Below are 56,378 nucleotides of genomic sequence, written 5' to 3' on the forward strand. Positions count from 1 at the left end.
ACCCTCGGCCAGGAGATCCTGCAGTGTCTGAACTGTCATCGCGGTCAGAGCGACTTGCCGACGAGATCGACCAGGTTGGCCAGGCGGTTCGAGTAGCCCCACTCGTTGTCGTACCAGGAGACGACCTTGACCTGGTTGTCGATGACCTTGGTCAGCGGCGCGTCGTAGATCGACGAGTGCGGGTCGGTGACGATGTCACTGGACACGATCGGGTCCTCGTTGTACTTGAGGATGCCCTTCATCGGGCCCTCGGCGGCGGCCTTCATCGCGGCGTTGATCTCTTCGATGGTGGCCGGCTTCGCCAGGGTGGCGGTGAGGTCGGTGACCGAGCCCGTCGGAACCGGAACGCGCAGCGCGTAGCCGTCGAGCTTGCCCTGCAGCTCGGGCAGCACCAGGCCGATGGCCTTGGCGGCACCGGTGCCGGTGGGCACGATGTTCAGGGCAGCGGCGCGGGCGCGACGCAGGTCCTTGTGCGGCGCGTCCTGCAGGTTCTGATCCTGGGTGTAGGCGTGAATGGTGGTCATCAGGCCGTTCACGATGCCGAACGAGTCGTTGAGCACCTTGGCGATCGGGCCGAGGCAGTTCGTGGTGCACGACGCGTTGGAGATGATGTTCTGGCTGCCGTCGTACTTGTCGTCGTTGACGCCCATCACGATGGTGATGTCGTCGCCGGTGGCAGGCGCGGAGATGATGACCTTCTTGGCGCCGGCGGACAGGTGGCCCTTGGCCTTCTCCGCGGCGGTGAAGATGCCGGTCGACTCGACGACCACGTCGACGTTCAGGTCGGCCCACGGCAGTGCCGAGGGGCCTTCCTTGATCGCGAGCGCCTTGATGCGCTGCTCGCCGACCACGATGGTGTCGCCCTCGACGGAGACGTCCTGCGGCAGACGACCCAGGATCGAGTCGTACTTCAGCAGGGTGGCGAGGGTGTTGATGTCGGTGAGGTCGTTGACCGCGACGATCTCGATATCGGTCTCGCCGACGGCCTTCAGCGCCTCCACCGCACGGAAGAAATTACGTCCGATACGACCGAAGCCGTTGATACCTACCCGGACAGTCACGTTATCGCTCCTCAGCTTTCAAGCGGATTCATTCCGACGGTAACCACAGTAGTAGCCGAGCCAGCCTTCACGACAGCCACCTGTGAGTTGTGAGCTCCCCGGCCTCAGGCCTGCGGAGACCCCAGAATAGAGGGCAGAGCGGTCATGTATGACCGCTCTGCACTAATCGTCGGATTCGCCACACCTTTCGGCGTGCGGAGTCTGTTGCTGTTCCTACTACGCGTCGTCGAGCAGCTCCGCTGTCACCGCGGACTCGGTATCGGGGATGCCGAGATCCTTGGCGCGCCGGTCGGCCATCGACAGCAATCGCCGGATCCGGCCCGCGACAGCATCTTTGGTCATCGGCGGATCGGCCAGCTGACCGAGTTCCTCCAGGGAGGCCTGCCGATGCTGCACCCGCAGCCTGCCCGCCGCGGCGAGATGCTCGGGAACATCGTCGGCGAGGATCTCGAGCGCCCGTTCGACCCGCGCCGCCGCCGCGACGGCCGCGCGCGCCGAACGACGCAGGTTCGCGTCGTCGAAGTTGGCGAGCCGGTTGGCGGTGGCCCGCACCTCGCGGCGCATCCGACGTTCTTCCCAGGTGAGCCTGGTGTCCTGCGCGCCCATCCGGGTGAGCAGGGCGCCGATCGCCTCGCCGTCACGCACCACGACCCGGTCCGTGCCGCGCACTTCCCGCGCCTTGGCGGTGATGCCGAGCCTGCGCGCCGCGCCGACCAGTGCCAATGCCGCCTCCGGACCGGGGCAACTCACCTCGAGCGCCGAGGAACGACCCGGCTCGGTGAGCGAGCCGTGCGCGAGAAACGCGCCACGCCATGCCGCTTCGGCGTCACCGATGCTGCCGCCGACCACCTGCGCGGGCAGCCCGCGCACGGGGCGGCCGCGCACATCGAGCAATCCGGTCTGGCGCGCCAGCGCCTCGCCTTCCTTCGACACGCGCACCACGTAGCGGGAAGTCTTGCGTAGCCCACCCGCGCCGAGCACATGCACATCGGAGCCGTATCCGTACAGCTCGAAAATCTCTCTGCGCAGTCGCCGGGCGATGGACCCCATGTCCACCTCGGCTTCCACGATCACCCTGCCCCCCACGATGTGCAGACCGCCCGCAAACCGCAGCAACGCCGACAGCTCCGCTTTACGCGAGCTGACCTGCGACACCACGAGCCTGCTCAGCTCGTCCTTCACCTCGGCTGTCATCGCCACGAGACGCGCTCCTTTCCCACCGACCCCGAACGCTCATCTGGAACACTGTGCACATCTGAGGCACTGTGCCGTCTCTCGAATCGAAGCCCAGTCAGTTGCGGCCGCGGCGACCGGACCAGCTGATCCAGTGCGGCGGCAAGTTTTCCGGGATGATGCCGATCCGTTCCCGGCTCGGCGACATCGCAGAACGTTACCCGTGCCCGCAACTGTTCGGCGGCTCTTGCCACATGTTCCCGTTGCCGCCCCTCCGGCACCGATGCCGAGTCGACGAGCACATCGTCGACCGCGAAATCCGGTGCGTGCTGGGACAATACATGCAGATGGCGCTCCGCGGAAAAGCCGGCTGTCTCGCCGGGCTCCGCCGCCAGATTCAGCACGAGGACCTTGCGTGCCCGCGTGCGCACCAGCGCCGCGTGCAGTTGCGGCACCAGGACATGCGGAATGACGCTGGTGAACCACGAACCAGGTCCCAGCACAACAACATCCGCGTCGTCGATCGCCGAGGTCGCCTCGGGGCTGGCGGGCGGATCGGACGGAATCAGCCGCACCCGCCGGACCTTACCCGGCGTGGTCGCCACCGCAACCTGACCGCGCACGCACCGGCCGATCCGCGGGTCCGACTCCAGGCCCGATACTTCGGCCTCGATGTCGAGCGGAATCGGCGACATCGGCAGCACCCGGCCGGTGATCCGCAGCAGCCTGCCCACCTCGTCGAGCGCGGCCACCGGATCACCGAGGATGTCGGTGAGTCCGGCCAGGATCAGATTGCCCACCGAGTGCCCGGCGAGCGCGCCGGTGCCGCCGAAGCGGTGCTGCACCGTCGTGGTCCACACCCCGTCGGCGTCATCGGACAGCGCTGCCAGGGCCATCCGCAGATCACCCGGCGGCAGCATGCCCAGCTCGGCGCGCAGCCGACCGGAGGACCCGCCGTCGTCGGCGACGGTGACGACGGCGGTGATCTGCCTCGTCAGCCTGCGCACGGCCGTCAATGTCGCGTACAGCCCATGCCCGCCGCCCAGCGCGACGACGGCTGGGTCGGCTTCGATTCCACTCATTCGCGCCCCAGATCCCGGTGGACGACGCGCACGACGTCCACCGCCACGTGCCCGGTATCGGCGCCGATGCGCTCACCCAGTGCCTCGGCGATAGCGACGCTGCGATGTTTGCCGCCGGTGCACCCGACTGCCACGGTCATGTATCGCTTCCCCTCTTGGCGGTATCCGGTCGTCGTCAGGTCGACCAGGTGTTTGCCGGTCTGCAGGTAGTCCCGCGCACCCGGCCTGGACAGCACGTAGTCGCTGACCACCGACTCCTGTCCTGTGTGTTCCCGCAATTCCGGAATCCAATGCGGGTTGGGCAGGAATCGCACGTCCAACACCATGTCGGCGTCGAGGGGAACACCGTACTTGAAGCCGAAGGACTGCACAGTCAGTTGCAGTGCGGCTGGCGCGCCCGCGCCGTATGCCTCCTCCAGCTTGCGGTGCAGCTGGTGGATCGAGAGCTCGGTGGTGTCGATGACGAGGTCGGCGGCCCCCTTGACCGGGGCCAGCCTGGCTCGTTCGGCGGTCAGACCGGCCGAGAGCGTCCCGTCGGGGCTGTCGCTCTGCAATGGATGACGCCGCCGGGCGAAGCCGAACCGCCGGATCAGCACGTCGTCGGAGGCCTCGAGGAACAGCACTCTGGTGCGGATGCCGGCGCCGCGCAACTGCTCGGTGACACCGGAGAGCTCGCCGGTGAAGAACCGGCTGCGCACGTCCATGACCAGCGCGAGCCGCCGGATCGGCGGGTCCGCCGCGGCGCCCAGCTCGATCATTCGCCCGATCAGCTCGGGCGGTAGGTTGTCGGTCACGTACCAGCCGAGGTCCTCCAGCACGCGCGCGGCAGTGCCGCGGCCCGCGCCGGACAAGCCGGTCACGATGACCACTTCTACTGGTTGCTGTGTGTCGGTGACCGTCCCGGATTGCCCGGGTGCCGCCCCCGCATTGTTATTCGATTCGACGCGTGTCATGTCCTACCGGATCCGTTTCTGGGTGCCTTTCGATCATCCCGCACCGGTTCGGGTATCGGGCGCAGACACACAACGTACGGCACACGCAATGTTGCGTCCTGAGATACCGGCCGTCGGCGGGTTACGGACTGTTGAGTGCCGCGAGCACCGCTTTCGCCGTCGAGACCCCGATACCGGGCACCGAGGTGATCTCCTCGACAGTCGCGTCCTTGATTCTGGCGACCGAGCCGAAGTGGGTGACCAAGGCGGTTCGCCTCGTCTCACCGAGGCCCGGCACCGAATCCAGCGCCGACGCCGTCATCCGGCGTGAGCGTTTGCTGCGGTGGAAGGTGATGGCGAAGCGGTGGGCTTCGTCGCGCACGCGTTGCAGCAGGAACAGCGCTTCGCTGTTGCGCGGCATGATCACCGGGTCGGCTTCGCCGGGCACCCAGACTTCTTCGAGGCGTTTGGCCAGACCGATCACCGCGACATCGGTGATGCCGAGTTCGTCGAGGACCTCGGCGGCGGCGGCGACCTGGGGTGCGCCGCCGTCGACGACGTAGAGGTTGGGCGGGTAGGCGAAGCGGCGCGGTCGGCCGGTGGTGGGGTCGATGCCGGGGCGTGAGGCGGGTTCGTCGACCTCGTCGGGCTCGATCTCGACGGGTTGTTCGCGGTCGCGGGCGAGCCGGGCGAAGCGGCGGCGGGTCACCTCGGCGATGCTGCCGACATCGTCGGAGCGGCCGTCGCCCGCGGCTTCCTTGATCGCGTAGTGGCGGTAGTCGGACTTGCGGGCCAGGCCGTCTTCGAAGACCACCAGCGAGGCGACGACGTCGGTGCCCTGCACGTGGCTGATGTCGACGCATTCGATCCGCAGCGGGGCGCTGTCGAGTTCGAGTGCGTCCTGAATGTCTTGCAGCGCTTGCGATCTCGACGTGAGGTCACCGGCCCGGCGGAGCTTGTGCTGAGCCAGCGCCTCGGCGGCGTTGCGCTGCACCGTCTCGGCGAGAGCCTTCTTGTCGCCGCGCTGCGGGATGCGCAGCGAGACCGCGGAGCCGCGCATCTTGCTGAGCCACTCCCCGATCTCCTCGGCGTCGGCGGGCAGTTCGGGGACCAGCACTTCCCGGGGGACGACGATGGCGGCGTCACCGTTCTGGTCCGCCATGGCGGCCTGCTCGCCGTAGAACTGGGTGAGGAACTGTTCCACCAGGGCAGCCATCTCGGTTCCCGATTCCGCGACATCGAGCGCGTCACCGGATTTGTCGACGACCCAGCCGCGCTGGCCGCGGACGCGTCCGTCGCGGACGTGAAAGATCTGGACCGCGGCTTCCAGTTCGTCGGTGGCGAAGGCGATCACATCGGCGTCGGTGCCGGTGCCGAGCACCACGGCCTGCTTTTCGAGGGCGCGGCGCAGTGCCTGCACGTCGTCGCGCAAGCGGGCGGCGTTCTCGAAGTCGAGGTCTTCGGCGGCCTCGTGCATGCGGCGTTCGAGTGCGCGCACCATCTTGTCGGTCTTGCCGGACAGGAAGTCGCAGAAGTCCTCGACGATCTGGCGGTGCTCGTCGGCGCTGACCCGGCCCACGCACGGCGCGGAACACTTGTCGATATAGCCGAGCAGGCACGGACGCCCGATCTGGCTGTGCCGCTTGAAAACTCCGTTGGAGCAGGTTCGCGCCGGGAACACCCGCAGCAACAGGTCGAGGGTCTCGCGAATCGCCCAGGCGTGCGCGTAAGGACCGAAGTAGCGCACGCCCTTCTTGCGCGCGCCCCGGTAGACGAACAGTCGCGGATACTCCTCGTTGAGGGTCACCGCGAGCACCGGATAGGTCTTGTCGTCGCGGTATCGGACGTTGAATCGCGGATCGAATTCCTTGATCCAGTTGTACTCGAGCTGCAGCGCCTCCACCTCGGTGGACACCACCGTCCACTCGACAGCGGCCGCCGTGGTGACCATCTGCTTGGTGCGCGGATGCAACGAGTACACATCGGCGAAGTAGGAGTTCAGCCGACTGCGCAGACTCTTCGCCTTACCCACATAGATGACCCGCCCGTGCACGTCCCGGAACTTGTACACACCGGGTTCGACGGGAATCGTGCCCGGCGCCGGCCGGTACGTCGCGGGATCTGCCACCCATCCAGCCTAGCGAGGGGCCCCGACAGGTCCGCACTGCCGAGGTATCAACCGGCGCAGCAGCCCTACACGGACGAGCGAGGTCGCCGGGGTGAGCTGTGCGACTGCCTGTGTAGCGTGAGGGCTCGGATTATGTGCCCGAAAGGACGTCCGATGAGCAATGCCGCCGCCCTGCCGCAAACCGGTGACGACCTGTACGACGACGAGGTGTCCCCGCACGGAGTCATGCCGGGGACGGTGCGCGGAGCGCGGCTGATCGCCGCGGTCGCCACCGCCGTCGGTGTAGTGCTGATCGCGATCACGGTGGCGCTGGGCGGCTCGCTCGGCGCGCTGCTCGCCGGGTATCTGCCGTCCTTCGCGCTGGTTCCGCTGGTGCTGCTGTTCCGGCAGGGCGGTGATCTGGTGCGCAAGGCGGCGATCGGGGTCGCGGTGCTGGCGTGCCTGGTGTCGTCGACGGGCATTCTCACCGGGCTGCCGCCGGGTGTGGTCGGCGTCGTCGCCAATGGCGCGGTCGCGGCGATGCTCCTTCGGCCCTCTGCCCGGACCTGGTTCACCCGCCAACGCTGATCTGCGCCTCGGCCGGGTCGCCCGACTGCGCGCATCCGCCGGCCGTCGGGCGGGACTGTCTGCCGGCGATCCGGCCACAGGCGGTCAGTCGGCGGTTCGGATGCCGTGTTCGGCGAGGGCGTCGATGAGCGCGCGCGGGCGGTCGGGGGTGGGTAGCGGGTCGACGAGGGCGAAGCGGGCGCCGAGGGTCGTGGCGCCGCCGTCTGCCTCGGCGCTGTCGCCGATCATGAGGACGCGGTCAGGGGTGACGCCGAGGCGGTCGGTGGCGTCGCGGAAGATCTGCGGGTTCGGTTTGATGGCACCTATCTCGAAGGACAGCGTCATCGAGCCGATGAGGTCGGTCCAGCCGTGTTTCGCGAAGGCGGGGCGGATGTCGTAGGCGATATTGCTGACGATGCCGATCGGGATTCCCTGGGCAGCAAGCGATTCCAGGACGGTGCCCGTGTCGGGATAGGGGGTCCAGGCGAGCGGGTCGGTGAGGCGTTCGTAGAGCCGGATCGCCTGGGCCTCGGGAACATCGGAGCCGCGCAGCACCTCCAGGTAGGCATACCGGTGCAGGGCGGGGTCGAGATCGCGGTTGTCCCAGGCGTGTTGGCCCACCGCGTCGAAGGTCATGAACTGTTCGACCGGCGCGGTCATCCGGCGCATCACTTCGGCTTTCGCCGCCACGTCGAACGGCGTCCCGTCGTCCCCGACCAGTTCGTGAGCCCAGGTCCGGTCGTCCTCCAGGCGGAAGACCGTGCCGGAGAAGTCGAACAGCACCGCGTCGATGTCCATGGCAGCCAGGGTAGCCAGACGAAGACAGTGCGCCCGGCGGAAATCGGCCGGGTAACCCAGGATTCGTGTGCCGGCCATCCGGCCGTCGCGGCCGGACAGGGGCACACGGCAAGCCCCCGGCGGAAAAAGATCGAATCGCGTCGTACCGCCGGGTTACCCTGGCTGGATGACGCCAAGGCGACGGACGTGGATCGGGGCCACGACGGCCGCAGTGCTCGCGGTGGGGGTACTGGCCGGATGTTCGACAGACGAGAAAACGGCCGCGGAATGCACGAGCACGCCCAACGGCACTCCTGTGTCCGCGGCGCCCGCCACCGGCACCGGGGCGCCGACCTCGCAGAATCTCAGCACCAACCCTGAGATCGCGTCGGGCTATCGCTCGGATATGACGGCGGTGCGCACCAGCACCTACGCGGTGTCGACCGCCAACCCGATCGCCACCGAGGCCGCGTGCCGGGTACTGCGGGCGGGTGGCACCGCGGCCGACGCCCTGGTCACCGCACAGGCAGTACTCGGTCTGGTCGAGCCACAGGCTTCCGGCATCGGCGGCGGCGCCTTCCTGGTGCACTACGACGCGAAGTCGCGCACGGTCGACACCTACGACGGCCGCGAGACCGCTCCTGCCGCGGCGACCGAGAACTATCTGCGCTGGGTCAGCGACACCGACCGCACCGAACCCGCACCGAATACCCGGGCCAGCGGTCGCTCCATCGGCGTGCCCGGAGTGCTGCGGATGCTCGAACTCGCCCATTCCGAACACGGGATGAGCGCCTGGAAGGAACTGTTCGATCCCGCGATCAGCTTGTCCGACAACGGTTTCGAGATCAGTCCGCGGCTGGCAGGCCAGATCGCCGAATCCGCGAAAGACCTGGCCGCCGACGAGGCCGCGCGTGGCTACTTCCTCGAAGCCGATGGCTCGCCCAAGAAGTCGGGCACCCTCCTCACCAATCCGGCGCTGGCGAAAACGCTCTCGGCGATCGCGACCGACGGCGCGAAGGCCTTCTACAGCGGCGCCATCGCCCAGGACATCGTCGAGGCGGCGGGCAGCACGGCGGGCGGCCGTACCCCCAGCGCGCTGACCACCACCGACCTGGCGAATTACGAGGCGAAGAAGCGCACGGCGCTGTGCACCGGGTACCGCAAGTACGAACTGTGCGGCATGCCCGCGCCGTCCTCGGGCGGCAGCACCGTCGCGGCGACGCTGGGCATTCTCGCCAATTTCGATCTCCCCGCGCTGCGGCCACAGGAGCTCGACGCCAACGGCGGGCGGCCCGACGCGCAGGCCGTGCACCTGATCTCCGAAGCGGAGCGACTGGCCTACGCCGATCGCAACAAGTACGTCGCCGACCCGGATTTCGTTCCGCTGCCGGGTAATTCGGCGCTCTCGCTCGTGCACCCGCAGTACCTCAAGGAACGGTCGACGCTGATCGACCCGCAGCGCAGCATGGGTACCGCCAAGCCCGGCAACCTCGGGCCGGTCCCCCTCGGCAACGGTCCACAGCCGCCCGAACACGGCACCAGCCACATCTCCGTCATCGACAAGTACGGCAACGCCGCCGCCATGACCACGACGGTCGAATCGGCGTTCGGGTCTTTCCATCTCGTCGACGGATTCGTGCTCAACAATCAGCTCACCGACTTCGCCGCCGACCCGGTCGACCCCGACGGGACACCCGTGGCCAACCGCCTCCAGCCCAACAAGCGCCCACGCAGTTCGATGGCCCCGACCCTGGTGTTCGATCGTGACGATCGGGGCGACCGTGGCGAACTGAAGCTCGTCACGGGTTCACCCGGTGGTTCGGTGATCATCCAGTTCGTCGTGAAAACGCTGGTCAATGTGCTGGATTGGGGTCTCGACCCGCAACAGGCGGTCTCCGGGGTGTCGTTCGGCGCGGGCAATACGCCGGTCACCGGCGTCGGCGGTGAGCACCCGGACATCAATGCGACCGACAACGGCGACCACGATCCCCTGGTCGAGAAGCTGCGGGCGATGGGCCATCAGGTGTCGGTGGCGCCGCAGTCCAGCGGGCTCAGCGCCCTGCAGCACAACGGCAAGGACGGCTGGATCGGCGGTGCGGATCCGCGCCGCGAGGGAGCGGTCCTCGGCGATACCCGCTGATGCGCTGGTCTGTGCGTCACGACTCGGTGGCGCACAGACAGCAGCGTTGCCGGCAATCAGTCGGCTCCAGGTGCCGACCGCTCAGCGAAGTCAGTCCCGCGGGGCGTAGCGGGCGCCGAGTTCGCGGACGCGCTCGATGGCGTCGGCGGCGTGGGTCTTGTCGTTGGAACGGATCGCCAGCATCGGGACGTAATCGTCGTCGGCCAGTTCGAGGCGGGCCCATGCCTTGCGGTCCGGGAAGGACACGCCACGGATGTAGGCCCACGGGTACACCTGCTCGCCCAGGATATTGCGCACCCCGACACCCTGGCTGCCCGCGCGCACTCGCGGACGGGTGAGCATCAGTACCGCGCCCGCCCCGACCACCCCGATCAGGATCATCGCGACCTGATCGGCGACCCGGAAGTTCACCCCGGTCGACCCGGTGCGCAGCAGCAGCCCACCCGCGGTGAACGCGACGAGGATGGCGATCGCGACCACGATGGCGGTGCGGGTCGCCCGGCGCGGACGCACCTGGAACTCCCAGCCCGCGTCGGGCTGAGGAGCGCTACGACGCCAGGTCCGCACCACCGGCACGGTCACACCGATCGCAGTGCGCGCAAGGTGAGCGCGGCGTCGAGAGCGGCGGCGCAGGCCTGTTCGCCCTTGTCCTCCGCCGAACCGGGCAGCCCGGCCCGATCGCGCGCCTGCTCCTCGTCGTTCGTCGTGAGCACACCGTTGGTGACGGGGGTGGCCGCATCGAGCGACACCCGGGTCAGCCCGGCCGTCACCGCATCGCACACGTACTCGAAATGCGGTGTGCCACCACGGATCACGACGCCCAGAGCCACCACGGCGTCGTGCGTGCGCGCCAGCTCCTGCGCGACGACCGGCAGCTCCATCGCACCGGCGCAGCGCACCACGGTCACATGTTCGACGCCGGCTTCCTTGGCCACCCGTTCGGCATTCGCCACGAGGGTGTCGCAGATCTCGGTGTGCCACCGCGAGGCGACGATGCCGAGTTTGACGTCTTTGGCCTGCGCCAGCGCGAAGCTCGGGACCCCTGTACCGCTCATCGTTGCCGCCTTTCGTACGAAATGATCACTGCGCGGTTTCGCCGAGGTCGAGATCGTCGAGGCCGACCAGGTCGTGGCCCATCCGATCCCGCTTGGTGCGCAGGTAGTGCAGGTTCTCGGCATTGGCGCGCAACGGCATCGGGACGCGCTCGGTGATCGTGAGACCGTAGCCGTCGAGGCCGACCCGCTTGGCCGGATTGTTGGTGAGCAGGCGCATCGAGCGGATGCCGAGATCGACGAGGATCTGCGCGCCGGTGCCGTAGTCACGGGCGTCGGCGGGCAGACCGAGATCGAGGTTGGCGTCGACGGTGTCGCGACCGGTGTCCTGCAACTGGTAGGCCTGCAGTTTGTGCATCAGGCCGATGCCACGGCCCTCGTGCCCGCGCATGTAGAGGACGACGCCGCGCCCCTCCTGATCGACCATCTCCAGTGCCGCGTCGAGCTGCGGGCCGCAATCGCAGCGCAGCGAGCCGAAGACGTCACCGGTCAGGCATTCCGAGTGCACCCGCACCAGTACGTCCTCGCCGTCACCGATGTCGCCGCGCACCAGCGCGACGTGCTCGGCATCGTCGAAGATGCTCTGGTAGCCCACGGCCTTGAAATCGCCGTGAGCGGTCGGAATACGGGCCTCGGCCACCCGCACGACATGCTTCTCGTGCTTGCGCCGCCAGGCGATCATGTCGGCGATCGAGATCATCGCCAGGTTGTGCTCGTCGGCGAATACGCGCAGCTCGTCGGTACGGGCCATGTGCCCGTCGTCCTTCTGGCTGACGATCTCGCAGATCACGCCCGCGGGACGCAACCCGGCCATCCGGGCCAGATCGACCGCGGCCTCGGTGTGGCCGGGCCTGCGCAGCACGCCGCCGTCCTTGGCGCGCAGCGGCACCACATGGCCGGGGCGGGTGAACTCGTCGGCCTTGGCCTGCGCGCTGGCCAGCAGGCGCATGGTGACGGCCCGGTCGGCGCCGGAGATGCCGGTGGTGATGCCCTCGCGCGCATCCACCGAGACGGTGTAGGCGGTGCCGTGCTTGTCCTGGTTCATCGCGTACGCCGGCGGCAGGCCGAGCCGGTCGCAGTCGTCGGCGGTCAACGGCACGCAGATGTAGCCGGAGGTGTAGCGGATCATGAACGCGACCAGCTCCGGGGTGGCCTTCTCGGCCGCGAAGATGAGATCGCCTTCGTTCTCCCGGTCCTCGTCGTCGATGACGACAACAGCCTTGCCGGCCGCGATATCGGCGACCGCGCGCTCGATGCTGTCCAACCTGGTCACGTCTGCTTGCTCCGTATATTTGGCGGCCGGGGCCGCGGGTTTCTCGGCCCGGTGGGCCTCGATCTTCCCTCCCGGCGGGCACTCCTTCGTCGCACCCTCTGGTCGGTCCAGATCGAGGCGGCCGAGAAACTGCCCTGGGGGATGGCAATGACTTCCTACATTACGGCGTGGCCTCGGGGTGTTCGGTGAGGCCCGGCGCCGATCGGTGTCAGCCTCGCTGGGCGAGGCGCTCCACGTACTTGGCGATGACGTCCACCTCGAGGTTCACGGTGGCGCCGACGGGGGCGGTGCCGAGGACGGTCAGGGCGAGGGTGGTCGGGATCAGGGAGACCTCGAACCAGTCACGGGATCCGTCGGCGTTCGGCTCGTCGTCGATGCCGAGCGCGGAGACGGTGAGGGAAACGCCGTCGACGGTGATCGAGCCTTTCTCCACCACATAGCGCGCGATGGAATCCGGCAGCGAGATCCGTACGACCTCCCAGTTCTCCGACGGGGTGCGTCGCAGCACGGCGCCGGTGCCGTCGACGTGGCCCTGCACGAGGTGGCCGCCGAGGCGGCTGTTCAATGCGGCCGCGCGCTCGAGGTTGACCGGCGATCCGGGGACCAAGCCGCCGATGCTCGAGCGCTTCAACGTCTCGTCCATGACGTCGACGGTGAAGCTGTCGCCGTCGATCACGTCGACGACGGTGAGGCAGACGCCGTTGACAGCGATCGAATCGCCGTGCCCGGCATCGGAAGTCACCAGCTTGCCGCGGATCGTCAATCGGGCGGCGTCGGTCAGCGCCTCGGTGGCCACGATCTCGCCGAGCTCCTCGACGATCCCTGTGAACATGCCTGACTCCCTTGTCGCGTCATCCGTACCCGTTGGGCCCAACAGCAGATGAGTGGCCGCTATTCCCGCGAGGCCACCCAGCTCGTCGCACAGCCTAGTAGCGCGGCCCGTGAGCCCGGGTCGGGGGCCGAACCCGACCGCGCGCAGCCCTTGATCACCGAAAGCGATCGATAGCGCATCGTTGGGGTCGCAACCGTGTATCGACATGACGCAACGCCGCCGTTAATCAATACGGCGGTTGGCGTTCAATCCAATTTTCGGCGAACCGATCCCCGGCATTCATCAGGCTGCCTTAGCCTGGTATTACCCGCCACTACGAACTGGAAACACGGTGAGTGTAATGCTTGCGCCCGCCGCGCCGCTGACGCAATATTGTTACGTCAACGATTCCTGCTGTTCAGCCAGATGTCGGGCCCTGGAACTGCAGGTTCTCCCGACATCATCGCCCGGAGCACAGCGGCTACCGGGAGTTCGCCCCAGGGATAGTCCACCACTCCAGGAAGACAACACTGTGGGTCACAACAGGTTCGCTATATGTGGGGGTGCCGCGTGAGCACATTGATCGATTCGACGCTGGAAATGCGCTGCGTGCGTTATCGGCGAGAACTGCACCTACCGGCCAAGATCGATTTCGATTCCCGCCGCATTCTGCTCCAGATCGGCGCGCACTACGGCGCGGTCACCATGCCCGGCGATCTGGGCGAGCGCGTCCAGGCCCGACTGCGCGAGGCCGCGATCGCGGGTCCGGTGGTCGATCATCCCCGCGCGCGGCGCTGGACGTTCCTCACCGGCCCCTGCCGCCCGGACTCGGTCACCGCGACGGCGTCGGCCGAACTGTTCCGCCTGTACGCGACCGTCGCCTGCGCGGGCAGCCAGATCGTGCTGCCCTCCCCCGACGACGAGCGCACCGGCTACCGCACCTGGGTGCAGGAACCCGAGTCCGGTGACCAGCGGCCGCCGGTGCAGGCCGTCATCGACGCGGCGCGGGCGCTGGGCACCCGCAAGCTCCGCGCCCTGTAGTTACGGCAGCCAGGCCGAGGTGGCCAGGTTGCGCAGCTTCTGCACGGCAGCACCCGGGTCGGCCGTGTTGTAGACGGCCGACCCGGCCACGAAGCAATCGATGCCGGCGGCGGCCGCCTGCTCGATGGTGTCGTCGTTGATGCCGCCGTCGATTTCGACGACCAGGTGCAGTTCGCCCGAATCGACCAGATTGCGCACGATCCGCGCCTTCTCCAGCACGCCGGGGATGAACGACTGCCCGCCGAAACCGGGTTCCACGCTCATCACCAGCAGGGTGTCGAATTCGCGCAGGATTTCTAGGTACGGCTCGATCGGGGTGTTCGGCTTCACCGACAGCCCGGCCCGCCCGCCCGCGGCGCGGATATCGCGCGCCACCGCGATCGGATCATCGGTCGCTTCGGCGTGAATGGTGACGTTGTAGGCGCCCGCCTCGGCGTAGCTCGGGGCCCAGCGGCCCGGATCGTCGATCATCAGGTGGCAATCGAACGGGATATCGGTCGCCTTCAGCAGGCTCTGCACGATCGGCAGACCCAGCGTGAGGTTCGGTACGAAGTGCCCGTCCATGACGTCGACGTGAAGCCAATCGCATCCTTCGACCGCGGCGGCCTCGGCGGCCAGATTCGCGAAGTCCGCGGACAGGATTGACGGGGCGATCATCGGCTGGGACGGACGGGAGAACGTCGGAGTGGACACAGCGCGCCAGTGTAGCGACGGCGATGGTGATTGCCCTGCCGGGATATGGGTAGCCTTCTCAGGGTGACCAATTTTTCGGCGGAACATGGGCCTTTCGGCGCCCCGGTGGAGATTCGTGTGGCAGCACAGCTGACGCAGCTGCCAATCGTGCGCGGACTGGCCGAAACACTGGTGCTACTCAGTGATTTCACCCTCGACGAGGTAGCCGACGTGCGCCTGGCCGTGGATGAGGTGTGCTCGACGATCATCGCGATCGCGGGCCCGGATACGCTGCTCACCTGCGAATTCCTCGTCGGTGACTTCGAACTCCAGGTGCGCGTCGACGGTGTCGCTGCGGCGCAGGGCATGCCGGATCAGCGCAGCTTCGGGTGGCATGTGCTGCGCACGCTCTGCGACGAGGTCATCGCCGAACAGCAGGATTTCGACGCAGGCGTGTCCGGGTACCCGACGACGGTCCGATTCCGCAGGGTCCGGGGGAAGGCATAGTGCACGGCGAGGACAACCAGCCCGACCAGCACGATCTCAGCGAACCCGACAAAACCGACTCCCCTGCCGCGGAATCGGAGAACGCCGCGGAACCGGACAAGGAAGCCCTCGAGCAGGACAGTATCGAGGAGGAGACCGAAACTCCGGAACCGGTGTCGGGGTACGACGACGTCAGCGCCCTGTTCGAGCGTCTCGCGGCGACCGAGCCGGGCAGTGTCGCGCACGCGGTCGCGCGCGATGCGCTGATCAACCGCTGCATTCCGCTGGCCGATCACATCGCCCGCAAATTCAGCGGACGCGGCGAGCCGTTCGACGATCTGTCGCAGGTGGCGCGCGTCGGTCTGGTGCACGCGGTGGACCGGTTCGACCTGAGCCGTGGCTCGAACTTCCTGTCCTTCGCGGTGCCGACGATCATGGGCGAGGTCCGGCGATACTTCCGGGACAACACCTGGGCGATGCGAGTCCCGCGGCGCGTCAAGGAAACCCACCTGCGGATCGGCGCGGCCGTGGATCAGCTCTCGCAACGACTGGGCCGCTCCCCCACCGCCAAGGAGATCGCCGCCGAACTCGATGTCGACCCCGACGAGGTCACCCAGGCCGTCATCGCGGGCAATGCCTATCAGCCGACGTCGATCGACGCGGCCTCGATCGGGCGCGACAGCGACGCGTCGCTGCTCGACACGCTCGGCGAGGAAGAGTCGCAGTTCGACCGGGTCGAGGAGTACATCGCGGTGCGGCCACTGCTGGCGGGCCTGCCCGAACGGGAGCGCCGCATCCTGACCATGCGATTCTTCGAGTCGATGACGCAGACACAGATCGCGTCGCAGCTGGGGATCTCGCAGATGCACGTGTCCCGGATTCTCGCGAAAACCCTGGCGCGCCTGCGCGAATTGTCCGAACGGGACTGACTCGGGGACAGGACAACGGCGTCCTCTCCTATGCACCCTGCCTCGCGCGCCGCAGCTTCGCGGGTGCGCGCAGCCACCAGGCACTGTCGAGTAGCTCGGCGAGCTGCTGTGGGTCGACCACGTCGAGGTCGATGAGGATGTACGGGTACCCGTCATAGTGCGGGGTCGTGTAGAAAGCTGGGTCGCCGGAAGCCAGCAGCGCTTCCTTCTCCGTGGGCTCACAGAGCAGCACGAGGCCGCCTTCGGCCTCGTCACGCAGTCGAGCGAAGCTCTTGCCGCCGACATTCAGGCCGGGACTGCGCCACCAGGTGCCTTCCGCCACACCCGGTAGTGCCGTCGCCATCGCGACCACCTGATCCCATGTCATCGCCATACGCCGATTCTCCGCTCGGCGCTCGCTCCTCGCTTGGACGAATGGAACGGCGCCGCCCCCGTTGCGGGGGACGGCGCCGTCGTACTGTCGCGGCTACTTCTTGCGCAACGTCGCCAGGAACATGGCGTCGGTGCCGTGGCGATGCGGCCACAGCTGCGCGGAGGGGCCGTCACCGAGATCGGTGACACCGGGCAGGAACTCGCGGCTGTCGAGTTCCTCGGCGCCGCTGCGGCGGACGAAATCGGCGACCACCGACACTGTTTCGGCGAGGTGCGGTGAGCAGGTCGAATACACGACGACACCACCAGGGCGCACCAGATCCCATGCGGCGGTGAGGAGTTCACGCTGCAGTGTCACCAGCTCCGCCACGTCGGCCGGAGTGCGGCGCCAGCGCGCCTCGGGGCGGCGACGCAGGGCGCCGAGGCCCGTGCACGGCGCGTCGACGAGGACGCGGTCGTAGCCGGGGGTCAGGCCACTGTCGCGACCGTCCGCGACATGCACGGTGACGGGCAGATTCCGGGTGGATTTGCGAACCAGTTCGGCACGGTGCTCGGCCGGTTCGACAGCGTCGACCGTGAACAGGTCGATCGCGGCGAGCGCGCCGAGCAAGGCCGCCTTACCGCCGGGACCCGCGCAGAGATCGAGCCAGCGACCCTTGTCGGGGCCCTCCAGCGGCGCACGCGTGAGAGCGAGCGCGACCAGCTGGCTGCCCTCGTCCTGGACGGAGGCGATGCCGTCACGGACCGGTTCCAGCAGACCGGGATCGCCGCCGTCGAGATACACCGCGTACGGGGACCAGCGGCCCTCCTCACCGCCGGTGACCAGCGCCAGCTCTTCCGAGGTGATCTCGCCGGGCCGGGCGACCAGGTGCACGACCGGGCGTTCGTCATCGGCTTTCAGGAGTGCGTCCAGCTCACCCGCCTGCGCGCCGAGCGCGTCGGCGAAGGACTGGGCGATCCATTTCGGATGCGCGTGCTCGAAGGCCAGTTTGCCGACCGGGTCGGCGGGGGCCAGCTCGGCGATCCACTCCTCGGCGGTCTTCTCCCCCGCTCGCCGCAACACCGCGTTGACGAAACCGGCACGGCCCTGGCCGAATTCGGCACTGGCCAGGTCGACGGAGGTGTCGACGGCGGCGTGCGCGCTGGTACGGGTCCGCAGCAGCTGGTAGACGCCGAGGCGCAGGATGTCGAGGATGGGGCCGTCGATCTCGTCGACCGGGCGGCCCGCGCATGCCGAGATCACCGCGTCGAGCTGCCCCTGCGAACGGCTGGCGCCGTAGGTGAGCTCGGTCGCGAACGCGGCGTCGCGCCCGCTGATCTTGCGCTCGCGCAACAGTTTCGGCAGCGCGAGGTTGGCATAGGCGTCGCGCTCACGCACGGCCCGCAGCACATCGAGGGCGACTTCGCGCGCGGGGTCCACGGGCTCGCCGCGGCGCTTGCGTGGACTGGGCACACTGGGATCGGGACGCTCGGGACGACGCTGAGCGGGCGCTTTGCCCGCCGGCGCACCAGCATCCCGGTTGCCCGCACCACGGCCACGCGAGTCTCCTACGCGCGCACCACGATCGGGACGTGACGCGCCACGGTCGGACCGTCCCGCACCGGAACGTGCCGCGTTGCCACGGTCACCGCGCTGGTCCGCCGAGTCACGGCCCTGAGCCTGCTCGTTCGCGCCGCCGAAGCCAGGGCGGTCGTCGGCACGACGAGGTGCCTCGGAACGCGGGGCGTCGTCGCGTCGAGCGCCCGCGTCACGTCCTTGCGCCCGGTCACTCGCGCCGCGACCGAAACCGGGGCGGTCGTCTTCGCGGCGGGGCGCGCCGGAGCGCGGAGCGTCGTCGCGTCGATTGCCCGCGTCGCGACCCTGCGCGCCGCGAGCGAAACCGGGGCGGTCGTCGGCACGGCGGGGCGCGCCGGATCGGGCGCCCCCGGGGCGGTCGTCGCGGCGGGGGCGGTCGGAGCGATCCGTCCAGCGGTCGCCGTCCGCGCGCGGGGTGGTGGTGCCCTTCGCGGCGCGGGCGGCCCAGCCGCCGTCGACGTTCTTGCCGGTGATCTTGCGCTCGTCGCGGGGGCTACCGCCGCGCGGCTCGCCAGACTTTCCGGTGGGTTTGCGATCCTCGCGGGGGCTCACGCCCTTCGCGGCGTCGGCTTCACGGCGACGGCGGCGGTCCGAGGCACTCATCCGATCACCGTGCCGGGCGCGAGGCGGGCGCCACGCGCCCAGTCCAGGGCGTTCATCATCTTCTTGCCGGGCGGCTGGACCTGACCCAGGCGGACCGCTGTGGTCGATGTTCCGACGAAGACGCCGGATTTGCGCACCTCGATCTCGCGTTCGGGCAAGGTTTCCTCCACCATTTCCACCGGGCCGAGTTTGAGGCGCAGCCCGTTCACCTCGGTCCACGCGCCGGGCGCCGGGGTGACGGCGCGAATGTGGCGGTGGATGGCGAGCGCGGGTTCGTCGAACCCGATCCGCCCGGCTTCCACGGTCACCTTCGGTGCGTAGGTCACGCCGTCATGGGATTGCGGAATCGCTTGCAGCGAACCGTCTTCCACGCCGTCCAGGGTTTTCTCGAGCAACACGGCACCCGCTTCGGCGAGCCGGGCCAGCAGTTCGCCCGCGGTGTCGGTGAGCCCGATCTTCTCGGTCATCACCCCGTACACCGGGCCCGTATCGAGGCCTGCTTCGATCAGGAACGTCGACGCGCCGGTCATGTCATCACCGGCGTCGATGGCCGCCTGCACGGGAGCCGCCCCGCGCCAGGCGGGCAGCAGCGAGAAGTGCAGGTTGATCCAGCCGTGGGCGGGGATGTCGAGCACCTGCTGGGGCAGCAGCGCACCGTAGGCGACGACCGGGCAGCAGTCCGGTGCGAGCTCGGTGAGCGCGGCGACGAACTCGGGCTCGGACGGCTTGCGTGGCGTGAACACCGGAATGCCGTGTTCGTCGGCGAGCTGCCCGACCGGCGAGCGCAGGAGCTTGCGACCACGGCCCGCGACCGCGTCGGGCCGCGTGACGACCGCCACGACCTCGTGGCCTTCGCTCTCGATCAACCGGCGCAACGACGGCACAGCGGGCTCGGGCGTGCCCGCGAAAACTACGCGCATCAGCGGCCACCGCCGACGCCGCTGGATTCGCGCACGGTGATCCCGCCACGGAACCAGTCGGATTCGCGGATGGTACGCATCGCGTCCTTGCGGTCGGCCGATTCGAGCCGGTTGATGAACAGCACGCCATCGAGGTGGTCGTACTCGTGCTGTACGCAGCGCGCGAGCAGACCGTCGGCTTCGAATTCGACCGGCGCACCGGTGACGTCGACCCCGCTGACCCGCACGCGCGCCGCCCGGCGCACGTCGTACCGCACGCCGGGGATCGACAGGCAGCCCTCGGGACCGACCTGTTCGTCGGCCCCGAGGGCCGACCACTCCGGATTCACCACATGCCCCGCGGCATCGCCGGTGTCGTAGACGAACACCCGCAGCCCGACACCGATCTGCGGCGCGGCCATCCCGACCCCACCGTCGTCGTGCATGGTCTCGGTGAGATCGGCGACCAACGTGGCGAGGTCGGGACCGAACTCGGTGACCGCGTCGGCACGAGAACGCAGGATCGGGTCGCCGAACAGGCGAACGGGCTGAATGGTCACGGCGGCTCCCGGGGAGGACGAATTGCGGTCGTCCCAGTCTAGTGACCCCGCGAGGTACTTCCGTCCAGCCCGGCTGTCAGGAGTTGCCCGCGATGATCACCTCGGGGATGCCGGTGCCGAGCGGGACGGGCGCGCAGACCGGTGCGGGTGCCCGGGCCGGGTCGAGGACGCGCTGGAGCAACTGCTGCACGAAGGGGTCGTAGACCAGGTGGAAGTGCCCGGTCAGGTCGTCGGCGCACAGGTCCTGCAGGACGAGGTTCTCGGCGCCCGCACCGCGCAGCGCGATGTTCGAGAACGGCTGGATCATCTCGTCGACCCGGCTGCCGACGGTGACGTACCGGACACCGGCCACGGTGTCGCCGCCCGCGTTGAGCTCCACCATGAGTGGTTCACCCTGGGCCTGCTGGACCGCAGCGGTCGAGGTGACCTTCGCGAAGACATCCATCATGCCGGGAACGGCCTGGCCCACCGGGACCAGTCCGTACATCACCCCGCCGTAACTGGGTGAGGCCAGGCCGACCCAGGTCCCGACCTTCGGCGCGCCCCCGAGCTTGTTGACATAGAACCGACTGACGTTCGCCCCCTGCGAGAACCCGACCAGATCGACCTTGGTCGCCTTGGTCGCGACGAGGACATCGTCGACGAACTGGGCGAGCTGGGCGAAACTGATGCGCATGTCCTCGGTGCCGTAGGTGTCGGCGCCCGGCGCTCCGCCGTAGTTCAGCGCGAAGACGCAGTAGTCGGCCGACACCAGCTGCGGCCCGATTCCCGCCCAGTCGGAGTACGCACTCGAATCGGTGCCGTGTACCAACACGATCGGCCGCGGGTGCTCAGCGGTGGGCGTACACCCGAAGTTGTTGAGCCCCACCGGAACCGAGTTCGGGTTGGCCTTGATGTAATGGGCGGCGTCCAGGTGATCGGACTGCGCCGGACCCGCTTGCATCGGAATGACGGCGGGCCGATAGCCCGCCGGTTCAGCGGCGGCGATCGGTGCGAAGGACACACCGATCACCGCCGCGCAGGCGAGTGCCGTGACCGACACCGCGCCGCGCAATCGTGATGTTCCCCAACCCCACAACGTTCCCAGTTGTTCCATACCCCAAACATTTACTCCATGGGACCGGCAACCGCACGCCGGGCAGGGCGGTCACGACGCCCTCACTTCTCGGGGGTTGCATCGCCCTCGGAGGCGACATCGTCCTCGGCGAGGATTCGATACAGCGCCCGGCGAGTCTCGGCGAGCACCTCGGCCGCCTTCGCCGCCTGCTGTGCCGTGCCGACCTGGGCCACCTGACCGACCGCGCCCATCACCTGTCCGACCAGTCCGCGCAGGTCCAGCGCCTGGGCGCCGACGTCCTGCTTGACCTCGGCCCACGGGTCGCCGAGATCCTCACGATGGGCCTCGACATAGGCCTTGCCCTCGTCGGTGAGCTGGGCGGTCTTACGACCGGCCACCTTTTCGATGAGCACCAGACCCTCGTCCTCGAGCTGGGCCAATGCCGGGTAGATGGACCCCGGACTGGGGCGCCAGACATCGTCGCTGCGGTCGCGGATCTGCTGGATCAGTTCGTAGCCGTGCATCGGGCGCTCGACGAGCAGCAGCAGCACCGCTGCCCGCACGTCACCGCGCCTGCCACGCCCGCCGCGGCCGCGACCGCGACCGAAACCAGGACCGAAGCCCGGTCCGAAACCTGGGCCGAAGCCCGGTCCGAAGTCGGGGCCGTGGCCATGGCGCCCGCCGTGGCGGAACTGCTGGCGGTCGGGACCGAATTCCCGGGGACCCGGTCCGCGACCGCGCCGGAAGTGTCCGAATTCTCGTTGTTCTTGGTTCTGCATGACAGCCTCCTCAGGCTCTCTCGTTGTTCTTGACACTATCGACGATATATCGACAATGCATCGAGCGCAAGGAGTAATCTGAATTCGTGACGGACCCGTCCCGGCCCCTTCGGCTCGCCGAACTCGTCGCCTCGCTGTCACTGGCCACCGACCTCGGGCTCGGCCAGCCGCAGGAACATGTCCTGCGCCAGACCGTTCTCGCTGTCCGGCTCGCCGAGGCCGCGGGGTTGTCCGAGGCCGATCGCGCCGCGGTGTATTACGTCTCGCTGCTGGCGTGGGTCGGCTGTGTCGCCGACTCCCCCGAGATGGCGCGCTGGTTCGGCGACGACCTGCGGATCCGGGCCGACAGCTACAACATCGACAAAACCGGGTTGCCGATGATGGCCTTCCTGCTCGGGCACCTCGCCGAAGGCGGATCATCGTTGCGGCGGATCTCGATGACCGGCCGGTTCCTCGCGGGCGGGGTGCGCGACACGATGGACTCGTTCCTCACCCACTGCCGCACCGCGGCCGATATCGCCGACCGCCTCGGCCTGCCGGCCGCCGTCCGGGCAGCGCTGCCTCAAGCCTTCGAACGATGGGACGGCCACGGCGTACCCGGCGGATTGCGGGGCGAGGCGATCATTCCGGTGATGCGTGTCGTGCACATCGCCGACGACGCCGAGGTCCATACCCGGGTGGGCGGTGTCGACGCGGCGGTCCGAATGCTGCTGTCGCGCAGTGGCACCGAGTTCGATCCCGAACTGGTGGACCTGTGCGCCCGGGGCGACGGCGCGTTGCTGGACGGACTCGACCGGGTCGACGCCTGGCAGCAGGTGATCGACGGCTGCGCGGCGCTCGATCGGCCGATCGCGGACGACGAACTCACCGACGTCCTCACCGTCTTCGCCGACTACGCCGACGCGAAAGCAACCTGGTTCCTCGGTCATTCGCGGGCCGTGGCCGACTTGGCCGCCGCCGCGGCCCGCGAGTACGGCCTGCCCGCCGACCAGGCGGTGACCGTGCGGCGGGCAGCCCTGGTGTGTCGTCTCGGCACCATCGGTGTCTCGACGGGCATCTGGAACAAACTGGGTCCGCTGACCGCCTCCGAACGCGAACGGGTGCGGATGGTTCCGTATCTGACCGAGCGAGTACTGGCGCGCAGCCCGCACCTGGCCGCGCTCGGCGGACCGGCTTCGATGGTGTACGAACGGCTGGACGGGTCCGGCTATCCGCGCGGGCTCACCGGCTCGATGCTGCCGCCCACCGCGCGAATTCTGGCCGCCGCCCAGATGTTTCGCGCACTCGGCGAGCAGCGGCCGCACCGACCCGCCATCGAGCCGGACGAGCGAGCCAGGATCCTGCGCGCCGAGGTGACAGCGGGGCGACTCGACGGCGACGCCGTCGCCGCCGTACTGGCCGCGGCCCAGGGCCGAAGACCACGCAAGCGCGCGCAGATCGCCGGGCTCACCGCCCGCGAGCTCGACGTCCTCGCCCTGCTGGTGCGCGGCCGGTCGACCCGAGAGATCGCCCAGGCCCTCGGCATCAGCCCACGCACGGCGGGCAGCCACGTCGAGCACATCTACACAAAAATCGGTGTCCACAGCCGTGGTTCGGCCGCGGTGTTCGCGATGCGCCACGGCCTACTGCCCGACGAGGATCAATCGGCAAAGATCGGGTGATCACCCGATGTTCGACATCGGCGCAGGTCGCAGACTTTTCCCATGACTACTTCGACCCACACCCCGCAGACGACCTCCTCGGTCGCCGACCTGTTTCTCGCCGCGCTGATCCGGCGCGACTTCGCCGCGATGGCGTCCTACCTCGCTCCCGAGGTCACGCTGCGCGGTCTGATCCCACCAGGCCCGTTCACCGCGGTGGGTCCCGATCCGGCGATCGCGCGCTTCCGCGGCTGGTTCGGCGGCCCCGACGACTTCGCCGTCGTCGACTCCGGCCGCGAACACATCGGCGACAAGCTCGCGATGCACTGGCTGGTCCGCATGCGCCCGGCCAACGGTACGACTCGTGTCGCCGACCAGCGCGTTTTCCTGACCACCACCGATAACGCGATCACCACCATCGACCTGCTGTGCTCGGGTTGGCAGCCCACCGATTGACCTCCGGCCACGGGCAGAACCGCGCCGACGAACGACCCCGAGCCGACGCAGGTGCTACCCGGACTCCTGCGCCAGCTCGTCGATCCATCGTTCCAGCCGGGCACCTTCGGTGACCATCAGTTGCGGGTCACGGAAGGTGTTGGTCAGCAACGAGATCCCCTGGTACGCGGCCACGAAGGCAACGGCGAGCTCGGCGGCGTCGGCGCGACCGAGGGCGGCGAACTGTTCGCGTGCCCACTCCACGAACAGCCCGATCACGCGTGCGGGCTGCCCCCCGAAGGCGTCTTCGCGCTTGTCGAGTTCGGCGGCGAGTGAACCGGTCGGACAGCCGAAACGCGCCGCCATCTCACGTTGTTCGACCCAGCTGCGCACCATGGCCTTCAGCTTCTCGGCGGGTCCCGGCAGTTCGGCGAGTTCGGTGACGACGCCGGACAGCACCTGCGCGTGCAACTCGATGACCGCGGCGATGAACTGGTCCTTGGTCTTGAAGTAGTAGTAGACGTTGCCGACCGGGACGTCGGCCTCGCGCGCGATATCGGCGATCGTCGTCTTCTCGATGCCCTGCTCGTAGAACACGCGCATCGCCGCTTGCACCAGGCGTTCCCGCTTCCCGATCTTCGGGCTGAGCTGCGCGTCCGATTTAGTCATACAACTAACTATAGACAGAGCGCGGCCGGTGGGATACATTCGTGTCCAGCAAGTCAGTCAGCTAACTAACTAAGGATTCAGATGATCGTCGTCACCGGAGCAACCGGCAATATCGGCAGCACCCTGGTCGGACTACTCGTCGACGCGGGAGCACAGGTCAGGGCGGTATCCCGCGGCACACGCCCCGTCGACCTGCCGACAGGTGTCGAGCACACGGTCGCCGACCTGGGCGATCTCGACAGCCTCTCCCCCGCGCTACAGGGCGCCGACGCGCTGTTCCTGCTGATCACCGGCGAGCAACTGATGACCGGCCCAGAGCCGGCCCTGCTGCTGAAAACCGCCGCGGACGCCGGCATCCGCCGGGTCGTCTTCGTCTCCTCGCAGGGCGCGGTCACCCGCCCACAGTCCGACGGCTACGCACGAACCATCGCGTTCGAACAGGCCCTCGCCGAATCCGGCCTGGAGTGGACGGCCCTGCGCCCCGGCGCGTTCTTCTCCAACACCTTCGCGTGGATCGAACCGGTGCGCACCCAGCGGGTCATCCCCGCACCGTTCGGCGATATCGGCCTGCCGGCGGTAGACCCCGCCGACATCGCCGCCGTGGCCGCCGTGGCACTGCGTGAAGACGGCCACCACGGCCGCGCCTACACCCTCACCGGACCCGCCGTGATCACCCCACGCGACCAAGCCGCGGCGGTGGCCGACGCGATCGACGCCCCGATCACCTTCCTCGAACTCACCGTGGACGAGGCCAAGCAGAACATGCTGCGCTTCATGCCCGAGCCGGTCGCCGACCACACCCTCACCATCCTCGGCATGCCCACAGCGGAAGAACAGCAGGTCAGCCCTGATATCGAGGATGTACTCGGTCGACCGGCCACCACCTACGCGCAGTGGGCGAGGCGCCATCGGGCGATGTACGCCTGACCGGACCGCGGGGACCCTCGTCAGCCGATATCGACCGGGTCGATCTGCACGCGCAAGGGCGCGTCGGAGCGGTGCGAACTGCGGACGGCTTGGGCCGCGGTGAGGGCGCGCGCCAAGGGAGCGCCGTCCGAGCGGGCCACCCGCAGCAGCATCCGTTCGACCTCGGCGGGAGAATCGCCGCCGGAGAACGGTTTACGGGCCGTCGGCGGCAGCGGTACCGGGCCGAGGATCTCGGTACCGTCGGGAAGCGTGGTGGCGTCGAGCAATTCCGCGATCGAGGCGGTGGTGCCGTCGATGGCGGCGAGCCGGACCGCAGGCGGAAAACCGACCTCGGCGCGAGCCTCCAGTTCGGCGGCGGCATGGTTGACAGGATCCCACCGGACCAGCGCCTGGACGGTGGCGAGGGACGGCTCGGCCATGACGATGACCTGGCCACGGGGGCGGACCAGGGCGGCCGCACCCATCCACCGGCGCAGGGTGTCCTCGCTCGCGCGCAGGTCGGCGCGACCGAGCAGCGCCCAGCCGTCGAGCAACAGCGCGACGCCGTAGCCACCGCGAACGAGGGGTTCCGCACCGACGGTGGCGACGACCACCTGGGCGCCGGGTTCGACCGTGTCGAGCACTTCCCCACCGCCCGAAGCACGAATCGGGACGCCCGAGAACGCACGCCCGAGCTCTTCGGCGGTGCGGGCCGCGCCGATCACCGTGGCCCGCAGCGCTCGCGCACCGCAGGCCTGGCAGCGGAACGCGGCTTCGGTGATGCCGCACCACTTGCACTGCGGACTCGCCGCTTCACCATTGCCCGAATGCGGTAGCGCCAACGGTCCGTTGCAGTGCCGGCAGCGCGCGGGAGTACGGCATTTCGCACAGGCCAGCGACGGAACATAACCTCGCCGCGGCACCTGGACCAGCACCGCCACGTTCTCTTTGATCGCGGAGCGCGCGGCCGCGAACGCGACGCCGGGCATTCGCACCGAGCGGGCCAGCGCGTCGCGCTCCAGGGCGTAGTCACTGTCGCCCGGCGCACTGATCCTGGGCGTCACCTCACGCAGCACCTGACGTTCGGCGAGAAGGTCATGAGCCCAACCGGTTTCGACCACCGCCTGGATCTCCGCGGTCCGCGCGAAACCGGCCGCGACGAACGCGGCCCCCGTCTCGTGTGCCCGGAGCATCGCCACTTCGCGAGCATGCGGATACGGCGAACGGGGTTCGGCGTAGGTGTCGTCACCGTCGTCCCAGAGGGCGATCAGCCCGAGATCGCTCGCGGGCGCGAAAACCGCCGCCCGAGTCCCCACCACGATCCGCGCCTGCCCCCGCAACACCGCCAGCCACCGCCGATACCGCGCCGCGGGGCCCAGCCCCGCCGACAGTCCGACAGCCGAATCACCCACCAGCGCAACACATTCGGCGAGTAATCGATCGAGGTCGCGCTGATCGGGCACCATCAACACCGCACTGCGACCAGCGGCCACCACCGTCGCCGCCAACTCCGCCAGCCGGGCCGCCCAGTCCTCCCCCGGCAACGCCTGCCACGCCGCCCGCACACCCTTACCCTGTGCCAGCGCGCCGACGAACCCCATGCCGTGCGCATACCGGCCCCAGGCCGACGCGTCGACCTCGCTGCGCGCTTCCGCCGCGGCGCTCGACGTCTGCTCGACCTGGACCTTCGCTGCCTTGTCGCCCGCCGCCCCGCCGAATTCCGCGACCGAATCGCCGACGCCGCCCGAACCCGCCGCCACCGAGCCGCCCGCCCCGGTGGAGCCGTCCACACCGGTGGCACTGTCCGCGTCAGTCGAGCGCGAAAGATGCTCACCATCAACAGCTTCCGGTGCCGAGTCGGCCACGGCGCCCGCACCTTGCTCATCGGCGAGGGCCGGGTCTTCCGGCGACGACGTCGGATCGTCGGCGATATCGACAACGCCAGCCGCCGAACGCGTCGACTTCTTCACGGCATCGGGCTTCTTCGCCCCGCCGGTTTCGGTACGGGCGTGGCGCGGAGGGATGGCAAGACGCAGGACATCAGCGCGAGTTCCCGCGTAGCGGGCGGCGACGGCGGTGGCCAGGCGCAGAATTTCCGGGGTGAGGACGCGTTCGGCGGAGACCACTCGTTCGAGCGGCATCATCTTGCCGGTGTGATCGCTGCGCGGGAGACGTTCGAGCAGATATCCGTCGACGAGGCGGCCTGCGAAACGCACACGCACGCGCACGCCGGGCTGCGCGATCTCGTCCAGTTCAGCAGGGACGAGGTAGTCGAAGTCGCGGTCGAGGTGGGCAGGCGAAAGCAGCGGGAGCACCCTCGCGATGGGGTGTCCCGCTGCTGTCGATGTTTCGCCCGCTGACACGCGGTCCGTGGGTATTACAGGCCGACGGCCGCGCGCAGCTTGTCGGCGCGGTCCGTGTGCTCCCAGGGCAGGTCGACATCGGTGCGGCCGAAGTGCCCGTAGGCGGCGGTCGGCGCGTAGATCGGGCGCAGCAGGTCGAGATCGCGGATGATCGCGCCCGGACGCAGGTCGAAGACCTCGGAGATGGCGGTGGAGATGCGGGTCGGGTCGACCTTCTCGGTGCCGAAGGTCTCGACGAACAGACCGACCGGGGCCGACTTGCCGATCGCGTACGCGACCTGCACCTCGACACGGTCCGCCAGACCGGCGGCCACAACGTTCTTGGCGACCCAGCGCATGGCGTAGGCGGCCGAGCGGTCGACCTTCGACGGATCCTTGCCGGAGAACGCGCCGCCACCGTGGCGGGCCATGCCGCCGTAGGTGTCGACGATGATCTTGCGGCCGGTCAGGCCCGCGTCACCCATCGGGCCGCCGAGGACGAACTTGCCGGTGGGGTTCACCAGCAGGCGGATGTCGGAGGTGTCGAGGCTGGGCAGGTTCAGGTCGCCGATGACGGCGTCGACGACCTTCTCGCGGATATCGGGTGCCAGGAGGTTGTCCAGGTCGATATCGGCGGCGTGCTGGGTGGAGATGACCACCGTGTCGAGGCGAACCGGGCGGTCGCCGTCGTATTCGATGGTGACCTGGGTCTTGCCGTCGGGACGCAGGTAGGGCAGCACGCCCGACTTGCGGACCTCGGTGAGCTTGCGCGAGAGCCGGTGCGCGAGCGCGATCGGCAGCGGCATCAGCTCGGGCGTGTCGGTCGTCGCGTAGCCGAACATCAGGCCCTGGTCGCCGGCGCCCTGGCGCTCGATCGCGTCGTCGGAACCGCCGACGCGCGCCTCGTGCGAGGTGTCGACACCCTGGGCGATATCGGGCGACTGGGCACCGATCGCGATGTTGACTCCGCAGGAGTTGCCGTCGAATCCCTTTGCGGAGGAGTCGTATCCGATCTCGAGGACCTTCTCCCGCACGATCCGCGGAATGTCTGCGTAAGCGGAGGTGGTGACCTCGCCCGCGACATGGACCTGCCCGGTGGTGACCATGGTTTCCACCGCGACCCGGCTGCTCGGGTCCTCCGCGAGCAAGGCGTCGAGGATGGAATCGCTGATCGCGTCACAGATCTTGTCCGGATGCCCCTCGGTCACGGACTCACTGGTGAAAAGCCGACTGCCTGTCGTACGCACAGTTATTCCCTCTCCCTCAACGGGTTACTCGTTCGGCTTGTGACGGTAACTTCTCGGTGTTACCGCGCAACCCTTCTCATCAAGACTATTCCAAACCACCGACATGGTGGCGAGTAAGTACCAAGCCACGCCGCGAACACCCGCACGGGCGGTAGACTGCACGACCCGCGTTGCCGCGCAACCGTTTTCGCGCGAAATCGACGCGAACTCCCCGGTCAGCGCAGCAGCGGAACCAGCGCGTCGAGCACCCGGCTGGCCAGCAGCGCCTTCGAACCGTGATCGAGAGCAGCCTCGGTACCGTCGGCACCGAGCAACCAGCCGTCGTTGGTGTCGACCTCGAACGCCTTGCCCTCGCCGACCGCGTTGACCACGAGCAGATCGCAGCCCTTGCGGGCCAGTTTCGCGCGGGCATGGGTGAGCACGTCACCGTTGTCGTCACCGGTCTCGGCGGCGAAGCCCACGATCGCGGTACCGGCGAGCCGTCCCTCGGTGCGGGCGTCGACCAAGCCGGCGAGAATGTCCTCGTTCTTGGTCAGCGGGATCACATCGGGTTCGTCGGCACCCTTCTTGATCTTCGCCGCGGCCACATGGGTCGGACGGAAATCGGCGACCGCGGCCGCCATGATCACCGCGTCGGCGCCGAGCGCGTGCTTGTCGACCGCGGTCTTGAGCTGGTCGGCGGTGGTGATGTGGACGAGTTCGACCGCGGCGGGCGGTGCCAGCTCGATCGTGTTGCCCGCGATCAGCGTCACCTGGGCACCGCGCTGAGCCGCGACCCGGGCCAGGGCGTAGCCCTGCTTACCGGAGCTGCGGTTGCCGAGGAAGCGCACCGGGTCGAGGGGTTCCCTCGTGCCACCGGCGGTGATCACCACGCGGCGACCGGTCAGGTCGCGCGGCAGCGCGTCGGCACGTTCGAGCAGCAGCGAGGCCAGACCGAAGATCTCCTCCGGCTCGGGCAGCCGTCCCGGACCCGTATCGGTGCCGGTGAGCCGGCCCGACGCGGGTTCCATCACGTTGGCGCCGTGCGCGCGCAGCGTCGCGACATTGGCCACCGTCGCCGGATGCTCCCACATCTCGGTGTGCATCGCGGGCGCGAACAGCACCGGACATCGAGCCGTCAGCAAGGTGGCGGTGAGCAGATCGTCGGCACGCCCCTGCGCGGCGCGTGCCATCAGATCCGCGGTGGCGGGGGCGATGACGACGAGATCGGCCTCTTGGCCGATCCGGACATGCGGCACCTCGGGCACGTCGGCGAACACCGTGGTGTGCACCGGCTGACCGGACAGCGCCTCGAAGGTCGCCTTACCGATGAACTGGAGAGCCGACTCGGTGGGAATCACCCGCACCTGGTGTCCGGTCTCGGTGAAACGGCGAACGAGGGCACACGCCTTGTAGGCGGCGATGCCCCCGCCGACCCCGACGACGATCCGCATGGTCTTTACGCCTCCGGACTAGAGATTGTCACTCGCCCTCGGTGTGTTCGAGCAGGTCGGAGTGGATTTCGCGCATGGCGACCGACAGCGGCTTCTCCTGCAGACCCGGCTCGACGAGCGGGCCGACGTACTCGAGGATGCCGTCACCGAGCTGGTTGTAGTAATCGTTGATCTGACGGGCGCGCTTGGCCGCGTAGATCACCAGGGCGTACTTGGAGGACGTGCGCTCGAGCAGCTCGTCGATCGGGGGGTTGGTGAGGCCGATCGGAGTGTCGTACGCGGGTACTGCGGTGATGTCCGTGCTCACTAGGGGTGACTCCTGCGGGTTAGTGGGTCAAGAACTCGAATTTGTGCTAACGAACAACGATACCAACTGCTCACAGGCGGTCGTTACCTCGCTGTTCACGATGACCGTGTCGAACTCGTCACAGGCCGCCAATTCGACCCGAGCCGTCGCGAGCCTGCGCTCGATCACCTCGGGCGTCTCGGTGCCGCGCGAACGCAACCGCGAGACCAGTTCTTCCCAGCTGGGCGGCGCGAGAAACACCAGCAGTGCTTCCGGCATCGCCTGCCGGACCGACCGTGCACCGGCCAGGTCGACTTCGATCAGTACTGAAAGTCCGCTCGCCAGCGCTTCGCGCACCGGGGCGGCGGGGGTGCCCGATCGCTGCAGCCCCCCATGGATGTCTGCCCATTCGAGCAGTTCGTCCGCCGCGATCATGGCGTCGAACTCGACTCGGGAAACGAAGCGGTAATCGAGACCGTCGACCTCGCCGGGACGGGGGTCCCTGGTGGTGGCCGACACACTGAAAACCAGTTCGGGCAGGCGTTCCCGCACGCACCGAACGACCGTGGACTTACCCACGGCCGAGGGGCCGACCAGTACTACCAGCCGGCCCTTCCGCGTGTTTTTGTCCACCAGACTTTAGGCGTCGAAGTCGAAGCGGGTGAGCAGCGCTGCGCGCTGCCGGGCACCGAGACCACGGAGACGACGCGTAGGCGCGATCTCCAGCTCGGTCATGATCTCCGCCGCCTTGACCTTGCCCACCTTCGGCAGAGCCTCGAGCAGCGCAGAAACCTTCATCTTGCCGAGAATCTCATCGGACTCGGCATCGGTGAGGACCTGCTTCAGGTTCGTTCCACCGCGCTTCAGGCGCTCCTTGAGCTCTGCCCGAGCGCGGCGAGCGGCAGCCGCCTTCTCCAGAGCAGCGGCGCGCTGCTCATCAGTCAGCTGGGGAAGGGCCACGGGTTCCTCCGTCTCATCGTTCATTGCCAGATCTACCGCCGGTTACCCGGACGGTCTGTGCGACCGTACCCACGGTGCGCGCCGATTGCGAACCCGACCCCCAGGTCAGGGCAGGATTACGCATGCCGTATGGCGCGCGCGGACCCGATGCGGTGACAGCTGATTCCCACGTCTCGATCGTACAGTCGAATCGCTGAAATGCATCCTCACCTGCAGTTATACCGATATGGGCGATGATAGCCACCGGGTAGCGTGAGTGCCGGGTGCCGCCCTGGCAAACCCGGTGGCGCGCGACCAGCGGGTTTCCTGAAAAAGCCCGCGTGTCGCCCGATTTCGCACAGCGTGTCGTCACGATCGGGTCCGAAACTGGTCGAGAACCGCACCCGATGCGGTCGCTACGACGTCGTCGATCCAGTCCGGAATCGGGGCGGCACGGGCGATGTAATCACGGACCAGACCGTACGGAATCGCCTTCACCGCGGCGTCCGCGATGGCCAGCGAGCGGTCGTCGGCGACCCCGAATTCGGTCACCACGGCAGTCAGCAGCGCGGCGTTCATCTCGTCGTTGACACCGGCGATCGCGGCCCGCAGATCCTCGGCGCCGACCTCGAGCAGTTCGTCGCGATGAAACATCTTCATCGCCCGCGCCTCGGTCGGGTGCGCGCGACAATAGCGCGGCAGAAACGTGGCCGCGGCCAGCAGCGGCGCGGGGCCGGTCAGTGCCGTGATGAAGCCCTCGTGGAATCGGCGGATCGACCGCAGCCACAGGCGGGCGAGCAGTTCGTCACGTGAGGCGAAACGCACATAAATCGACCCGGCGTGCACGCCGGCGGCCCTGGTGATCGCCGTGATGGCGGGCCGGGTGATCGCGGGATCGGCGAGCAGGTCGCGCGCCGCGTCGAGCACCTGTTCATCGGTGAAAAGGCGGGGTCTTGCCACCGGATCAGCCTAGTGGCACAGTTTATGAATATGGATTCAAGAACAAGATCTCCCCTCGCCGGAGCCCTCCTGACATTCATCGGCACGGTGCACACCGCGCTCGGCGTCGCGGTGTTCGCCGCCGGCGATCAGGACATCGAGCTCACCTTCTGGTTCACCGAGTTCGGCGTGGTCAGCATCGGTTTCGGCCTCGCGATGATCGCACTGGAGCGCGCGCTGGGGTACGTGCCCGGCACGGTGCTGCTCGTGCTCGGCGTCGCGACGGTGTTCGGTCTCGCGTTCATGCCGCTGTCGGGGTTCATCACGGTGCTGCTGCCGCTCGGTGCCGGCGTCTTCGGCTGGTGGCGGGCCAGGAACGCGCGGGCCACGGCCTGAGCGGTCAGCCCTGCGCCGCACCCGCCCGCAGGTGTTGCAGGATGGCGAGGACCCGCCGGTTGTGGGCCTCACCGACCGGCAGATCCAGCTTGGTGAAGATCGCGTTGATGTGTTTCTCGACGGCGCTGCGGGTGACATAGAGCTGTCCGCAGATCGCCGCGTTGCTCAGACCCTGCGCCATGAGTTCGAGCACTTCGCGTTCGCGCTCGGTGAGCCGGTGCAGTGGCGAGTCGGCACGATTGTGCAGCAGGAGCTGACGCACCACCTCCGGGTCGAAGGCTGTGCCGCCCGCACCCACCCGCTCGACGGCGTCTAGGAACGAGCCGATCGCGGCGACCCGGTCCTTGAGCAGGTAGCCGATGCCGCCGGTGCCGGTGAGGAACTCCGCCGCGTGCCTGCGCTCGACGTACTGCGACAGCACCAGGACGGCGACCCCCGGCTGGTCGCGACGGATTTCCAGGGCCGCTCTGATCCCCTCGTCGACGTGGTCGGGCGGCATCCGCACGTCGGCGATGACCAGATCGGGCGGGCGCACTCGCACGGCGGCGAGCAGTTCGGTCCCGGTGCCGACGGAGTCCACGATCTCGTGTCCCTCCGCGGTGAGCAGCTGGGCCAGGCTCTCGCGCAGCAGCGCGGAGTCCTCGGCCAGGGTTATCCGCACGGAACCTCCACGGTGATGATCGTCGGGCCGCCGGGCGGGCTGGCCACCGTCATGGTGCCGTCCAGCGCGGTGACGCGGGTGGCGATGCCGGTCAGGCCGTGTCCGGTGGGGTCGGCGCCGCCCTGTCCGTCGTCGTGTACCCGCAGGCGCACGATCGATCCCACCCGCTGTACGCCGACCTCGACGGCCGTGGCGCCGGAATGCTTGATGGCGTTGGTGATCGCCTCACTGGCGGTGAAGTAGCAGGCCGACTCGACCGGGCGGGGTGCGCGTTCGTCGAGGTCGACGGTCAGGCGAGTCGGAATCGGGGTGCGGTCGGCGAGGGCTTCGAGGGCGGCGCGCAGGCCGTCGCGGGCGAGCATGGCCGGGTAGATCCGCCAGGAGACCTCGCGCAGTTCGTCGAGGATGTGCCCGGTTTCGGCGATCGCACGTCGGCGCAGGTCGGCGCGCCCGTCCTCGTCGGCCGCCCGGTCCATCCGGCCGAGCAGGATCGACAACGCGACCACCCGCTGCTGCACACCGTCGTGCAGATCGCGCTCGATCCGGCGCCGTTCGTCGTCGATCACCTCGACCATCTCGGCGCGAGTGGTGGTGAGCTGGGCGACCCGCTGGGTCAGTTCGTGCTGTCCCGGGCGCGTGCTCCGGCGCAGGCACCAGGCCTCGGCGCGCACCACCCCGAGCAGACCCTGGACGGCGAGGAAGCAGAGCACCGCGCCGGGAAGAACCAGCACGGTGACCGTCGCCCAGGTGACCTGTCCCGGTTCGGTCGCGTCGATGATCGGTACCGCGGCGCCGGTGGCAGCGCCGTAGACCACGGCCACCGCGACCACGACGCCCAGCACCGACAGCGCCAGCACCAGCGCGCCGAGCACCCCGACGAGCGCGCGGACCGCCAGATACCCCGCCGCCCGCGTCCCGCTCGGAACACCACTCGACCGCACGTCGAGCAACCGGGTGAGGCGCCGCTGCTCGACCTGAGCGATCCGGTCGGTGAGGCCCGGCGAGATCGGCGCGGCAAGCACGCCGAGCAGATCGAGAGGCACGGTGAGCACGCCGAGCAGATATCCCGCGACCGCGGCGGCGACGCGTGCGGATCGCGCCGCAGAGGTGCTCATCGGCCAATTCTCGCGTGCCGCGCCCACTCCGGCCATCCGGGCCCCGCCCCCGTCGATGTCCGACCGGCAACCACTCCGGACGCGCGGTCAGCCCACGCCGTGACGCTCATCGGCCGGTGCTCGGCTGTACCTGCCGCTGCCGCACGCGCCGGACGACGAAGACGGCCGCGGCCACGAGCACGGCGGCGATCACGGCCTTCTGCACGATGCCGGCGTAGGTCTCGACGACGTGCCAGTTCTCGCCGAGGAAGTAGCCCGCGAACACGAAGACCGCGTTCCACAGCAGGCTGCCCGCCGTGGTCAGCAGCGTGAAGCGACCGAGCGGCATGCGTTCGACACCGGCGGGTATCGAGATCAGGCTGCGGAAGATCGGGATCATCCGGCCGCAGAAGACCGCCTTGTCGCCGTGTCGGGCGAACCAGTCCTCGGTGCGGTCCAGGTCGGACAGGCGGACCAGGGGTAGCCGGTCGACGATGCGGCGCAGGCGGTCGCGGCCGAGGGCGGCGCCGAGGCCGTAGAGGGCGAGCGCGCCGACGACCGAGCCGAGGGTGGTCCACAGCAAGACCTCAGCGATGCTGAACCGGCCGCGACTGGCGGTGAAGCCGGCCAGCGGCAGGATCACCTCGCTGGGCAGCGGGGGGAAGAGGTTCTCGAGTGCGATCGCGAGGCCGGCGCCGAAGCCGCCGAGCTGTTCCATCAGCTGGACGGCCCAGCCCGCGATGCCGGTCAGTTCGGTCGAATTCCCTGTCGTATCCATGTTTTCGACGCTAGGGAGCCCCGGCGCGGTGATCAGTAGCGTCAACCACCCGGTCGACGCGGTACGACCGCAGTCGCAGGGTGGGGTTTTCCGCACCCGTCGTCGCGGGCCTGCACCATCGATACGGTCCGAGTAGCCCCTTAGCGTCGAAAGCTATGCGACAGAAACTCTTTCGGGCCACAGTGGTCGTTGTGGGCACCGTTGTGACGGCCACGTTGGTGGCCGCTCTCGTCCTCGTGACGGCACGCTGGCGGGTCGTCGGGGATATGGTCGAGGCCACGGCGCGCTGGAACGACACCGACGTGGTGGTGCGGGTTTCCGACGGCGAGCGGCAGCGCGAATGGCACCACGAGGGCAGCGCCGCCGGGCAGACGAGTACGCCGGGACCGCACAGCAGGTTCCGGATCGGCAGCATCACCAAGACCTTCGTCGCCACCGTGGTGCTGCAACTGGTCGACGAGGGCAGAGTCGAGCTCGACGGCCCGATCGCCGGGCAGCTGCCGGAGCCGATTCCGGGCGGTGACCGGATCACGGTGCGGCAGTTGATGAATCACACCAGCGGGCTCTACGACTACATGAAGGAATCGGGCCTGTCGACGAACCGGTGGCGCGGTGACGACCGCTTCCGCGCGCACGCGCCGCGCGATCTGCTCGCCACCGCGATGCGCCACGACCCGTATTTCGCACCGGGCGCCCGCTTCCGGTACTCGAACACCAACTACATCGCGCTCGGCCTGCTGATCGAGCACGTGACCGGGCACCGCTACGGCGACGAGATCCGCGACCGTGTGCTCACGCCGCTGCGGTTGACCGCCACCACCGTGCCCGGCGACGACCCGCGCGTCCCCTCGCCCGCCCTCACCGCGCACCGCGACATCGACGGTGTCGGGCGCGTGGATGTGACCGAGATGAACCCCTCGCTGGACTGGGCCGCGGGTGAAATGATCTCCACCACAGCCGATCTCGACGCGTTCTTCGCCGCACTGCTCGGTGGGCGCCTGCTGAGCCCCGCGTCGTGGGACCGGATGCGGGAGACGGTCCCGATGGGCATGGGTTTCCACTACGGCCTCGGCCTGCAGCGTTTCGAGCCTCCGTGTGGCGCCGACCTGTGGGGACACGGCGGTGAACTGCTCGGCTACGTCTCGTACGCGTTCCGCTCGACCGGCGGCCGATCGCTGACGATGGTTCTCGGCTCGGCGGCGTCGTCGGACGCGCTGTCGCTGTTCACCACGGTCACCGCCACCTACTGCCTCGCCTGACGGAGTTCCCCCTTGGGCAGTGGGGCGCGACAACGACGAGGCCGGGGCAGCGTGTCGCTACCCCGGCCCGCCATCGCGTTCATCAGCGCTGCAGGAAGGCGAACTCCTCTTGCAGCTGTGCCGTCTTGTCGCACAGCGCCGTCACCGACGGGCCCGCGTTGAGCACCTCGCGCGACACCGCGGGGACGGCGGCGGCGAAGTTCGCCTCGGTGACCAGGGCGCGGATGGAGTCCGCTCCCCCGCCCTGCGCGCCGACACCGGGCATCAGGATCGGGCCGTTGAGAGCCGACAGGTCGGGCGCCTCGGTGAGCGTCGCACCCACGACCACGCCGACGGAGCCGAAACCGGACCCGGCATTGCGAGCCGCGGCCTCGTCGACCATCGTCTGCGCGATGGTGCGCCCGTCCGCGGCGGTGATCCGCTGCAGTTGCGCCCCTTCGGGATTCGAGGTCGCCGAGAGCACGAAGACCCCACGGTGATTGTCCTTCGCCAGGCTCAGCGCCGGATCGAGGGAGCCGAACCCGAGGTAGGGCGAGACCGTCACGGCGTCCGAACCCAGCGGGCCGTCGCCCAGCCAGGCATGGGCGTAGGCGTCCATGGTGGAGCCGATGTCGCCGCGCTTGGCATCGGCCAGCACCAAGGTGCCCGAGGCGCGCAGCACCGAGATGGTGCGCTCGAGCACCGCGATGCCGCCGGAACCGTAGGTTTCGAAGAACGCGACCTGTGGCTTCACCAGGGCGACGCGCCCGTCGAATGCCTCGACACAGATCTCGGCGAACGCCTCGAGCCCGTCGACGTCTTCGGTGAGCCCCCACGCCCGCAGCAGCGCGGGGTGGGGGTCGATGCCGACGCACACGGGTCCGAACTGCCGCATGGCGTGCTGCAACCGGTGACCGAAGCTCATGTCAGCCACGCAGTTTCGAGTGCAGTTCCTGCAGCGAGCGCACCCCGATGCCACCGTTGATACCGGCCTCGATGCCCTGCACCGCCGCGGCAGCGCCCTGCACGGTGGTGATGCACGGAATGTTCGCGCCCACCGCGGCGGTGCGGATCTCGTAGCCGTCCACGCGAGGGCCCGAGTTGCCGTAGGGGGTGTTGAACACGATGTCGATCTCGCCGTCGCGGATCTGCTCCACGATCGAGGCCTCCGGCATGCCGGTGGCCGGATCGGTGGATTCCGGATCGGAGTGCTTGCGTGCCTGTTCGCACGGAATGCCGTTGCGGCGCAGGGTTTCCGCGGTGCCCTCGGTGGCGAGGATGCGGAAGCCCAGGTCGTGCAGGCGCTTGATCGGGAACACCATGGCGCGCTTGTCGCGGTTGGCGATCGAGACGAACACGGTGCCCTCGGTCGGCAGCGAGCCGTAGGCGGCGGCCTGGCTCTTGGCGAAGGCGGTGCCGAAGTCGGCGTCGATGCCCATGACCTCACCGGTGGACTTCATCTCCGGCGAGAGCAGCGAGTCGATGCCGGAGCCGTCGGCGCGACGGAACCGGTGGAAGGGCAGCACGGCTTCCTTCACCGCGACCGGCGCGTCCAGGGGCACGTGGCCGCCGTCGCCCTCGGGCGGCAGCATGCCTTCCTTGCGCAGGTCGGCGATGGTGGCGCCGAGCATCACGCGCGCGCACGCCTTGGCCAGCGGAACCGCGGTGGCCTTGGAGACGAACGGAACCGTGCGGCTCGCCCGGGGATTGGCTTCCAGGACGTAGAGCACGTCGTCCTTGAGGGCGTACTGCACATTGAGCAGGCCCTTGACGCCGATGCCCTTGGCCAGCGCGATGGTGGAGCGGCGCACGGCCTCGATGTCGCTGCGGCCCAACGTGATCGGGGGCAGCGCGCAGGCGGAGTCACCGGAGTGGATACCGGCTTCCTCGATGTGTTCCATCACGCCGCCGAGGTAGACCTCGTCGCCGTCGCACAGCGCGTCGACGTCGATCTCGATGGCGTCTTCGAGGAAGCGGTCGACCAGCACCGGGTGATCCGGGTTGAGCTCGGTGGCGCGGGAGATGTAGCCCTCGAGGGACTGCTCGTCGTAGACGATCTCCATGCCGCGCCCGCCCAGCACGTAGGACGGGCGGACCAGCACCGGGTAGCCGATCTCGCCTGCGATCTTCTTGGCCTGGGCCACCGTGGTGGCGGTGCCGTACTTGGGCGCGGGCAGTCCGGCGGCGACGAGCACGTCACCGAATTCGCCACGGTCCTCGGCCAGGTCGATCGCGGCCGCGGAGGTACCGACCACCGGCACACCGGCGTCGGTGAGCCGCTGCGCCAGACCCAGCGGAGTCTGGCCGCCGAGCTGCACGATCACACCGGCGACGGTGCCCGACTCGGCTTCGGCGTTGTACACCTCGAGGACGTCCTCGAAGGTGAGCGGCTCGAAGTAGAGGCGATCGGCGGTGTCGTAGTCGGTGGAGACGGTCTCGGGGTTGCAGTTGACCATCACGGTCTCGTACCCGGCGGCCGACAAGGTCTGTGCCGCGTGCACACACGAGTAGTCGAACTCGATGCCCTGACCGATGCGGTTCGGGCCCGAGCCCAGGATGATGACCTTCTCGCGCTCACGCTGCGGCGCGACCTCGGACTCCGCACCGGGATCCAGCTCGTAGGTGCTGTAGTGGTACGGGGTCTTGGCCTCGAACTCCGCGGCGCAGGTGTCGACGGTCTTGTAGACCGGGCGCACCGCGAGCCGGTGACGCAGCGAGCGCACACCCGACTCACCGGCCAGCTCGGGCCGCAGGGCGGCGAGCTGACGGTCGGACAGGCCGTAGTGCTTGGCGCGGCGCAGCAGATCCTCGTCGAGGACGGGCGCATCGAGGACTTCGGTCCGCAGCTCGACCAGGCCGAGCACCTCGGCGACGAACCACGGGTCCACACCGGAGGCCAGCGCGACCTCCGCGACGCTCGCGCCGTAGCGCAGTGCGCGTTCGACCTGGTAGATGCGACCTTCGGTCGGCACACGCAGGTCGGCGAGGATGGCCTCGATCGCCTCGCGCACCGAGGCCGGATCGCTGGGATCGGCCGGGGCCCACTGGCCGTCGTCGGTGGTCCAGAAGCTGGCGGCCTTGGTCTCGAGCGACCGCAGCACCTTGCCGAGGGCCTCGGAGAAGTTGCGGCCCATCGACATCGCCTCGCCCACCGACTTCATGGTGGTGGTCAGCGTGGCGTCGGCGCCGGGGAACTTCTCGAACGCGAACCGCGGCGCCTTCACGACGACGTAGTCCAGGGTCGGCTCGAAAGAGGCCGGGGTCTCGCCGGTGATGTCGTTGACGATCTCGTCGAGCGTGTAGCCGATGGCCAGCTTCGCGGCGATCTTGGCGATCGGGAAGCCGGTGGCCTTCGACGCCAGCGCCGAGGAACGCGAGACGCGGGGGTTCATCTCGATGACGATCAGACGACCGTCGGCCGGATCCACCGCGAACTGGATGTTGCAGCCGCCGGTGTCGACGCCGACCTCGCGCAGAATCGCGATGCCGAGATCGCGCATCTTCTGGTACTCGCGGTCGGTGAGGGTCATCGCGGGAGCGACGGTGACCGAGTCACCGGTGTGCACGCCCATCGGGTCGACGTTCTCGATCGAGCAGACGATGACCACGTTGTCGTTGCGGTCACGCATGAGCTCGAGTTCGAACTCCTTCCAGCCGAGGATGGACTCCTCGATCAGGACGTTCGCGGTCGGCGAGGCGGACAGGCCGCCACCGGCGATGCGGTCGAGGTCTTCCTCGTTGTAGGCCATGCCCGAGCCGAGCCCACCCATGGTGAACGAGGGACGCACGACCACGGGGTAACCGAGGTCGGCGACGGTCTCGCGGACTTCGTCCATGGTGTAACAGACGGCGCTGCGGGCACTCTCGCCGCCGACCTTGGCGACGATGTCCTTGAACTTCTGCCGGTCCTCACCGCGCTGGATGGCGTCGAAGTCGGCGCCGATCAGCTCGACGTTGTACTTCTGCAGCACACCGTTCTCGTGCAGCGCGACCGCGGTGTTGAGCGCGGTCTGCCCACCGAGGGTGGCCAGGATGGCGTCGGGGCGTTCCTTCTCGATGACCTTCTCGACGAACTCCGGGGTGATCGGCTCGACGTAGGTGGCGTCGGCGAATTCCGGGTCGGTCATGATGGTCGCCGGGTTGGAGTTCACCAGCGACACGCGCAGCCCTTCGGACCGCAGCACCCGGCACGCCTGGGTACCGGAGTAGTCGAATTCGCACGCCTGGCCGATCACGATCGGGCCAGAGCCGATCACCAGGATGTGCTTCAGATCCTCGCGGCGAGGCATCAGGCTCCTTCCATGAGACCGGCGAAACGGTCGAACAGGTATGCGGCGTCGTGCGGGCCTGCGGCGGCCTCGGGGTGGTACTGCACCGAGAAGGCGCGGCCGTCGATCAGCCGGACCCCTTCGACGGTGCCGTCGTTGGCGCAGATGTGGGAGACCTCGGCCTTGCCGAACGGGGTGTCGAACACCTCGCCGCGCTCGCCCTCGAGGGCGAAGCCGTGGTTCTGGGCGGTGATGGACACGCGGCCGGTGCCCTCTTCGATCACCGGGATGTTGATGCCGCGGTGGCCGAACTTCATCTTGTAGGTGCTGCGGCCCAGTGCCCGGCCCAGGATCTGGTTGCCGAAGCAGATGCCGAACAGCGGGATCCCGCGTTCCAGGACACCCTGGGTGAGCGCGATCGCGCCGACCTGGGTGGCCGGGTCGCCGGGGCCGTTCGACAGGAAGACACCGTTGGGGTTCAGCGCGAGAATGTCGTCGAGGGAGGTGTTCGACGGCACCACGTGGGTGCGCACGCCGCGCTCGGCGAACATGCGCGGGGTGTTGGTCTTGATGCCGAGGTCGACCGCGACGACGGTGAACTTGTGGTCACCGATCGGTTCGATCGTGTACATCGCGTCGGTGCTGACCTCTTCGGCGAGATCGGCGCCCAGCATCGAGGCCTGGCCGTTCACCCGGGCGAGAAGTTCCTCGTCGTTGGCCAGTGCCGCGCCGGAGAAGATGCCCGCCTTCATCGAACCGCGGCTGCGCAGGTGGCGGACCACCGCGCGGGTGTCGATGCCCGCGATGCCGACCACGTCCTGGCGGTCGAGCTCGTCGGTCAGCGTGCCGGTGGCGCGCCAGTTGGAGGAGACCCGCGAGGGGTCGCGCACGGCGTAGCCGGCGACCCAGATCTTGGCGGACTCGTCGTCCTCGTCGTTCCAGCCGGTGTTGCCGATCTGCGGGGCCGTGGCCACCACGATCTGGCGGGCGTAGCTGGGATCGGTCAGGGTTTCCTGGTACCCGGTCATCGCCGTGCAGAACACGGCCTCACCGAGTGTCTGTCCCTCGGCGCCGAAGGCGGTACCGCGGAATACGCGGCCGTCCTCGAGCACCAAGGCTGCCTTCACTGTGCTCATTCATCGTCTCCCGTCGTCACCCTGGTATCCGCAGTCCATGCCGGGTACACCGTCTTGTCGTCGCCCCGGAATCCGGTATCGATCTCGGTTCCGGTCGGCAGTGTCCAGCGAATTACCAGCACACCATTCTCCGTCATCACTTTGCCCGCGTGTCCGCGCTCGGTACGCACGGCTGTCACCGATTCCTGCGGAATCCAGATCACCGTGGCGCCGTCGCGTTCGAGCAGAATCCCGCGTTCGAACCGCGTCAGTTCGGCGGTCGCCCGGAATCCCAGGTCACCGACCGCGATCCGGTCCTGCCAGCTGGGCGCGATGGTGCTGCCCAGGTACATGCCGGTGGTCGGTTCCAGTAGTTGTGCGCCCAGTTCGGCCGGCACCGTCGGCAGTTCGCCGATGCGTGCCTGCTGTCGCGTGGCCTTCTTCTGCCAAGCCCGGTACATCAGCCACAGGCACACAATGAAAAATGCCAGCAGCCCGACTACCCACAGCGTTCTTTCCACGTCCTGGCCTCCCTAGATCCCGACCGCCTTGCCCTCGCGGGCAGTTACCCGGCCGCGCAGCACAGTGGCTGTGACCTCGGCCGGGAACGTCATGTCCTCGAACGGTGTGTTGTTCGAGATACTCGCCAGCTCGGCGCCGCGCACCGTCCACTCGGCGTCGGGGTCGATCAGCGTGAGGTTGGCGGGCTCGCCGACCGCGATCGGGCGGCCGTGGTCGTCGAGGCCGACGATCGCGGCGGGCTTCTCGCTCATCACCTTCGCGACGCCGCGCCAGTCGAGCAGGCCGGGCTCGACCATCGTCTGCACGATGATCGACAGCGCCGTCTCCAGCCCGAGCATGCCGGGGCGGGCGGCCGCGAATTCGCAGCACTTGTCCTGCTCGGCGTGCGGGGCGTGGTCGGTGGCGACGCAGTCGATGATGCCGTCGGCCAGTGCCTGGCGCAGGGCCGCCACGTCGGTGGATTCGCGCAGCGGCGGGTTCACCTTGTTGACCGCGTCGTAGGTTTCCAGGCGCGAGTCGTCGAGCAGCAGATGGTGCGGGGTGACCTCGGCGGTGATCGAGATGCCCTGGGACTTGGCCCATTTCACCAGTTCGACGGTGCCCGCAGTGGAGGCGTGGCAGATGTGCACGCGGGCGTTCGCGTCGCGGGCCAGCAGTGCGTCACGCGCGACGATCGACTCCTCGGCGGCGCGCGGCCAGCCGTGCAGTCCGAGGCGCGCGGCGTTGGGGCCTTCGTGCGCGATGGCGTTCTTGGTCAGGCGCGGTTCCTCGGCGTGCTGGGCGATGAGCACGCCCAGCGAGTTCGCGTATTCGAGGGCGCGACGCATGATCAGCGGGTCGTCGACGCAGTGACCGTCGTCGGAGAACATCCTGACCTGGCCGATACCGGCGGCCATGGTGCCCATCTCGGCGAGCTGCTTGCCCTGCAGGCCGACCGTCACGGCACCGACCGGGAATACGTCGACGAGGCCGACTTCCTGGCCGCGGCGCCACACGTGGTCGGTGATGACGACCGAGTCGGCGACCGGGCTGGTGTTGGCCATCGCGAACACCGCGGTGTAGCCGCCCAGTGCGGCGGCGGCGGAACCGGTTTCGATGGTCTCGGTGTCTTCGCGGCCAGGTTCACGCAGGTGCGTGTGCAGGTCGACGAAGCCGGGCAGCAGGATCTGGCCGTTGCCCTCGATCACCTCGGCGCCGTCGGACGCCGTGAGGCCCGTGCCGATGTCGGCGATGAGGGTGCCGCGCACCAGGACATCGACGGGGTCGCCTTCGCCGTAGGGCTTGACGTTCTTGATCAGCAGCTCACTCATACCGTTTCCTCCTGACCCACGAGCAGCCGGAACAACACGGCCATCCGCATGTGCACTCCGTTCGAGACCTGCTGCAGCACAGCAGATTTCGGCGAATCCGCGACCGCCGAGGCGATTTCCATGCCGCGCAGCATCGGGCCGGGATGCAGTACCACCGCGTCGTCGCCGAGCAGCGCGAGCCTGCGCTCGGACAGTCCGTAATTGATCGAATATTCGCGGGCCGACGGGAAGAACCCGCCGTTCATCCGCTCCGCCTGCACCCGCAGCATCATCACCGCGTCGGCGCCGGGCAGTTCCGCGTCCAGCGAGGACGAGACCCGGCAGGGCCAGGCCTCCACGCCGACCGGCAGCAGCGTGCGCGGCGCCACCAGGACCACTTCGGCACCGAGGGTGTTGAGCAGGGAGACGTTCGAGCGGGCGACCCGGCTGTGCAGGATGTCGCCGACCAGCACGATCCGCTTGCCCTCGATGTCGCCGAGGCGCTGGCGCAGGGTGAGTGCGTCGAGCAGGGCCTGAGTGGGGTGCTGGTGGGTGCCGTCGCCCGCGTTGATGATCGACGGGGCGGCGCGGTTCTCCTCGCGCGCCCACTGCTCCATCCAGCGCGCGATCTGGTGCGCGGCACCCGACGCCGGGTGCCGCACGATCAGCGCGTCGGCGCCCGCCGCGTGCAGGGTGAGGGCGGTGTCGCGCAGCGATTCACCTTTGGAGACAGAGGAACTCGACGCACTCACATTGATCACGTCGGCGCTCATCCACTTGCCCGCGACCTCGAAGGACACGCGGGTGCGGGTGGAGTTCTCGTAGAACACCGTCATCACGGTGCGTCCGCGCAGGGTCGGCAGCTTCTTCACCTCGCGGCCCAGCAGCGCCTGTTCGAAGCGCTCAGCTTCGTCGAGGAGTTCGGTGGCGGCGCCGCGATCCAGGTCGGCGACCGTCAGCAAATGCTTCACTCTTGACCTTCCTGATGCAGATACACACCGTCACGACCGTCGTGCTCGACCATCAGCACCGAGATGTCCTCGGCGCGCGAGGTCGGCACGTTCTTGCCCACGTAGTCGGCGCGGATCGGCAGTTCGCGGTGGCCGCGGTCGATGAGCACGGCCAGTTGCACGGCGCGGGGGCGGCCGAGGTCGCGCAGGCCGTCCAGGGCGGAGCGGACCGTGCGGCCGGAGAACAGCACGTCGTCGACGAGGACGACCAGGGAGTTCTCGATGCCGCCGTCGGGCACCGAGGTGCGTTCGAGCGGGCGGTGCGGGCGACTGCGCAGGTCGTCGCGGTACAGCGTGATGTCGAGGGAGCCGAGGGCGGGGCGCACACCGGAGAATTCCTCGATCTTGTCCGCCAGCCGATTGGCCAGGGTGGTGCCGCGCGTCGGGATTCCCATGAGAACCACCCGCGGTGCGTCGGCGTCGCCGGAATCCAAGGCGGTCTTCTCGATGATCTGATGCGCGATGCGCGCTACGGTCCTGGTGACGTCCGATGGCGACAACAGCTCGCGTCCGGCCGCCACCCACTCCGGGGTGTGCCGCTGCGATGTTTCGCCCGCGCCGGTTTTGGCCTCCCGTTCGGGCACAGCCATGCCGACCTCCTTCCCCGCCTCACCGGACGGTCCGTTAAAGGATGCCTAACTCGCCCTTCAGCCTATCAGCGCCGCGAGGTGCCTTTGACCAGGTAGGCCCACCTGTGAGCGCGACCACGGAGCACAAGAGGGTGACCGCTGCCGTGTCGGTGCTCACAGGCACGCCGAAAGTGCAGCGAGCGCGCATGTTTCACCCCCACACAGACCTGGGGCGACCGCCCCGAGACGAGCGGTCGGTGATCGCGTTCACGTCGCCGGAACGACTTCGACAACCGCCGCCGCCTCGACGCGACATGGTTTGCCTTCCGTCACACCCGCTCGGCGAGCACGACGCCGACCTCCGGGTCGTTCACCGCCACGTCTCTACCGAGGGGAACGATCATGTCGTCCCAAGCGCGGAACCGGGTGTGCCAGCCGTGCTCGAGCAGCCACTGCTCCCCCGGGCGCCCGGCGTCCGGCGGTGGCATACCGACGTCGTCACCGGCGACGAGTCGACGCAATTCGGCATAGGGCGCAGCCTCGGGGTCGACCGCGAACCGGCTGAGACCGAAGTGACTGCCGGGCGCGGACAGTGTCGTCAGCGTCGCCACCGTGCGGAGATGATCCTCGGGTGGGAGGTACGGGAGCGCGCCCTCGTCGATCCAGTGGGTCGGCAGCTCGGGCCGAAATCCCCGCTCGCGCAGCGGAACAGCCCAGTCGGTGCGCAGGTCGATCGGTAGGACGTGTCGTAGCGTGGTCGGCGTGGCGTGCAGTGCGCGCAGTACCGGCTCCTTGAAAGCGAACAACTCGGGCAGGTCCAGTTCGTAGACGGTGACGTCGGCGGGCAGACCCATCCGGAACGCGCGGGTGTCCAGACCGGCGCCGAGCAGAACGATCTGCCTGCATCCGGCGGCGACGGCCTCGGCCACCCGGTCGTCGACCAGGCGGACCCCGACGGATCTTCCCGCGAAGAACTGTTCGGCCACGGCCTCGACTCGCTCCCATTTCGCGGCGCCTGCCCCGGTGCGGGTGAAGTCACGCCGCGCCGCGTCGACGAACGCCGTAGCGAGCGGGTCGGCGTAGAGCCGATCCGGCCTGCGCGACTCCTGCTCGCGGATCAGCGCGACGCCGATCGCTGTCAGCGCCACCCCTGCGGTAGGTGCGTTCACGTGTGTCATCTGCCCCTCCTTCAAACTAACTTGCCGACCGGCTAGTGATCTCGGTCATGATTCGACGGTAGGCTCCCCCTAGCCGGTCGTCAAGCAAAGGAAAGCCCCGTGGACGGACGTCGTAGCGACACCAGGGAACGCATTCGCGCGGTGGCGATGGAACTGTTCTCCGAGCGCGGGTACGAGAAGACCTCGCTGCGCGAGATCGCCGAGCGACTCGGGGTCACCAAAGCCGCGCTGTACTACCACTTCCGGACCAAGGAAGACATCGTCGTCAGCCTCTCCGACGATCTGCGCCGTGGCATCGACGACATCGTCACCTGGGCCGAACAGGCACCGCCGGGTTCCGAACGGGCCGAGCAGATCCTGCGCCGCTACAGCGCGCTGCTGCACAGCCTCGGCCGTGACATGGTGCGGTTCTGGCACGAGAACCAGCCCGCGTTCCGCGACCTCGGTTTCGGCGCGGGCCTGCGCTACCAGTTCCGCGTGCTCGCCGACCTCATGACCGCGCCCGACGGTGCTGCGCTGGACATCTACCACGCACGGCAAGCGCTGCTCGCCATCAGCTGGAGCCTGTCGATGATGGGCGATCTCGATCTGACCGACGACCAGATGCACACCGCGGCAACGGATATCGCGATCGATATCCTCGCCAGGATCCACTGACCGCACGTCGTCGAGCGCCGGAAAACGCGTTGCCCGCGAGCCCCTGCGTCCACGATCATCGATCATGACCATCAGCACCAGCGCTCAGCCCGGATCGACTCCCCCGCAGCGGATCGATCTGGGCGATCTGCTGCTGCGCCGGTGGCGCCCCAGTGACCTGACCCGCCAGTTCACCGCGCTGAGCACCTCGCACGCACACCTGCGCCCGTGGATGTCGTGGGCCGGGGAGCCGCCGACGCTCGCCGGGCAACGCCGTTCCCTGCAGATCTCGTCCGCACACTGGCCGACACCCGACGGCGGCTACCTCTACGGGATCTTCACCGCGAGCGGCGAGGTGGCGGGTGGCATCGGACTCCACGACAGGATCGACCCGGCCGCACTGGAGATCGGTTACTGGTGCCATACCGCCCACACCGGACGGGGAATCATCACGCGCGCCGCCCATGCTCTGACCACCGCCGCGCTCGCCCTCCCCCACATCGGTCGCGTCGAAATCCATTGCGACGCGGCCAATGTCCGCAGTGCGGCTGTTCCCCGACGGCTCGGATACGAGCTGGTCAGCACTGCCCCGCGCCCGCGCACAGCGCCCGCCGACTCCGGCATCGGCATGGTCTGGTCGACCATCGAGGGTCCTCGGGCGGGCCGAGGAGATCGCTTGTCGCTCGACGACCCCCGGACTAGACTGTGACGCGCACCACATCGCGACGGCGGGTGCACACCGCCGTCCAGCGCGATCGTGATCCGATCGGAGCGCCGGATCGCGGTGTTCGATCGTGGCCCCCCGCTCGTCGGACCGGGCCCGAAGTCACTCCAACCCCGCTCGACCGCGCAAGGAGATGACCGTCATGGCGGTTGCCGTCGAACTCGAATTCACCGGCGCGACACTCGAACAGTACGACCAGGCCCTCGGGAAGATGGGCTTCGTGCACGGCGGCTCCGGCGGCCCCGGCCTCCTGTTCCATCTGGTCAGGAAGACCGACACCGGATTCCACGTCACCGACGTGTGGGAAACCCCCGAGCAATTCCAGAGCTTCGCCGAATCCACCCTGGGCCCCATCGGCATGGAAGTCGGCATGCCCAACCAGCCCACCATCGAAGTCCACGAAATCTACAACTACCTGGCTCAGGGAAACTGACACGCCACACGGGGCGAGTAGTCGCCGAACCACGCCGCTCGAGCCGGTGCCTGTGCCTCGTTCCAGGTCAGGACCTGCGGCTCAGGCCATGTGGGCGCGCAGGGCTTGGGCGAACCAGGTGAAGATCGGGGCCAGGTCGGGTTGGTCGGGCCAGGCGTTCACGGTGCCGAGTAGCCGCCAGTAGCGTTGTACGCGTGGGTCGTCGGCTACATCGAGTCGTTCGAGAATCCACCGGCGGAGTGCGGTGTCGTCAGGGCGGTCGAAGGTGGTGGCGTAGCGGGCGGTGAGGGCATCGAGGATGGGGGTCGCGGCCGGGGGTTGTGGGGGCATGCCCGCGGCGATGGCGCCACCGACGAGTGTGCGGACGGCTTCGGTGAGGTCGTGGTGCAGGCCGGTGGTGTCACCTGCGGCGCGTTCGCGGGCCTGGTAGTCGGCCATCCGGCGGACAGCGTCACGGAAGTCGTTGTCCTGCACCAGTTCCGCCAGTTCCATCCAGGCTGCCAGCTGATCGGGGGTCGGGTCGTCGGGGAGGTCGGGCACGCTTGCCCGGACCAGCTCCACCATGGCGGGGTTGGCGGCGTAGCGGCCGAAGGTGTCGTCGACGAAATCCTCGATGAGGCGGTGCCTTTCGGCAGCGGACAGGGCGGCGAGTCGGTGCATGAGGTCCATCTCTCGTTGGCTGGAGTCCCGGACGGCCACCGCTCGCAACACGGCCCGGCGCACCCGCAGGGTCCGGATCTCGACGTCGAGCGCGTCCGCGTGAGTGGCGGCGACCTCTGCCATCGAGGACTCGCGATCGAGCACAGCGCGCACGGTGCTCAGATCCATGCCGAGTGCGCGCAGGGTGCGCACGAATTCCAGTCGCGCGATCGCGGCGGTGTCGTAGAGGCGGTGGCCGGCCGGGCTGAGTACGGTCGGCGCCACGATGTCGCGGTCGGCGTAGAAGCGGATGGTCTTGACCGTGAGCGCGGTACGCGCGGCCACTTCACCGATCGTGCGGAGCGTGTCGTCGTCCATGGATCTCAGCGTGCCGTCTCCCCTCGGGGGAGAGGCAAATCCTCGCTGCGCGGAATCAGCGGCGCCGCTCGGCCTCTCACAGCGCCATCGCCGGAGCGGGCGTCTCGCGCATGATCCGGACGGACGGTCACAGCGGTGCGGGCGGTTCCGGCGTGGTCTGGCGGGCGGGCAGGGCGCTGATCGTCAATGCCAGCATGACCAGTGCGATGCCCGCGAGTTCGAGCAGGGTGGGGCGTTGCGCGAGGGCGATCGCGCCCACGACGGTCGCGGTCGCCGGGAGCAACGCGAGCAGCAAGGCGAATCGGGCGCGTCCCACCGCGGTCAGCACCACCTGGTCCAGCGCGTAGGGCACCGCACTCGACAGCACGCCGACACCGAGACCGAGCAGCCAGGTCCGCGGGTCGGCGAATACCGCGGCATCGATCATCAGCTGCGGAATCAGCACGAACGGCGCCAGTAGCACCGCCGCGGCCGCCATCCCGACAGCGAGAGAATCCTGGCCTTCACCGGTGTCGGCGACGCGCTTGCCGACCAGGATGTACGCCGCCCACAGGACCGCCGAGGCGAGAGCGAACCCCACCCCGACCGGCTCGACGTCGAACTGCACGCCGGCCAGCAACACCACACCGACCGCCACCAGCGCCACGGCGAGCAGGTCGCGCGCCCGCCGCGACCCGAGTGTCGCGACGGCGACCGGACCGAGGAATTCGATGGCGACGGCGGTGCCGAGCGGGATACGCGCGATGGCCTCGTAGAACACGATGTTCATCGACACGGTGACGATGCCGAAGCCCGCCGCCGTCGCGATGCCCCGCCGTGTCCAGCGGGTCCGCCACGGCCGCCGCCAGGCCAGCAACGCGACCCCCGCCGCCGCGGCCCGCAACCAGGCGACAGTGGACGGCTCGGTGGTGTCGAACAGGAAGACGCCGAGTGCCGCACCCACATATTGCGAGGTCGCCGCGATGATGAACACCATCGGCACCGACCAGCCGGGTAGCGCGCGCGTCGCCGCCCGGTCGGTTGTCGAGATCGCATTCATCCCAGGAGTAATCCACACACGGGCACGGATTTCAACGCGAACCGGCCCGGGATCGAATGATCGAGGACCGGTTCGCACTACCGGTGACAGTGCGTCCCGTGGCTGCCGGAACGTCGACGCCGGCAGCTGCGGAGTTTCGCGTTCGCGCGGTTACCGGACGCCGAACCACCTGCTCAGCGCCGCGCGCAGATCAGCTGCGGCGGTGTCCGACGACTCGTCGATCGTTGCCACCCAGGCGATGTGACCGTCGGGGCGGATCAGGAGTGCGTCGGCGACACGATCGCCGGTCTTGGCCGCGTGGATGTCGACGCGCGGTGCCCACTCCCCGGCGATCTCACGCAGATCGGCACGGTCGGCCAGGTCGAGGAAGACCGGTCGCGCGCCGCGCATGATCTCGGCGACTGTGGTGGTGCCCTGGTCGGTGTGCAGGCTCAGATCAGGAGCGAAAGTTCCGGTGAGCGAATGGGTTCCGGGCGAGGGGTAGCGCAGATCGGTGCCCGCGACGAGGGCTCCCATACGGCGCAACGCGGGTTCGTCGGAGAGCAGTTCCTGGAATACCGCGCGCAGCGCCTCGGCGGCAGGGTCCTGACCCTGGCGAAGTGCCGCCTGGGCGCGGGTCTGCAGCAGCGCGCGACCACCGGCGAAGTGACGTTCGTCGTGGTAGGTGTCGAGCAGGTCGGCCGGTGCCCAACCGTGGATGTCCGCGGCCAGCTTCCAGGCCAGGTTCACCGAATCGGTCATGCCGAGATTCATCGCGGCGCCGGTCGCGGGCAGCAGGTGGGCCGCGTCACCGGCCAGGAAAACCCGGCCCACACGGTAGTTTTCGGCCTGTCGGTCCTGGAACTGGTAGCGCGACAAGCGAGTCGGCGCACCGAGCGCAACCTCCGCGCCCAGCACACGCCGGACGCTGTGGCCGAGTTCGGCCATGGTCAGTGGTTCGTCGTTGTCGTATTCGGCGTCGTCGTTCTCGGTGGTCTGGAAGAACATCACGCGGTCCTCGGAGCTGACCCGTCCCAGCGCGAACACCCCGGTGTCGGTGCGGGTGAATCCCGGATCGATCCGTCCGACACCGGGCACCTCGAGGCCGCCGTCGTCGAGCACGGTCACCGATTCGTGCACCGCGACCACGGCCAGCCGGTTGACCTCCGGATAGGTGCTGCCGGGGAACCCGATTCCGGCCAGTTCGCGAATCCGGCTGCGGCCGCCGTCGCAGCCGACCAGGTAGCGGGCCCGCACCCGGTACGGTCCGTCCGGCCCGTTCACTTCCGCGATCACCGCCTCGTCGTCCTGGGTCACCGCGACCACTTCGTGTCCGCGCCGGATCTCGGCGCCGAGGTCGACGGCGTCCTCGGCGAGCAGTTCCTCGACCCGCGCCTGCGGAATCGCCATGGCGTGCAACGGAGTTTCGTCGAGACCGGTGAAGTCCAGGTGCACCCCGCCGAAGGGGAAGATCGGCTTCGGACTCGCGTCACCGCTGACCGCCGTCATCCGGTCGAGCAGGCCCCGATAGCGCAGCACATCCAGAATTCGCCCGCCGAGACCGCTGGCCTTCTGCGCGGTGCCCGGCCGTTCACGACGTTCGAGCACCAACGGCCGCACCCCGGCCCGGCCCAGTTCCCCGGCGAGCATCAATCCGGCAGGCCCAGCGCCGACAACGATCACGTCGGTGGTCATCTCTTGCATCTCGTCACTCCCGAATACGGCTGGTCCCTGCATTGCCCAGCGATTCTGCAGCACCACCGGGGCCTTGCCGCAAGCCCCGGGGTGAGCTATAAGTTAGAAGGGGCAACGAGTCAGCGGGTCACCGTCAGGTGGTTGTCAGCGGAAGTACACATAGTCCTGGACCCAGTGGAATCCGCGGCTGCGCAAGGTGAAGGTGTCGGGGTCCTTGCGTTCCAGGGTGATCGTGATCGGGCGGTCGTGCAGTGTTCCGCGCAGCAGCAGTCGGTCCGGGGTGGGTTTTTCGGAGGACAGTGTCGCGAACGGTGGTCCGGGGTCGACCGCTCCGATGGCGTTCATCGAGGTGAGCTCCACTTGTCCATCGGGGCGGAAGTGGGCGTGCGCGGGTACCAGTTCGCCGTTCATCCGCTGGTAGGCGGCCTCCTGCGGGTCATCGAAAACCAGTCGCTGCCACCGTGTTTCGTCGGTGGTCAGCGGCGGGATCGGCTGCCCGTCGATGGTGAAATCCCGCACCTCCCAGATTCCGTACAGCGCGGACTTGGGGCTCGCGGCACCGGATTGTTCGTGCCAGACCACCCAGCGGTCATAGCCGCTCCCCAACGCGACCCACAGGCCCAGCGCCGCCACCACCCAGATCGCCACGCGGTTCTTCCTGGCGTCGGTGAACAGCGCGGGCTGGGTCAGCGGCGCGCACGCGCGTTCGCGCGCGAAGACATCGGTCAGCCGGCGCAGGTACGGCGCGAGCAGGAACACGCTGATCAGCAGCAGGTGCGCGGCGAGCAGTTTCTCCGGTATGTCGAACGTCATGTTCAGCAGCAGAATTTGCGCTGTACTCGCCAGCGTCAACGCGGCGCCGAGCACTGCGGTCCTGGACACGAACAGCAGCAGCCCCGCCACCACTTCCACCCCACCGAGAGCCATCTCGTACGGATACGAGCTGCCGACCTGCAACCACAACACCGAGGCGGGGCTCATCTCGCCGTACGGCCGCAACAGCTGCGCCAGTCCGGGGGCCGGCATCTGGGTGGGGATCAGTTTGGCGAACCCGAACCCGATCATCTGCCCGCCCAGAGCCAGCCGCAGGAACAGCGAGAACCAGGCGAGCGCGCGGGCGGGTACGGGACGACGGTCGACGGCTGTCCACACCGCGGCGCCGGTCGCCGCGACGACCAGCAGACAGAACACCAGTACCCAGACGGCGGTCTGGTCGCCCGCTCCGGAATCCTGGTGTAACTGAGCGTCGACCCCGAAGACCGCTCGACCCACCGGCCCCGTGACGGGATCGGTGATGGGCATGTTCCACGGCCCCGGGTATTCGCGAATCCACCGGCCGAGGATGCCGAGCAGCGCGAACGGGATATAGGTGAGAAGCAGGCAGAGCAGGCCGAAGTAGATGATGGAGAATCGGAGGACGATCTGGGTCAGCACAGGCCGACCGGCCCGTGCGGCGACGGGAGCAGACGCTGTCGTGGTCACTGCTGCATCCTCGGGTCGTGGGTCGGGTCGGCGTACAGGGGCGGGCAGCCGAGTTCCCCCGCGTCGGAGCGAAGTTCGTAATGCCAGGGTTCGTTCGCGTAGATCTGGCACAACCCATAGGCGGCGCCGTGCGCGGCCAACCATGCCGCGCCGTCGGTCGGCCCGATATCAACCGCCTCGCCGGCGACGTGAGCGGAGGTGTAGGGGGTTGCCACCCACCGAGCGGCTTCGGTTTCCGAGCCGTATTTCGAGACTGCCTCGCGCAGCAGTTGTTCCTGGTATTCCGGCGACCGCCAGCCACTGTTGACGACGAGCTCGACTCCGTCGTCCGCGGCGTCGGCGGCGGCGGCGCGCAGGGCGGCGAGCAGATCGGAGTCGAGGTTGCCGACGGACGGATTCCCGTCATCGAAGAGCGTCGCGCCGGGCGGACCGGCGTGGCCGCCGACAAAGGCGTCGATGGATCGTGCGACCGAGGACATGGTCGGCAGCGACTGGTAAACGAGGACACCGACAGACGCCGCGCTGACGATGACAACGGCGCCGAGGGCGATCGATCGGAGACGGCGAATCGCCGGTTCACGGTAGTTCATGCCCCTCAGTCAAGGCAGCATGGTGTTGCCGACGCGTATGCGGTTTCGGATACGCCGACGATATCCCCGGGCTGGGAGAATCGAGCGTCTATGCGTGTACTGATCGTCGAGGACGAACCCTATCTGGCGGAGGCCATCCGCGATGGCCTGCGCCTGGACGCGATCGCCGGCGACATCGCGGGTGACGGCGACACCGCACTGGAACTGCTGAGCGTCAACACCTACGACATCGCGGTCCTGGACCGCGACATCCCGGGTCCCTCCGGCGACGAGATCGCCGAATACATCGTCGCCTCCGGTAGCGGTCTGCCGATCCTGATGCTCACCGCCGCCGATCGGCTCGACGACAAGGCGAGTGGTTTCGGGCTCGGTGCCGACGACTATCTCACCAAGCCGTTCGAACTCCGCGAACTGGTCCTCCGGCTCAGAGCGCTCGATCGCAGGCGCGCGCACAACCGGCCACCGGTGCGCGAGATCGCCGGGTTGCGGCTGGACGCGTTCCGCCGGGAGGTCTACCGCGACGGCCGCTACATCGCTCTGACCCGCAAGCAGTTCGCGGTGCTCGAAGTGCTCATCGCCGCCGAAGGCGGGGTCGTGAGCGCCGAGGAACTCCTGGAGCGGGCGTGGGACGAGAACGCGGACCCGTTCACCAACGCGGTGCGTATCACCGTCTCGGCGCTACGCAAACGGCTCGGCGAGCCCTGGGTCATCACCACCGTGGCCGGTGTCGGGTATCGCATCAGCGACGGGCGAGCGCGTGGGTAGGGCACCCGGATTGAGTGTTCGCCTCAAACTCACCCTCAGCTACGCAGGCTTCATCATGGTCGTGGGTTCTCTGCTCATCGCCGCTGTGGGTGTCTACTACCTGTGGTACCTGCCCGAGGGGTGGATCTACACCAGCGGCGGCGATTTCTGGATCGATCGCGGCATGCTGCTACGGTCCTTCGCGCCGTTCGTGACCATTGTGATGGCTTTCCTGCTGGCGATCGGTCTGGTGGGCGGATGGTTCCTCGCCGGTTGGATGCTCACCCCGCTGACCCGTATCACCGCCGCTACCCGGACCGCCGCGAACGGCTCACTCGCCCACCGAATCCGGCTGCCGGGCCGCAGCGACGAGTTCCGCGAACTCGCCGACGCCTTCGACATCATGCTCGCTCGGCTGGAAGCACACGTCACCGAACAGCGTCGATTCGCCGCCAACGCCTCCCACGAACTGCGCACGCCGCTGGCGATCACCCAGACCCTGCTCGACGTGGCCCGCGACGACCGCACCCACGACACCGGCGAACTGGTCGACCGCCTGCACGCCGTCAACACCCGAGCGATCGCTCTCACCGAGGCATTGCTCCTGCTCAGCCGCGCCGATCAAGGGTCGTTCACCCGAGAACACGTCGACCTCTCCCTGCTCGCGGAAGAAGCCGCCGAAACGCTGCTCGCCCTCGCCGAAGAACACGGCGTGAGCCTGGAGACCTCCGGCGAGGTGACGCCCACCATCGGTTCGCACGCCCTGCTGTTGCAGCTGACGACGAACCTCGTGCACAACGCGATCGTGCACAACCTGCCCGCACGCGGCATCGTGTGGGTCACGACCGGACTGTGCCCCGAGACCGTGGTGCTCACCGTCGAGAACACCGGCCCGGTCCTCGACCCCCTGGTGGTTTCCACACTGGTCGAGCCGTTTCAGCGCGGCACCGAACGCGTTCGCACCGACCACGCGGGCATCGGCCTCGGCCTGGCGATCGTCGACAGCATCACCGCGGCACACGGTGGAACCCTCGCACTCGATCCCCGTCCGGCCGGTGGACTCCGCGTCACCGTGCGGCTTCCGCGTCGGCCACATCCGCCGACAGCACGGCGGTAACGGCTCCGCCCCGGGCGTT

Annotated in this window: 58 protein-coding genes (2 of these 58 only partly in view); 15 read left to right on the top strand and 43 right to left on the bottom strand. The window is 68.6% G+C overall.

From position 1 onward, the window contains the following. The 6 genes from ACWDXS_RS15035 to uvrC all read right to left on the bottom strand — a co-directional run. On the bottom strand, window positions 1–39 hold the 5' portion of the coding sequence (locus ACWDXS_RS15035; RefSeq protein ID WP_378989087.1) for a phosphoglycerate kinase. The gene continues 1,176 nt to the left of window position 1, outside the view; 39 of the gene's 1,215 nt are visible here — the first part of the coding sequence; it begins with the start codon at window positions 37–39; its stop codon lies beyond the left edge, outside the window. Window positions 40–44: 5 nt separating this feature from the next. Further along, the gene (gap, locus tag ACWDXS_RS15040; RefSeq protein ID WP_056810475.1) at window positions 45–1,061 is read right to left on the bottom strand and encodes a type I glyceraldehyde-3-phosphate dehydrogenase; all 1,017 of its coding nucleotides are present in this window, start codon (window positions 1,059–1,061) and stop codon (window positions 45–47) included. Window positions 1,062–1,277: 216 nt separating this feature from the next. Beyond that, window positions 1,278–2,261: a DNA-binding protein WhiA gene (gene whiA / locus ACWDXS_RS15045; RefSeq protein ID WP_101467118.1), complete on the bottom strand. Its 984-nt coding sequence runs from the start codon at window positions 2,259–2,261 to the stop codon at window positions 1,278–1,280. Further along, a complete protein-coding gene (locus tag ACWDXS_RS15050) occupies window positions 2,252–3,316 on the bottom strand; it encodes a gluconeogenesis factor YvcK family protein (RefSeq protein ID WP_449965928.1) in 1,065 nt (354 codons plus the stop codon). Before ACWDXS_RS15050 ends, whiA begins: the two co-directional genes overlap by 10 nt. Then, window positions 3,313–4,269: an RNase adapter RapZ gene (rapZ, locus tag ACWDXS_RS15055; protein ID WP_358062678.1), complete on the bottom strand. Its 957-nt coding sequence runs from the start codon at window positions 4,267–4,269 to the stop codon at window positions 3,313–3,315. The genes ACWDXS_RS15050 and rapZ overlap by 4 nt, the downstream gene beginning before the upstream one ends. Window positions 4,270–4,390: 121 nt before the next feature. Further along, the gene (gene uvrC / locus ACWDXS_RS15060; RefSeq protein ID WP_378627060.1) at window positions 4,391–6,376 is read right to left on the bottom strand and encodes an excinuclease ABC subunit UvrC; all 1,986 of its coding nucleotides are present in this window, start codon (window positions 6,374–6,376) and stop codon (window positions 4,391–4,393) included. A 153-nt stretch (window positions 6,377–6,529) separates the two neighbouring features. Here uvrC and ACWDXS_RS15065 point away from each other — a divergent pair, with 153 nt between their 5' ends. Further along, complete coding sequence (locus ACWDXS_RS15065; protein WP_378989085.1) at window positions 6,530–6,943, top strand: hypothetical protein; 414 nt, start codon at window positions 6,530–6,532, stop codon at window positions 6,941–6,943. Window positions 6,944–7,027: 84 nt separating this feature from the next. On the opposite strand, the gene ACWDXS_RS15070 is transcribed toward ACWDXS_RS15065, so the two are convergent. Continuing rightward, window positions 7,028–7,720 carry an HAD family hydrolase gene (locus ACWDXS_RS15070; protein ID WP_379314852.1) on the bottom strand — a complete coding sequence of 231 codons (693 nt, stop codon included), beginning with the start codon at window positions 7,718–7,720 and terminating at the stop codon, window positions 7,028–7,030. Between the two features lie 166 nt (window positions 7,721–7,886). Between ACWDXS_RS15070 and ggt the strand changes: the two genes are divergently transcribed. After that, window positions 7,887–9,839, top strand: coding sequence for a gamma-glutamyltransferase (ggt, locus tag ACWDXS_RS15075; RefSeq protein WP_449965933.1), 1,953 nt, complete (start codon window positions 7,887–7,889; stop codon window positions 9,837–9,839). Window positions 9,840–9,929: 90 nt separating this feature from the next. Here the strand turns inward: ggt and ACWDXS_RS15080 are convergent, their stop codons facing one another. The 4 genes from ACWDXS_RS15080 to ACWDXS_RS15095 all read right to left on the bottom strand — a co-directional run bounded on the left by ACWDXS_RS15080 (window position 9,930) and on the right by ACWDXS_RS15095 (window position 12,996). Further along, window positions 9,930–10,421 (bottom strand): PH domain-containing protein, encoded by a 492-nt coding sequence (locus tag ACWDXS_RS15080; protein WP_449965936.1) that lies wholly within the window; start codon window positions 10,419–10,421, stop codon window positions 9,930–9,932. Beyond that, window positions 10,418–10,894: a 6,7-dimethyl-8-ribityllumazine synthase gene (ribH, locus tag ACWDXS_RS15085; RefSeq protein WP_378627052.1), complete on the bottom strand. Its 477-nt coding sequence runs from the start codon at window positions 10,892–10,894 to the stop codon at window positions 10,418–10,420. Before ribH ends, ACWDXS_RS15080 begins: the two co-directional genes overlap by 4 nt. Window positions 10,895–10,919: 25 nt before the next feature. After that, on the bottom strand, window positions 10,920–12,164 hold the full coding sequence (locus ACWDXS_RS15090; protein ID WP_449965939.1) for a bifunctional 3,4-dihydroxy-2-butanone-4-phosphate synthase/GTP cyclohydrolase II: 1,245 nt from the start codon (window positions 12,162–12,164) through the stop codon (window positions 10,920–10,922). A 208-nt stretch (window positions 12,165–12,372) separates the two neighbouring features. Further along, entirely contained in the window at window positions 12,373–12,996 is a 624-nt protein-coding gene (locus ACWDXS_RS15095; RefSeq protein ID WP_378989081.1) for a riboflavin synthase, read from the bottom strand. 549 nt (window positions 12,997–13,545) lie between these two features. Between ACWDXS_RS15095 and ACWDXS_RS15100 the strand changes: the two genes are divergently transcribed. After that, complete coding sequence (locus ACWDXS_RS15100) at window positions 13,546–14,016, top strand: hypothetical protein (protein ID WP_378655995.1); 471 nt, start codon at window positions 13,546–13,548, stop codon at window positions 14,014–14,016. Here ACWDXS_RS15100 and rpe read toward each other — a convergent pair whose 3' ends face one another. Continuing rightward, a complete protein-coding gene (rpe, locus tag ACWDXS_RS15105; RefSeq protein WP_378628313.1) occupies window positions 14,017–14,673 on the bottom strand; it encodes a ribulose-phosphate 3-epimerase in 657 nt (218 codons plus the stop codon). It abuts the gene before it with no gap. Window positions 14,674–14,826: 153 nt separating this feature from the next. On the opposite strand from rpe, the gene ACWDXS_RS15110 reads away from it, so the two are divergent. Together ACWDXS_RS15110 and ACWDXS_RS15115 are read left to right on the top strand one after the other, a co-directional pair. Continuing rightward, window positions 14,827–15,195 carry an anti-sigma factor gene (locus tag ACWDXS_RS15110; RefSeq protein WP_379318243.1) on the top strand — a complete coding sequence of 123 codons (369 nt, stop codon included), beginning with the start codon at window positions 14,827–14,829 and terminating at the stop codon, window positions 15,193–15,195. After that, complete coding sequence (locus ACWDXS_RS15115; protein WP_378989079.1) at window positions 15,195–16,103, top strand: RNA polymerase sigma factor SigF; 909 nt, start codon at window positions 15,195–15,197, stop codon at window positions 16,101–16,103. Before ACWDXS_RS15110 ends, ACWDXS_RS15115 begins: the two co-directional genes overlap by 1 nt. Window positions 16,104–16,131: 28 nt before the next feature. On the opposite strand, the gene ACWDXS_RS15120 is transcribed toward ACWDXS_RS15115, so the two are convergent. The 6 genes from ACWDXS_RS15120 to ACWDXS_RS15145 form a co-directional block, all read right to left on the bottom strand. After that, on the bottom strand, window positions 16,132–16,476 hold the full coding sequence (locus tag ACWDXS_RS15120; RefSeq protein ID WP_378989078.1) for an MmcQ/YjbR family DNA-binding protein: 345 nt from the start codon (window positions 16,474–16,476) through the stop codon (window positions 16,132–16,134). A 93-nt stretch (window positions 16,477–16,569) separates the two neighbouring features. Then, window positions 16,570–17,928, bottom strand: a complete 1,359-nt coding sequence (locus ACWDXS_RS15125) for an RsmB/NOP family class I SAM-dependent RNA methyltransferase (protein ID WP_387444445.1) — start codon at window positions 17,926–17,928, stop codon at window positions 16,570–16,572. Window positions 17,929–18,650: 722 nt separating this feature from the next. Then, window positions 18,651–19,574, bottom strand: coding sequence for a methionyl-tRNA formyltransferase (fmt, locus tag ACWDXS_RS15130; RefSeq protein ID WP_378662499.1), 924 nt, complete (start codon window positions 19,572–19,574; stop codon window positions 18,651–18,653). Beyond that, window positions 19,574–20,113, bottom strand: coding sequence for a peptide deformylase (def, locus tag ACWDXS_RS15135; protein WP_449965947.1), 540 nt, complete (start codon window positions 20,111–20,113; stop codon window positions 19,574–19,576). Before def ends, fmt begins: the two co-directional genes overlap by 1 nt. 76 nt (window positions 20,114–20,189) lie before the next feature. Then, complete coding sequence (locus ACWDXS_RS15140) at window positions 20,190–21,209, bottom strand: esterase/lipase family protein (protein WP_449965950.1); 1,020 nt, start codon at window positions 21,207–21,209, stop codon at window positions 20,190–20,192. Between the two features lie 62 nt (window positions 21,210–21,271). Next, window positions 21,272–21,949 carry a PadR family transcriptional regulator gene (locus ACWDXS_RS15145; RefSeq protein ID WP_379316204.1) on the bottom strand — a complete coding sequence of 226 codons (678 nt, stop codon included), beginning with the start codon at window positions 21,947–21,949 and terminating at the stop codon, window positions 21,272–21,274. Between the two features lie 86 nt (window positions 21,950–22,035). Here ACWDXS_RS15145 and ACWDXS_RS15150 point away from each other — a divergent pair, with 86 nt between their 5' ends. Both ACWDXS_RS15150 and ACWDXS_RS15155 read left to right on the top strand, forming a co-directional pair. Then, complete coding sequence (locus ACWDXS_RS15150; RefSeq protein WP_378989074.1) at window positions 22,036–23,610, top strand: HD domain-containing phosphohydrolase; 1,575 nt, start codon at window positions 22,036–22,038, stop codon at window positions 23,608–23,610. A 42-nt stretch (window positions 23,611–23,652) separates the two neighbouring features. After that, window positions 23,653–24,045, top strand: a complete 393-nt coding sequence (locus ACWDXS_RS15155; protein ID WP_378989073.1) for a nuclear transport factor 2 family protein — start codon at window positions 23,653–23,655, stop codon at window positions 24,043–24,045. 54 nt (window positions 24,046–24,099) lie between these two features. On the opposite strand, the gene ACWDXS_RS15160 is transcribed toward ACWDXS_RS15155, so the two are convergent. After that, complete coding sequence (locus ACWDXS_RS15160; protein ID WP_449965955.1) at window positions 24,100–24,693, bottom strand: TetR/AcrR family transcriptional regulator; 594 nt, start codon at window positions 24,691–24,693, stop codon at window positions 24,100–24,102. Between the two features lie 81 nt (window positions 24,694–24,774). Between ACWDXS_RS15160 and ACWDXS_RS15165 the strand changes: the two genes are divergently transcribed. After that, on the top strand, window positions 24,775–25,620 hold the full coding sequence (locus tag ACWDXS_RS15165) for an SDR family oxidoreductase (RefSeq protein ID WP_449965958.1): 846 nt from the start codon (window positions 24,775–24,777) through the stop codon (window positions 25,618–25,620). Between the two features lie 20 nt (window positions 25,621–25,640). On the opposite strand, the gene ACWDXS_RS15170 is transcribed toward ACWDXS_RS15165, so the two are convergent. The 7 genes from ACWDXS_RS15170 to ACWDXS_RS15200 form a co-directional block, all read right to left on the bottom strand. Then, window positions 25,641–27,962 (bottom strand): primosomal protein N', encoded by a 2,322-nt coding sequence (locus ACWDXS_RS15170; protein ID WP_449965961.1) that lies wholly within the window; start codon window positions 27,960–27,962, stop codon window positions 25,641–25,643. A gap of 14 nt (window positions 27,963–27,976) precedes the next feature. Beyond that, window positions 27,977–29,188, bottom strand: a complete 1,212-nt coding sequence (gene metK, locus ACWDXS_RS15175; RefSeq protein ID WP_101467096.1) for a methionine adenosyltransferase — start codon at window positions 29,186–29,188, stop codon at window positions 27,977–27,979. A gap of 215 nt (window positions 29,189–29,403) precedes the next feature. Further along, window positions 29,404–30,621, bottom strand: a complete 1,218-nt coding sequence (coaBC, locus tag ACWDXS_RS15180; protein WP_378627030.1) for a bifunctional phosphopantothenoylcysteine decarboxylase/phosphopantothenate--cysteine ligase CoaBC — start codon at window positions 30,619–30,621, stop codon at window positions 29,404–29,406. 28 nt (window positions 30,622–30,649) lie between these two features. Next, the gene (gene rpoZ / locus ACWDXS_RS15185) at window positions 30,650–30,928 is read right to left on the bottom strand and encodes a DNA-directed RNA polymerase subunit omega (protein ID WP_056810542.1); all 279 of its coding nucleotides are present in this window, start codon (window positions 30,926–30,928) and stop codon (window positions 30,650–30,652) included. Between the two features lie 27 nt (window positions 30,929–30,955). Further along, window positions 30,956–31,540 (bottom strand): guanylate kinase, encoded by a 585-nt coding sequence (gene gmk, locus ACWDXS_RS15190; RefSeq protein WP_378989069.1) that lies wholly within the window; start codon window positions 31,538–31,540, stop codon window positions 30,956–30,958. Window positions 31,541–31,546: 6 nt separating this feature from the next. Further along, on the bottom strand, window positions 31,547–31,867 hold the full coding sequence (mihF, locus tag ACWDXS_RS15195) for an integration host factor, actinobacterial type (protein WP_056815410.1): 321 nt from the start codon (window positions 31,865–31,867) through the stop codon (window positions 31,547–31,549). Between the two features lie 348 nt (window positions 31,868–32,215). Beyond that, a complete protein-coding gene (locus ACWDXS_RS15200) occupies window positions 32,216–32,806 on the bottom strand; it encodes a TetR/AcrR family transcriptional regulator (protein WP_378989068.1) in 591 nt (196 codons plus the stop codon). 30 nt (window positions 32,807–32,836) lie between these two features. Here ACWDXS_RS15200 and ACWDXS_RS15205 point away from each other — a divergent pair, with 30 nt between their 5' ends. After that, entirely contained in the window at window positions 32,837–33,181 is a 345-nt protein-coding gene (locus ACWDXS_RS15205) for a DUF6463 family protein (protein WP_449965968.1), read from the top strand. Window positions 33,182–33,185: 4 nt separating this feature from the next. On the opposite strand, the gene ACWDXS_RS15210 is transcribed toward ACWDXS_RS15205, so the two are convergent. The 3 genes from ACWDXS_RS15210 to ACWDXS_RS15220 all read right to left on the bottom strand — a co-directional run bounded on the left by ACWDXS_RS15210 (window position 33,186) and on the right by ACWDXS_RS15220 (window position 35,714). Then, window positions 33,186–33,842 carry a response regulator transcription factor gene (locus ACWDXS_RS15210; protein ID WP_378989066.1) on the bottom strand — a complete coding sequence of 219 codons (657 nt, stop codon included), beginning with the start codon at window positions 33,840–33,842 and terminating at the stop codon, window positions 33,186–33,188. Continuing rightward, window positions 33,833–34,957, bottom strand: a complete 1,125-nt coding sequence (locus ACWDXS_RS15215; protein ID WP_387442895.1) for a sensor histidine kinase — start codon at window positions 34,955–34,957, stop codon at window positions 33,833–33,835. Before ACWDXS_RS15215 ends, ACWDXS_RS15210 begins: the two co-directional genes overlap by 10 nt. Before the next feature lie 106 nt (window positions 34,958–35,063). Then, window positions 35,064–35,714 (bottom strand): DedA family protein, encoded by a 651-nt coding sequence (locus tag ACWDXS_RS15220; protein ID WP_378989064.1) that lies wholly within the window; start codon window positions 35,712–35,714, stop codon window positions 35,064–35,066. A 191-nt stretch (window positions 35,715–35,905) separates the two neighbouring features. Between ACWDXS_RS15220 and ACWDXS_RS15225 the strand changes: the two genes are divergently transcribed. Beyond that, entirely contained in the window at window positions 35,906–36,973 is a 1,068-nt protein-coding gene (locus ACWDXS_RS15225) for a serine hydrolase domain-containing protein (RefSeq protein ID WP_378989063.1), read from the top strand. 82 nt (window positions 36,974–37,055) lie between these two features. On the opposite strand, the gene pyrF is transcribed toward ACWDXS_RS15225, so the two are convergent. From pyrF to ACWDXS_RS15265, 8 genes are all read right to left on the bottom strand, one after another. Next, window positions 37,056–37,877, bottom strand: coding sequence for an orotidine-5'-phosphate decarboxylase (gene pyrF, locus ACWDXS_RS15230; RefSeq protein ID WP_378989062.1), 822 nt, complete (start codon window positions 37,875–37,877; stop codon window positions 37,056–37,058). Window position 37,878: 1 nt separating this feature from the next. After that, window positions 37,879–41,241, bottom strand: coding sequence for a carbamoyl-phosphate synthase large subunit (gene carB, locus ACWDXS_RS15235; RefSeq protein WP_449965973.1), 3,363 nt, complete (start codon window positions 41,239–41,241; stop codon window positions 37,879–37,881). Further along, window positions 41,241–42,356 (bottom strand): glutamine-hydrolyzing carbamoyl-phosphate synthase small subunit, encoded by a 1,116-nt coding sequence (gene carA / locus ACWDXS_RS15240; RefSeq protein ID WP_378989060.1) that lies wholly within the window; start codon window positions 42,354–42,356, stop codon window positions 41,241–41,243. The genes carB and carA overlap by 1 nt, the downstream gene beginning before the upstream one ends. Beyond that, on the bottom strand, window positions 42,353–42,856 hold the full coding sequence (locus tag ACWDXS_RS15245; RefSeq protein ID WP_358062764.1) for a PH-like domain-containing protein: 504 nt from the start codon (window positions 42,854–42,856) through the stop codon (window positions 42,353–42,355). Before ACWDXS_RS15245 ends, carA begins: the two co-directional genes overlap by 4 nt. A gap of 12 nt (window positions 42,857–42,868) precedes the next feature. Then, complete coding sequence (locus tag ACWDXS_RS15250; protein ID WP_379314659.1) at window positions 42,869–44,167, bottom strand: dihydroorotase; 1,299 nt, start codon at window positions 44,165–44,167, stop codon at window positions 42,869–42,871. Beyond that, window positions 44,164–45,117: an aspartate carbamoyltransferase catalytic subunit gene (locus tag ACWDXS_RS15255; protein ID WP_266290507.1), complete on the bottom strand. Its 954-nt coding sequence runs from the start codon at window positions 45,115–45,117 to the stop codon at window positions 44,164–44,166. Before ACWDXS_RS15255 ends, ACWDXS_RS15250 begins: the two co-directional genes overlap by 4 nt. After that, on the bottom strand, window positions 45,114–45,746 hold the full coding sequence (gene pyrR, locus ACWDXS_RS15260; protein WP_449965980.1) for a bifunctional pyr operon transcriptional regulator/uracil phosphoribosyltransferase PyrR: 633 nt from the start codon (window positions 45,744–45,746) through the stop codon (window positions 45,114–45,116). Before pyrR ends, ACWDXS_RS15255 begins: the two co-directional genes overlap by 4 nt. A 308-nt stretch (window positions 45,747–46,054) precedes the next feature. After that, on the bottom strand, window positions 46,055–46,903 hold the full coding sequence (locus tag ACWDXS_RS15265; RefSeq protein WP_449965982.1) for an SAM-dependent methyltransferase: 849 nt from the start codon (window positions 46,901–46,903) through the stop codon (window positions 46,055–46,057). A gap of 99 nt (window positions 46,904–47,002) precedes the next feature. Between ACWDXS_RS15265 and ACWDXS_RS15270 the strand changes: the two genes are divergently transcribed. The 3 genes from ACWDXS_RS15270 to ACWDXS_RS15280 all read left to right on the top strand — a co-directional run bounded on the left by ACWDXS_RS15270 (window position 47,003) and on the right by ACWDXS_RS15280 (window position 48,696). Continuing rightward, window positions 47,003–47,560: a TetR/AcrR family transcriptional regulator gene (locus ACWDXS_RS15270; protein WP_387442882.1), complete on the top strand. Its 558-nt coding sequence runs from the start codon at window positions 47,003–47,005 to the stop codon at window positions 47,558–47,560. Window positions 47,561–47,624: 64 nt separating this feature from the next. After that, window positions 47,625–48,248, top strand: coding sequence for a GNAT family N-acetyltransferase (locus ACWDXS_RS15275; RefSeq protein ID WP_449965986.1), 624 nt, complete (start codon window positions 47,625–47,627; stop codon window positions 48,246–48,248). A gap of 157 nt (window positions 48,249–48,405) precedes the next feature. Then, a complete protein-coding gene (locus tag ACWDXS_RS15280) occupies window positions 48,406–48,696 on the top strand; it encodes a hypothetical protein (protein ID WP_378989054.1) in 291 nt (96 codons plus the stop codon). Between the two features lie 81 nt (window positions 48,697–48,777). On the opposite strand, the gene ACWDXS_RS15285 is transcribed toward ACWDXS_RS15280, so the two are convergent. From ACWDXS_RS15285 to ACWDXS_RS15305, 5 genes are all read right to left on the bottom strand, one after another. Then, complete coding sequence (locus tag ACWDXS_RS15285) at window positions 48,778–49,713, bottom strand: helix-turn-helix domain-containing protein (protein WP_449965990.1); 936 nt, start codon at window positions 49,711–49,713, stop codon at window positions 48,778–48,780. Window positions 49,714–49,840: 127 nt separating this feature from the next. Then, window positions 49,841–50,752 carry an EamA family transporter gene (locus tag ACWDXS_RS15290; RefSeq protein ID WP_378989052.1) on the bottom strand — a complete coding sequence of 304 codons (912 nt, stop codon included), beginning with the start codon at window positions 50,750–50,752 and terminating at the stop codon, window positions 49,841–49,843. Between the two features lie 150 nt (window positions 50,753–50,902). Next, complete coding sequence (locus tag ACWDXS_RS15295; protein ID WP_449965994.1) at window positions 50,903–52,435, bottom strand: FAD-dependent monooxygenase; 1,533 nt, start codon at window positions 52,433–52,435, stop codon at window positions 50,903–50,905. A gap of 135 nt (window positions 52,436–52,570) precedes the next feature. Next, window positions 52,571–53,908 carry a DoxX family protein gene (locus tag ACWDXS_RS15300; RefSeq protein WP_449965997.1) on the bottom strand — a complete coding sequence of 446 codons (1,338 nt, stop codon included), beginning with the start codon at window positions 53,906–53,908 and terminating at the stop codon, window positions 52,571–52,573. Then, on the bottom strand, window positions 53,905–54,498 hold the full coding sequence (locus tag ACWDXS_RS15305) for a M15 family metallopeptidase (RefSeq protein WP_378989049.1): 594 nt from the start codon (window positions 54,496–54,498) through the stop codon (window positions 53,905–53,907). Before ACWDXS_RS15305 ends, ACWDXS_RS15300 begins: the two co-directional genes overlap by 4 nt. 90 nt (window positions 54,499–54,588) lie before the next feature. Between ACWDXS_RS15305 and ACWDXS_RS15310 the strand changes: the two genes are divergently transcribed. After that, complete coding sequence (locus tag ACWDXS_RS15310; protein WP_387442866.1) at window positions 54,589–55,263, top strand: response regulator transcription factor; 675 nt, start codon at window positions 54,589–54,591, stop codon at window positions 55,261–55,263. A 10-nt stretch (window positions 55,264–55,273) separates the two neighbouring features. After that, window positions 55,274–56,359 (top strand): sensor histidine kinase, encoded by a 1,086-nt coding sequence (locus ACWDXS_RS15315; RefSeq protein ID WP_449966002.1) that lies wholly within the window; start codon window positions 55,274–55,276, stop codon window positions 56,357–56,359. An 18-nt stretch (window positions 56,360–56,377) separates the two neighbouring features. Here ACWDXS_RS15315 and ACWDXS_RS15320 read toward each other — a convergent pair whose 3' ends face one another. Beyond that, a protein-coding gene (locus ACWDXS_RS15320) for a TetR/AcrR family transcriptional regulator (protein ID WP_449966005.1) crosses the window boundary here: on the bottom strand, window position 56,378 shows a 1-nt sliver of it. Its footprint extends 575 nt past the window's final position; only 1 of the gene's 576 nt is visible here; its start codon lies off the right edge, out of view; the stop codon is cut by the window's right edge — 1 of its three bases falls inside, at window position 56,378.

This window comes from Nocardia sp. NPDC003183 (assembly GCF_053590715.1).

Excerpts from the sequence above, each read along its gene's own strand:
- ACWDXS_RS15160 (WP_449965955.1), bottom strand. The coding sequence starts at position 24,693 with ATGACTAAATCGGACGCGCAGCTCAGCCCGAAGATCGGGAAGCGGGAA.
- ACWDXS_RS15290 (WP_378989052.1), bottom strand. The coding sequence starts at position 50,752 with ATGAATGCGATCTCGACAACCGACCGGGCGGCGACGCGCGCGCTACCC.
- ACWDXS_RS15095 (WP_378989081.1), bottom strand. The coding sequence starts at position 12,996 with ATGTTCACAGGGATCGTCGAGGAGCTCGGCGAGATCGTGGCCACCGAG.
- ACWDXS_RS15285 (WP_449965990.1), bottom strand. The coding sequence starts at position 49,713 with ATGGACGACGACACGCTCCGCACGATCGGTGAAGTGGCCGCGCGTACC.
- rapZ (WP_358062678.1), bottom strand. The coding sequence starts at position 4,269 with ATGACACGCGTCGAATCGAATAACAATGCGGGGGCGGCACCCGGGCAA.
- ribH (WP_378627052.1), bottom strand. The coding sequence starts at position 10,894 with ATGAGCGGTACAGGGGTCCCGAGCTTCGCGCTGGCGCAGGCCAAAGAC.
- ACWDXS_RS15275 (WP_449965986.1), top strand. The coding sequence starts at position 47,625 with ATGACCATCAGCACCAGCGCTCAGCCCGGATCGACTCCCCCGCAGCGG.
- ACWDXS_RS15145 (WP_379316204.1), bottom strand. The coding sequence starts at position 21,949 with ATGCAGAACCAAGAACAACGAGAATTCGGACACTTCCGGCGCGGTCGC.
- pyrR (WP_449965980.1), bottom strand. The coding sequence starts at position 45,746 with ATGGCTGTGCCCGAACGGGAGGCCAAAACCGGCGCGGGCGAAACATCG.
- ACWDXS_RS15065 (WP_378989085.1), top strand. The coding sequence starts at position 6,530 with ATGAGCAATGCCGCCGCCCTGCCGCAAACCGGTGACGACCTGTACGAC.
- ggt (WP_449965933.1), top strand. The coding sequence starts at position 7,887 with ATGACGCCAAGGCGACGGACGTGGATCGGGGCCACGACGGCCGCAGTG.
- ACWDXS_RS15155 (WP_378989073.1), top strand. The coding sequence starts at position 23,653 with ATGACTACTTCGACCCACACCCCGCAGACGACCTCCTCGGTCGCCGAC.
- carA (WP_378989060.1), bottom strand. The coding sequence starts at position 42,356 with ATGAGCACAGTGAAGGCAGCCTTGGTGCTCGAGGACGGCCGCGTATTC.
- ACWDXS_RS15220 (WP_378989064.1), bottom strand. The coding sequence starts at position 35,714 with ATGGATACGACAGGGAATTCGACCGAACTGACCGGCATCGCGGGCTGG.
- fmt (WP_378662499.1), bottom strand. The coding sequence starts at position 19,574 with ATGCGCGTAGTTTTCGCGGGCACGCCCGAGCCCGCTGTGCCGTCGTTG.
- rpe (WP_378628313.1), bottom strand. The coding sequence starts at position 14,673 with ATGATCGCCCCGTCAATCCTGTCCGCGGACTTCGCGAATCTGGCCGCC.
- ACWDXS_RS15280 (WP_378989054.1), top strand. The coding sequence starts at position 48,406 with ATGGCGGTTGCCGTCGAACTCGAATTCACCGGCGCGACACTCGAACAG.
- ACWDXS_RS15305 (WP_378989049.1), bottom strand. The coding sequence starts at position 54,498 with ATGAACTACCGTGAACCGGCGATTCGCCGTCTCCGATCGATCGCCCTC.
- coaBC (WP_378627030.1), bottom strand. The coding sequence starts at position 30,621 with ATGCGGATCGTCGTCGGGGTCGGCGGGGGCATCGCCGCCTACAAGGCG.
- pyrF (WP_378989062.1), bottom strand. The coding sequence starts at position 37,877 with ATGAGCTTCGGTCACCGGTTGCAGCACGCCATGCGGCAGTTCGGACCC.
- ACWDXS_RS15265 (WP_449965982.1), bottom strand. The coding sequence starts at position 46,903 with ATGACACACGTGAACGCACCTACCGCAGGGGTGGCGCTGACAGCGATC.
- carB (WP_449965973.1), bottom strand. The coding sequence starts at position 41,241 with ATGCCTCGCCGCGAGGATCTGAAGCACATCCTGGTGATCGGCTCTGGC.
- ACWDXS_RS15120 (WP_378989078.1), bottom strand. The coding sequence starts at position 16,476 with ATGGCGATGACATGGGATCAGGTGGTCGCGATGGCGACGGCACTACCG.
- ACWDXS_RS15140 (WP_449965950.1), bottom strand. The coding sequence starts at position 21,209 with ATGGAACAACTGGGAACGTTGTGGGGTTGGGGAACATCACGATTGCGC.
- ACWDXS_RS15165 (WP_449965958.1), top strand. The coding sequence starts at position 24,775 with ATGATCGTCGTCACCGGAGCAACCGGCAATATCGGCAGCACCCTGGTC.
- ACWDXS_RS15050 (WP_449965928.1), bottom strand. The coding sequence starts at position 3,316 with ATGAGTGGAATCGAAGCCGACCCAGCCGTCGTCGCGCTGGGCGGCGGG.
- ACWDXS_RS15070 (WP_379314852.1), bottom strand. The coding sequence starts at position 7,720 with ATGGACATCGACGCGGTGCTGTTCGACTTCTCCGGCACGGTCTTCCGC.
- ACWDXS_RS15205 (WP_449965968.1), top strand. The coding sequence starts at position 32,837 with ATGGATTCAAGAACAAGATCTCCCCTCGCCGGAGCCCTCCTGACATTC.
- ACWDXS_RS15295 (WP_449965994.1), bottom strand. The coding sequence starts at position 52,435 with ATGCAAGAGATGACCACCGACGTGATCGTTGTCGGCGCTGGGCCTGCC.
- ACWDXS_RS15250 (WP_379314659.1), bottom strand. The coding sequence starts at position 44,167 with ATGAGTGAGCTGCTGATCAAGAACGTCAAGCCCTACGGCGAAGGCGAC.
- ACWDXS_RS15215 (WP_387442895.1), bottom strand. The coding sequence starts at position 34,957 with ATGAGCACCTCTGCGGCGCGATCCGCACGCGTCGCCGCCGCGGTCGCG.
- ACWDXS_RS15310 (WP_387442866.1), top strand. The coding sequence starts at position 54,589 with ATGCGTGTACTGATCGTCGAGGACGAACCCTATCTGGCGGAGGCCATC.